This window comes from Paraburkholderia sp. SSBN10T, assembly GCF_056619545.1.
This window is the reverse complement of record NZ_JBWQQI010000009.1, coordinates 1-57,671: the sequence shown is the minus strand read 5'-3', so window position 1 is coordinate 57,671 and position 57,671 is coordinate 1. Positions and strand designations below refer to the sequence as shown.

At 61.7% G+C, this 57,671-nt stretch carries 48 protein-coding genes and 1 pseudogene (1 of these 49 running past the window's edge); 28 read left to right on the top strand and 21 right to left on the bottom strand.

All coding sequences use genetic code 11. From position 1 onward, the window contains the following. The 4 genes from AC1ECK_RS15935 to AC1ECK_RS15920 form a co-directional block, all read right to left on the bottom strand. Positions 1 to 121, bottom strand: partial view of a quinone oxidoreductase family protein gene (locus tag AC1ECK_RS15935; protein WP_480320736.1) — the start only. 866 nt of this gene lie to the left of the window's left edge; only the first 121 of its 987 coding nucleotides appear in the window; its start codon is at positions 119 to 121; its stop codon lies off the left edge, out of view. A gap of 521 nt (positions 122 to 642) precedes the next feature. Continuing rightward, a complete protein-coding gene (locus AC1ECK_RS15930) occupies positions 643 to 1,704 on the bottom strand; it encodes a GIY-YIG nuclease family protein (RefSeq protein ID WP_480320734.1) in 1,062 nt (353 codons plus the stop codon). A 173-nt stretch (positions 1,705 to 1,877) separates the two neighbouring features. Beyond that, a complete protein-coding gene (locus AC1ECK_RS15925; protein ID WP_480320732.1) occupies positions 1,878 to 2,810 on the bottom strand; it encodes a diacylglycerol kinase catalytic domain-containing protein in 933 nt (310 codons plus the stop codon). Next, positions 2,807 to 3,922, bottom strand: coding sequence for an SPFH domain-containing protein (locus AC1ECK_RS15920; RefSeq protein WP_480320730.1), 1,116 nt, complete (start codon positions 3,920 to 3,922; stop codon positions 2,807 to 2,809). Before AC1ECK_RS15920 ends, AC1ECK_RS15925 begins: the two co-directional genes overlap by 4 nt. A 16-nt stretch (positions 3,923 to 3,938) precedes the next feature. On the opposite strand from AC1ECK_RS15920, the gene AC1ECK_RS15915 reads away from it, so the two are divergent. The 9 genes from AC1ECK_RS15915 to AC1ECK_RS15875 all read left to right on the top strand — a co-directional run bounded on the left by AC1ECK_RS15915 (position 3,939) and on the right by AC1ECK_RS15875 (position 13,374). Further along, complete coding sequence (locus tag AC1ECK_RS15915; protein ID WP_480320728.1) at positions 3,939 to 4,688, top strand: NUDIX hydrolase; 750 nt, start codon at positions 3,939 to 3,941, stop codon at positions 4,686 to 4,688. A 305-nt stretch (positions 4,689 to 4,993) separates the two neighbouring features. Then, entirely contained in the window at positions 4,994 to 7,369 is a 2,376-nt protein-coding gene (locus tag AC1ECK_RS15910) for a bifunctional salicylyl-CoA 5-hydroxylase/oxidoreductase (protein ID WP_480320727.1), read from the top strand. Then, positions 7,366 to 8,148: an SDR family NAD(P)-dependent oxidoreductase gene (locus AC1ECK_RS15905; RefSeq protein WP_480320725.1), complete on the top strand. Its 783-nt coding sequence runs from the start codon at positions 7,366 to 7,368 to the stop codon at positions 8,146 to 8,148. The genes AC1ECK_RS15910 and AC1ECK_RS15905 overlap by 4 nt, the downstream gene beginning before the upstream one ends. Then, positions 8,145 to 8,702, top strand: coding sequence for a MarR family winged helix-turn-helix transcriptional regulator (locus tag AC1ECK_RS15900; RefSeq protein WP_480320723.1), 558 nt, complete (start codon positions 8,145 to 8,147; stop codon positions 8,700 to 8,702). Before AC1ECK_RS15905 ends, AC1ECK_RS15900 begins: the two co-directional genes overlap by 4 nt. Positions 8,703 to 8,728: 26 nt before the next feature. Beyond that, complete coding sequence (locus AC1ECK_RS15895; RefSeq protein WP_480320721.1) at positions 8,729 to 9,580, top strand: enoyl-CoA hydratase family protein; 852 nt, start codon at positions 8,729 to 8,731, stop codon at positions 9,578 to 9,580. A gap of 1 nt (position 9,581) precedes the next feature. Continuing rightward, entirely contained in the window at positions 9,582 to 10,796 is a 1,215-nt protein-coding gene (locus tag AC1ECK_RS15890) for an acyl-CoA dehydrogenase family protein (RefSeq protein WP_480320719.1), read from the top strand. Next, positions 10,793 to 11,236 (top strand): acyl-CoA thioesterase, encoded by a 444-nt coding sequence (locus AC1ECK_RS15885; RefSeq protein WP_480320717.1) that lies wholly within the window; start codon positions 10,793 to 10,795, stop codon positions 11,234 to 11,236. Before AC1ECK_RS15890 ends, AC1ECK_RS15885 begins: the two co-directional genes overlap by 4 nt. Then, complete coding sequence (locus tag AC1ECK_RS15880) at positions 11,233 to 11,637, top strand: RidA family protein (protein WP_480320715.1); 405 nt, start codon at positions 11,233 to 11,235, stop codon at positions 11,635 to 11,637. Before AC1ECK_RS15885 ends, AC1ECK_RS15880 begins: the two co-directional genes overlap by 4 nt. Before the next feature lie 99 nt (positions 11,638 to 11,736). Then, a complete protein-coding gene (locus AC1ECK_RS15875; protein ID WP_480320713.1) occupies positions 11,737 to 13,374 on the top strand; it encodes an AMP-binding protein in 1,638 nt (545 codons plus the stop codon). A gap of 77 nt (positions 13,375 to 13,451) precedes the next feature. Here AC1ECK_RS15875 and pbpC read toward each other — a convergent pair whose 3' ends face one another. The 3 genes from pbpC to AC1ECK_RS15860 form a co-directional block, all read right to left on the bottom strand. Then, the gene (pbpC, locus tag AC1ECK_RS15870) at positions 13,452 to 15,764 is read right to left on the bottom strand and encodes a penicillin-binding protein 1C (RefSeq protein WP_480321069.1); all 2,313 of its coding nucleotides are present in this window, start codon (positions 15,762 to 15,764) and stop codon (positions 13,452 to 13,454) included. Between the two features lie 177 nt (positions 15,765 to 15,941). Beyond that, the gene (locus tag AC1ECK_RS15865; RefSeq protein WP_480320711.1) at positions 15,942 to 22,013 is read right to left on the bottom strand and encodes an alpha-2-macroglobulin family protein; all 6,072 of its coding nucleotides are present in this window, start codon (positions 22,011 to 22,013) and stop codon (positions 15,942 to 15,944) included. Between the two features lie 141 nt (positions 22,014 to 22,154). Next, positions 22,155 to 22,532, bottom strand: coding sequence for a lysozyme inhibitor LprI family protein (locus AC1ECK_RS15860; protein ID WP_480320709.1), 378 nt, complete (start codon positions 22,530 to 22,532; stop codon positions 22,155 to 22,157). A gap of 617 nt (positions 22,533 to 23,149) precedes the next feature. Here AC1ECK_RS15860 and AC1ECK_RS15855 point away from each other — a divergent pair. From AC1ECK_RS15855 to AC1ECK_RS15820, 8 genes are all read left to right on the top strand, one after another. Continuing rightward, on the top strand, positions 23,150 to 24,232 hold the full coding sequence (locus AC1ECK_RS15855; RefSeq protein ID WP_480320707.1) for a fatty acid desaturase family protein: 1,083 nt from the start codon (positions 23,150 to 23,152) through the stop codon (positions 24,230 to 24,232). An 11-nt stretch (positions 24,233 to 24,243) separates the two neighbouring features. Then, on the top strand, positions 24,244 to 25,257 hold the full coding sequence (locus tag AC1ECK_RS15850) for an NAD-dependent epimerase/dehydratase family protein (protein ID WP_480320705.1): 1,014 nt from the start codon (positions 24,244 to 24,246) through the stop codon (positions 25,255 to 25,257). Beyond that, entirely contained in the window at positions 25,235 to 26,041 is an 807-nt protein-coding gene (locus AC1ECK_RS15845; protein WP_480320703.1) for an MBL fold metallo-hydrolase, read from the top strand. Before AC1ECK_RS15850 ends, AC1ECK_RS15845 begins: the two co-directional genes overlap by 23 nt. Next, positions 26,041 to 27,327: a F390 synthetase-related protein gene (locus tag AC1ECK_RS15840; RefSeq protein ID WP_480320701.1), complete on the top strand. Its 1,287-nt coding sequence runs from the start codon at positions 26,041 to 26,043 to the stop codon at positions 27,325 to 27,327. Before AC1ECK_RS15845 ends, AC1ECK_RS15840 begins: the two co-directional genes overlap by 1 nt. After that, entirely contained in the window at positions 27,327 to 27,980 is a 654-nt protein-coding gene (locus AC1ECK_RS15835) for a phosphatase PAP2 family protein (protein ID WP_480320699.1), read from the top strand. The genes AC1ECK_RS15840 and AC1ECK_RS15835 overlap by 1 nt, the downstream gene beginning before the upstream one ends. After that, complete coding sequence (locus tag AC1ECK_RS15830) at positions 27,977 to 29,101, top strand: sterol desaturase family protein (protein WP_480320697.1); 1,125 nt, start codon at positions 27,977 to 27,979, stop codon at positions 29,099 to 29,101. Before AC1ECK_RS15835 ends, AC1ECK_RS15830 begins: the two co-directional genes overlap by 4 nt. Then, complete coding sequence (locus tag AC1ECK_RS15825) at positions 29,088 to 29,933, top strand: metal-dependent hydrolase (RefSeq protein ID WP_480320695.1); 846 nt, start codon at positions 29,088 to 29,090, stop codon at positions 29,931 to 29,933. Before AC1ECK_RS15830 ends, AC1ECK_RS15825 begins: the two co-directional genes overlap by 14 nt. Positions 29,934 to 30,012: 79 nt before the next feature. After that, entirely contained in the window at positions 30,013 to 30,684 is a 672-nt protein-coding gene (locus AC1ECK_RS15820) for a glutathione S-transferase (protein WP_480320693.1), read from the top strand. Positions 30,685 to 30,811: 127 nt separating this feature from the next. On the opposite strand, the gene AC1ECK_RS15815 is transcribed toward AC1ECK_RS15820, so the two are convergent. The 3 genes from AC1ECK_RS15815 to AC1ECK_RS15805 all read right to left on the bottom strand — a co-directional run bounded on the left by AC1ECK_RS15815 (position 30,812) and on the right by AC1ECK_RS15805 (position 34,161). Further along, positions 30,812 to 31,711, bottom strand: a complete 900-nt coding sequence (locus AC1ECK_RS15815) for a nucleoside-specific channel-forming protein Tsx (RefSeq protein ID WP_480320691.1) — start codon at positions 31,709 to 31,711, stop codon at positions 30,812 to 30,814. A 393-nt stretch (positions 31,712 to 32,104) separates the two neighbouring features. Then, positions 32,105 to 33,337 carry a threonine--tRNA ligase gene (thrS, locus tag AC1ECK_RS15810; protein ID WP_480320689.1) on the bottom strand — a complete coding sequence of 411 codons (1,233 nt, stop codon included), beginning with the start codon at positions 33,335 to 33,337 and terminating at the stop codon, positions 32,105 to 32,107. 221 nt (positions 33,338 to 33,558) lie between these two features. After that, on the bottom strand, positions 33,559 to 34,161 hold the full coding sequence (locus tag AC1ECK_RS15805) for a flavin reductase family protein (RefSeq protein WP_480320687.1): 603 nt from the start codon (positions 34,159 to 34,161) through the stop codon (positions 33,559 to 33,561). A gap of 255 nt (positions 34,162 to 34,416) precedes the next feature. Between AC1ECK_RS15805 and AC1ECK_RS15800 the strand changes: the two genes are divergently transcribed. The 3 genes from AC1ECK_RS15800 (at position 34,417) to AC1ECK_RS15790 (ending at position 37,901) form a co-directional block, all read left to right on the top strand. Further along, positions 34,417 to 35,133: an ArsR/SmtB family transcription factor gene (locus AC1ECK_RS15800; protein WP_480320686.1), complete on the top strand. Its 717-nt coding sequence runs from the start codon at positions 34,417 to 34,419 to the stop codon at positions 35,131 to 35,133. 488 nt (positions 35,134 to 35,621) lie between these two features. Continuing rightward, positions 35,622 to 37,430: a S10 family serine carboxypeptidase-like protein gene (locus tag AC1ECK_RS15795; protein WP_480320684.1), complete on the top strand. Its 1,809-nt coding sequence runs from the start codon at positions 35,622 to 35,624 to the stop codon at positions 37,428 to 37,430. Positions 37,431 to 37,511: 81 nt separating this feature from the next. After that, positions 37,512 to 37,901, top strand: a complete 390-nt coding sequence (locus AC1ECK_RS15790) for a 2-oxoglutarate dehydrogenase (RefSeq protein WP_480320682.1) — start codon at positions 37,512 to 37,514, stop codon at positions 37,899 to 37,901. Between the two features lie 97 nt (positions 37,902 to 37,998). Here the strand turns inward: AC1ECK_RS15790 and AC1ECK_RS15785 are convergent, their stop codons facing one another. After that, positions 37,999 to 38,865 carry a LysR substrate-binding domain-containing protein gene (locus AC1ECK_RS15785; RefSeq protein ID WP_480320680.1) on the bottom strand — a complete coding sequence of 289 codons (867 nt, stop codon included), beginning with the start codon at positions 38,863 to 38,865 and terminating at the stop codon, positions 37,999 to 38,001. A gap of 104 nt (positions 38,866 to 38,969) precedes the next feature. Between AC1ECK_RS15785 and AC1ECK_RS15780 the strand changes: the two genes are divergently transcribed. Beyond that, complete coding sequence (locus AC1ECK_RS15780) at positions 38,970 to 39,575, top strand: LysE family translocator (protein ID WP_480320678.1); 606 nt, start codon at positions 38,970 to 38,972, stop codon at positions 39,573 to 39,575. A gap of 50 nt (positions 39,576 to 39,625) precedes the next feature. Here the strand turns inward: AC1ECK_RS15780 and AC1ECK_RS15775 are convergent, their stop codons facing one another. From AC1ECK_RS15775 to AC1ECK_RS15765, 3 genes and pseudogenes are all read right to left on the bottom strand, one after another. Next, positions 39,626 to 40,387 (bottom strand): SDR family oxidoreductase, encoded by a 762-nt coding sequence (locus tag AC1ECK_RS15775; RefSeq protein ID WP_480320676.1) that lies wholly within the window; start codon positions 40,385 to 40,387, stop codon positions 39,626 to 39,628. Positions 40,388 to 40,469: 82 nt separating this feature from the next. Continuing rightward, the gene (locus tag AC1ECK_RS15770; RefSeq protein WP_480320674.1) at positions 40,470 to 41,363 is read right to left on the bottom strand and encodes an alpha/beta fold hydrolase; all 894 of its coding nucleotides are present in this window, start codon (positions 41,361 to 41,363) and stop codon (positions 40,470 to 40,472) included. 177 nt (positions 41,364 to 41,540) lie between these two features. Next, positions 41,541 to 41,663: pseudogene (locus AC1ECK_RS15765) on the bottom strand (EamA family transporter); the annotation flags it as partial. 123 nt (positions 41,664 to 41,786) lie between these two features. Here AC1ECK_RS15765 and gcvA point away from each other — a divergent pair. Continuing rightward, entirely contained in the window at positions 41,787 to 42,701 is a 915-nt protein-coding gene (gene gcvA, locus AC1ECK_RS15760) for a transcriptional regulator GcvA (RefSeq protein WP_480320672.1), read from the top strand. 76 nt (positions 42,702 to 42,777) lie between these two features. Here the strand turns inward: gcvA and AC1ECK_RS15755 are convergent, their stop codons facing one another. Further along, positions 42,778 to 43,083: a panthothenate synthetase gene (locus AC1ECK_RS15755; RefSeq protein ID WP_480320670.1), complete on the bottom strand. Its 306-nt coding sequence runs from the start codon at positions 43,081 to 43,083 to the stop codon at positions 42,778 to 42,780. 181 nt (positions 43,084 to 43,264) lie between these two features. Continuing rightward, on the bottom strand, positions 43,265 to 44,929 hold the full coding sequence (locus AC1ECK_RS15750) for an FAD-dependent oxidoreductase (RefSeq protein WP_480320668.1): 1,665 nt from the start codon (positions 44,927 to 44,929) through the stop codon (positions 43,265 to 43,267). A gap of 402 nt (positions 44,930 to 45,331) precedes the next feature. Here AC1ECK_RS15750 and AC1ECK_RS15745 point away from each other — a divergent pair, with 402 nt between their 5' ends. Further along, a complete protein-coding gene (locus AC1ECK_RS15745) occupies positions 45,332 to 46,357 on the top strand; it encodes a MerR family transcriptional regulator (RefSeq protein WP_480320667.1) in 1,026 nt (341 codons plus the stop codon). 196 nt (positions 46,358 to 46,553) lie between these two features. Next, complete coding sequence (locus AC1ECK_RS15740) at positions 46,554 to 47,063, top strand: hypothetical protein (RefSeq protein ID WP_480320665.1); 510 nt, start codon at positions 46,554 to 46,556, stop codon at positions 47,061 to 47,063. Between the two features lie 183 nt (positions 47,064 to 47,246). Here the strand turns inward: AC1ECK_RS15740 and pdxR are convergent, their stop codons facing one another. Next, complete coding sequence (gene pdxR / locus AC1ECK_RS15735; protein WP_480320663.1) at positions 47,247 to 48,728, bottom strand: MocR-like pyridoxine biosynthesis transcription factor PdxR; 1,482 nt, start codon at positions 48,726 to 48,728, stop codon at positions 47,247 to 47,249. A gap of 196 nt (positions 48,729 to 48,924) precedes the next feature. Here pdxR and AC1ECK_RS15730 point away from each other — a divergent pair, with 196 nt between their 5' ends. Continuing rightward, positions 48,925 to 49,641 carry a GNAT family N-acetyltransferase gene (locus AC1ECK_RS15730; RefSeq protein WP_480321067.1) on the top strand — a complete coding sequence of 239 codons (717 nt, stop codon included), beginning with the start codon at positions 48,925 to 48,927 and terminating at the stop codon, positions 49,639 to 49,641. Positions 49,642 to 49,701: 60 nt separating this feature from the next. Here the strand turns inward: AC1ECK_RS15730 and AC1ECK_RS15725 are convergent, their stop codons facing one another. Continuing rightward, entirely contained in the window at positions 49,702 to 50,226 is a 525-nt protein-coding gene (locus AC1ECK_RS15725; protein ID WP_480320661.1) for a GNAT family N-acetyltransferase, read from the bottom strand. A 373-nt stretch (positions 50,227 to 50,599) separates the two neighbouring features. Here AC1ECK_RS15725 and AC1ECK_RS15720 point away from each other — a divergent pair, with 373 nt between their 5' ends. After that, positions 50,600 to 52,765: a GNAT family N-acetyltransferase gene (locus tag AC1ECK_RS15720; RefSeq protein ID WP_480320659.1), complete on the top strand. Its 2,166-nt coding sequence runs from the start codon at positions 50,600 to 50,602 to the stop codon at positions 52,763 to 52,765. Beyond that, a complete protein-coding gene (locus AC1ECK_RS15715) occupies positions 52,758 to 53,216 on the top strand; it encodes an ASCH domain-containing protein (RefSeq protein WP_480320657.1) in 459 nt (152 codons plus the stop codon). Before AC1ECK_RS15720 ends, AC1ECK_RS15715 begins: the two co-directional genes overlap by 8 nt. A 47-nt stretch (positions 53,217 to 53,263) precedes the next feature. Here AC1ECK_RS15715 and AC1ECK_RS15710 read toward each other — a convergent pair whose 3' ends face one another. Next, the gene (locus AC1ECK_RS15710) at positions 53,264 to 54,130 is read right to left on the bottom strand and encodes a LysR family transcriptional regulator (protein WP_480320655.1); all 867 of its coding nucleotides are present in this window, start codon (positions 54,128 to 54,130) and stop codon (positions 53,264 to 53,266) included. A 107-nt stretch (positions 54,131 to 54,237) separates the two neighbouring features. On the opposite strand from AC1ECK_RS15710, the gene AC1ECK_RS15705 reads away from it, so the two are divergent. Continuing rightward, positions 54,238 to 55,182, top strand: coding sequence for an AEC family transporter (locus AC1ECK_RS15705; RefSeq protein ID WP_480320653.1), 945 nt, complete (start codon positions 54,238 to 54,240; stop codon positions 55,180 to 55,182). 39 nt (positions 55,183 to 55,221) lie between these two features. On the opposite strand, the gene AC1ECK_RS15700 is transcribed toward AC1ECK_RS15705, so the two are convergent. Then, positions 55,222 to 56,253: a lysylphosphatidylglycerol synthase domain-containing protein gene (locus AC1ECK_RS15700; protein WP_480320651.1), complete on the bottom strand. Its 1,032-nt coding sequence runs from the start codon at positions 56,251 to 56,253 to the stop codon at positions 55,222 to 55,224. Between the two features lie 143 nt (positions 56,254 to 56,396). Continuing rightward, positions 56,397 to 57,632: a bacteriohopanetetrol glucosamine biosynthesis glycosyltransferase HpnI gene (gene hpnI / locus AC1ECK_RS15695; protein WP_480321065.1), complete on the bottom strand. Its 1,236-nt coding sequence runs from the start codon at positions 57,630 to 57,632 to the stop codon at positions 56,397 to 56,399. Positions 57,633 to 57,671: the final 39 nt, after the last annotated feature.

Sequence of the window (57,671 nt, the reverse complement as noted above, 5' to 3'; positions counted from 1 at the left end):
GCGTCACGCCGGCTGCGGTCATACGCACGAGGAGCTTTCCTTCGGATACGATTGGTTTCGGAATGTCGACGAGCTTAAGGTGGGGATAACCACCGAAGGATTCCGCTCTCATTGCGCGCATGTTGATTCGTCCTGTGTATTGATGACTGGGCGTCAGCCGTAGAGGCACAGCTGATCTCCAGCCAAATATACGAGGAGTTGCTCCCGACTCAAATGTCGTTTACCCGGCGATTTAGGACGTTCACGTGTAGGCTGGTTTTGTGGGGAAAATGCAGTGCGGGCGACGCTCGGTTCCAGCACCAAAAGACTCCGACGGAAGATCGTCCAGTTCACCTGACGCCCGCACGCCGGCTGTTGAGGCTATCGGCGATAGCGTCGAGGTCGTCCTGGCTGTAGACCGATAGAGCAGACGGGGTCACCTGGATGCTGCAGCGACAGACGCGCTCCATTCCACCTGCGACGCACGAACGAAGGTATCCGTGTGCGCGAACTGACCGGCATAGCACCGTATGTCCCGAAACCACTCACACCAGCATCAAGCAAGACAGCAAGGGTATGCGCATTCACCCGTCATGACTGGTTCGCTGGTCGCTTGCAGTTAAACACGAGGATCGGCAGACTAGCCAGCATGGCTGGGGGCTATCACCCTCTAAGAAGATTTCTCGTTTCTGGGAGCAAAACAGACACGAAATCATCGTATCTGCGATCGAACGCTTCGTCCCCGGCAAGGTATTCCATAAACCGCTCAACCGTGGCGGCCTGTCTGTCGGTCGTCAGAGGTTGGTATGCCTTCCAGGTCAGGAGGAAGAGCCGTCGCAACGGATGACTTCCGCCCCGCCCCCGGGTTAGCGCCGCAGCCAGTACGTCATAGGACGTGGGTGATCCACTGGACACCGGGCGCTGGAGTTTGAACGACAGCAGCACGGGAAGTATGCCCTTGGGATTCCAGAAGTCCCAGGCGAGCCCCGGGACATACTCTTCTCGCCAAAAGCGGTATCGCGTCAAACCATAAACCTTGGCAAACACGCCATCGCGCAGATCCTCCGGAGCACCAGCATCGTAATACCGCACGGCGACGTTCAAAAATTCATCGAGTGCGTCGCTCCACGAGGCATCCCCGTTCCCTGCGGTTTTCTGTGCCTGAGCCTGATTGATGCGATCCCATGCCCCCTTTGCTCGTAGGGCCGCCTCGGCTTGTGCCTGATCGGATTGGCAAAAATGTCCGCCGCGCACCCGATCAATGCCGTGCTCCGACATCAACACGATGGTGGCTTCGTCTTCCATTGCCTTGGCCCTGGACTCGTCCCGAGTGCCAGTATTGACTCCATGGATGCGTCGCAGTGGTCTGTATTGCCTGGTCCACTCAGCACCGATTCCAGACTTGTGGTCTTCCAATCGGCGATCCAGGTCGCCGGTCAGGCCGACATAAAACCGCCCTTCCTCGAGTTCGAGGACATACAGATAAATATCCGTCGGCGCGGCAGCACCGCACCAGTTGATCGGGCCGCTTCCAGACTTGCTCTTCCTGCTACCAGAGCCCGCCAGATCGACGAACTCCTGCGCAGCTTCATCAGAAATTTCAGCGCCGATGGCTGCCTTCTTCCATCCAGTTGTGGGTTTCACCCCGAGCAATTCCATTTGCCGGCGCGTATACCCACCTCCCGCGCTCGCTCCCGTTACCAGCAATTCTTCCGTGATCAGCATAATGCTCCCGACCGCTCACGTCGGAAAGCACTCCTATCCGACTTGGGTTTATAGCTTAACATCGCTGCGCCAGTTGACCGTGCCACGGCCACCTCAGGTCGCAACTGCACAGCAACGCCGCTGCATTCCTGTTCCATCTCGTTTGCACGAATGCCCAGAATGAACGTTTGCGGCTACACAACCAGGCATCCCTGTCTTGCAGCAACCGAAACGGTCGCCTCCATCCCCGCAGTGAATCTCAGATAGTCGGCCTCCATCCCGTCAGAAAAGATCACTCCGTTTTCGGGCATGCGCGAACGCAGCCGCAACGGTTGCTTCGCGCTGACATGGCCAAATACCAGTTCGGCTTTCGATGCCCGGCTCGGGAACGGCTCCCGCACGGCGAAGGTCAGTTCGGGACTGTCCCAGGGCTGCGGCGTGTACTGAAAGTCTCCGTCCCTTCCCTGCATCGCATACGCCACGCCGAGCGAACCTGTCACCACGCTCTTGATCCACGCGGTCGAACCCAATCCGGTCGAGACAATGATTCCGGACGATGACTGCGATTCTCGCCGCTCACCCAGTTCGATCTCGTAGAGCGCCGAAGAGTGCGTACGAGGTCCGAGAAAGAGGTCGTTGACGGCACGCAGTACCTGCCCGTCCGAGAGCCGTGCTTCCGCCATCGTCACCCTCTTTGTCGAACGGCGGCCATGAGCGACATCCGCGAGTACCGTTGCAAGCTCTGACGGCTCGAACGGCAGCAGGATACCGTCCCACCTCGTGGGCTCCGAATTCAGCCCGATCAGCGGCTGACCGTCAAGGTACTTCATTGAATTCGCGACGAGTCCATCCTGCCCCAACGCCACGACAATATCGTCGGGCGCAAAGATAAAGTTGGGCAGATAACTGCGATCAACCACCTGGTAACGCCCCCAGTTCTCGAGCGCGCGCACGGTAAGTTCCATGCTACGTGCGTACGCTGCATTCTCGGCAAGGTAATCGGAAAAATCGGCTCCAAGATGCTCAATGTAGAACTTCGCCTGCGCTAGTGTGTGATACCGCGCAATCAGATCCTCGAGCCGCGTGCGGCGGGTGACCAGCACGACCTTACGAGCTTCGGCGCTCATGATGCAGCCCTGGCGCCGACGCTACTGCCGGCGTTCATGAGCCCCTGGAGTAGTTCGGGCGACACATTGAGCTGACCGATGCGCTCTGCCCGCTCCGCGATCCCACCGAAAGCCTGGGCGATCAACTGGCCCGGCTGCATGCCCGCTGCGGCGAGCGCATTGACGATGCGGGGATCAGCCTTCTCGAGAGCCTGCATCACCGCCGCTACCCTGTGAGCCTCGGCCTCCGCAAGGGTACGGCTGTTGTGCGCCTGACCTTCCACAAACGCCTTGCGCTTTTCCTCGAGCTCGATGTCTGCCGCCATCTGCTCGTTACGCAACCCGTTTTCCTTTCGCATCAGTGTGGCTTTCGCCTCCATCTGCGTCTCGCGGATCTGCCGCTTCTTCTGCTCGACTGCGATGTCGGTGTCCAGTTCGTTCTGCCGGATTGCACGCTCCTTCTCGACCGCCGACATGCGTCGCAGATAGACCGCGTCGTCGGCCGCCTTGAGGTTGGACTCGCGCGCTTCGGCTTCGAGCGCCCGTGCGATGTCCGGGGTGGGCTTTACGGCCATCACGGACACACCCAGTATCTCCAGTCCCAGCGCCTCGATTTCGGGCTGACTGGCAAGTTCGGTCTGCGCGGTACGGGCGATAGCCGCCGAGGCACGTAGCGCCTCCTTCAGAGCCAGCGCCTGCACAGCCTGCTGCACGATCACTTCAACCTGCATCGCGACGCGATCGCCGAGCCGCTTCGGGTCCTCCGAGACATACGACCGGCCATCCTTTCCCAGCGAGAAATCCATCATTGCGGCCGTGCGGCGTGGATCGCTGATGCGGTAGGTCACCTGGCCCTGCACCGTTACGCTCTGGAAATCCGCGGTGACCAGTTCAAGAATGAACGGGCGATCCTGGCTCGCCACCGGCACCGACACCAGCGTTGTTGCCGGCGCGTAGTAGAAGAACGACAGCCCGGCGCCCTCGCGCACGACCTTGCCGGTGCGGAACTGCATCAGGTGGACGGTTGGCTGCGATTTGATAAACCGAATCCCGAACATGGCAAACCTCTCTTTTGAGTTGTATTGTACAACTTGTATGAGTTGCACAATACAACCTACAATGAGGTTCGTCAAGTTTTTCTGGCCTGTCATGACCCACAAGAAGCCTGTTTCCGGAACTCGTGCACGTCAGAGGTTCGCGTTTCCTCTGCCTTACACGACCGTCGACATCGTGATTTTTACCGTGCTCGATAACGCGCTGCAGGTTCTGCTCGTGCGGCGCCCAACTGACGCCGACGAGCCGTTTCCCCGGCGCTGGGCCCTTCCGGGTGGCTTTGTCGACATCGCAGCCGATGCAACGCTCGAGGACTGTGCACGCCGCAAGCTCTTTGAGAAGACAAGTGTGAAAAGTCCCTATCTGGAACAGCTCGGCAGTTGGGGAAGCGCGACCCGGGACCCACGCGGATGGTCGGCTACGCACGTCTGGTTTGCACTGGTTCCTTCGGAGAATGTGGTTCTCGCCAGGGAAGCCAACGCCACTGAGGTAGCCTGGTTCGACGTCGATACGATAACGCAGGAGCGTGGACTCGCCTTCGATCACGACGACATCCTGCAGAGCGCTGTCGAACGGTTGCGCAGCAAGGTCGAATATACGTCCCTGCCTGTCTTCCTGTTGCCGGAACCCTTTACGCTGCCGCAGTTGCAGCGTATGTATGAAATCGTGCTGGGGCGAGCGGTGGACAAGAGCGGCTTCCGCACACGGGTACTCGCTGCGGGCTTCCTCGAGGAAGCGGGCTATGTAGCGGGCGAGTCGAATAGACCAGCGATCGGATACCGCCTCGTGGACCGGAATGTGCCAGTGGTGTTCCCGCGGACGTTCAGTCCGCGCGGCAGCGGTTAATCTACCGCGCTATAGATATGCCGTCGCTCACTGTCGTTCGCTTATCGAAGCGGTCACCGTCACTGAGTTCGCCACATTCAGCGAAATGTCCAGGCCTCCAACACCGCCTGCAAACCAACCTGGATTACCGATCAAGGAACCCACAGGGCAAACTCAGGCGCAGTCCACATGGCGAAAAATCCATGACGGACTTTATTACCTAGGATCACAGCACGACGATCGAGAACAGCCACCTTCAACAATTTACTTGACACCTAAAATATCGAAGGCTAAATTACATTCCAGAGTCCAACTGGAGTGCCAGCATGCGCATCGTCTGTATCGGAGGAGGCCCGGCCGGCCTGTACTTTGGGCTGCTGATGAAGGGCCGCAACCCGGCTTACGAAGTCACGGTCGTCGAACGCAACCGGCCCTACGATACGTTCGGCTGGGGCGTCGTGTTTTCGGACCAGACGCTCGGCAACCTGCGCGCAGCCGACGCGCCTAGCGCGGACACGATTCTCGACGCCTTCAACCATTGGGACGACATCGAGATCAACTTCCGCGGCAAGCAAGTCCGCTCGTCCGGCCACGGCTTCTGCGGCATCGGCCGCAAACGTCTGCTGAACATCCTGCAGGCGCGCTGTGAAGAACTCGGCGTCAAGCTGGTTTTCGAAACCCAGGTGACGGACGACACCGCCTACGAGGCCGACCTGATCGTCGCTTGCGACGGCGCCAACAGCGCGATTCGTCAGAAGTATGCGGCGACTTACCAGCCGGATATCGACATGCGCGATTGCCGCTTCGTCTGGCTCGGCACCAAAAAGCTCTTCGAAGCCTTCACGTTCGCGTTCGAAGAAACCGAATGGGGCTGGTTCCAGGCCCACGCGTACCGCTTCGACGATCAGACCTCGACCTTCATCGTCGAAACGCCGGAGCATGTCTGGCGCGCCGCCGGTCTCGACGAAATGAGCAAGGAAGACAGCATCGCCTTCTGCGAAAAACTGTTCGCCAAATACCTGGACGACAACCCCTTGCTCTCGAACGCCGCTCACCTGCGCGGCTCGTCGCAATGGATTCGCTTCCCGCGGGTAGTCAACCGGGAGTGGGTGCACTGGCGCAGCAACGCCAACGGCGCGCCGGCCACGCCGATCGTGTTGATGGGCGACGCTGCCCACACGGCACACTTCTCGATCGGCTCCGGCACCAAGCTTGCGCTCGAAGATTCGATCGAACTCGCCAACAGCATCGGCGAACATCCCGGCGATCTGGCTGCCGCGCTCAAACACTACACCGAAGTACGCAGCGTCGACGTGCTGCGCATCCAGAACGCAGCACGCAACTCGACGGAGTGGTTCGAGCACGTCGACCGTTACACCTCGTTCGAACCCGAACAGTTCGCCTACTCGCTGCTGACACGTTCGCAGCGCATCTCGCATGAGAATCTGCGCGAGCGCGACGCACACTATCTGTCCGGGTTCGAAGACTGGCTCGCCGCGCGCTCCGGCATTGAACGCGCTGCGGAAAAGCACTCGGTCCCGCCGATGTTCACACCCTTCAAATTGCGCGGCGTCACGCTCAAAAACCGGGTGGTCGTGTCGCCAATGGCGCAATATTCGGCCGTGGACGGCATCGCCGGCGACTACCACCTCATGCATCTCGGCGCCCGCGCCATGGGCGGCGCCGCGCTGGTGATGACCGAGATGACCTGTGTATCCGCGCAAGCCCGCATCACCCCCGGCTGCCCCGGCATGTACACACCCGAGCATCTCGCCGCGTGGAAGCGCATCGTCGATTTCGTGCATGCTCAATCGGACGCGAAAATCGGCATGCAGCTTGGACATGCAGGCGCAAAAGCATCCACACGCGTAAGTTGGGAAGGCATCGACCAGCCGCTGCCCGAAGACAACTGGCCGCTTGTGTCGGCTTCGCCGCAGCAATATCTGCGCGGCGTCAGCCAATGGTCGCGCGAAGCGAGCCATGACGATCTGCGCGAAATCGAAGCGCAATTCGTCCGCTCAACGAAGATGGCTTCGGAGGCCGGCTTCGACTGGCTCGAATTGCACTGCGCACACGGTTATTTCCTGTCGAGCTTCCTCTCGCCGCTAACCAATCAGCGCAGCGACGAATACGGCGGCTCGTTGCAAAACCGCTTGCGTTATCCGCTGCAGGTATTCGCCGCTATCCGCAAGGTCTGGCCAGCAGACAAGCCCATTTCCGTACGCATTTCAGCGCACGACTGGGTAGACGGCGGTACCACGCCTGACGACGCGGTGGAAATCGCCCGCGCCTTCAAAGCGGCCGGCGCCGACATGATCGACGTCTCGTCGGGTCAGGTCAGCAAGGACGAGAAGCCGGTCTACGGCCGCATGTTCCAGACGCCGTTCGCCGATCGCATCCGCAATGAAGCGGGCATCGCGACCATCGCGGTCGGCGCGATCTCCGAGGCCGATCACGTCAACAGCATCATCGCCGCCGGGCGTGCGGATCTTTGCGCGGTGGCAAGACCACATCTGGCCAATCCTTCGTGGACGCTCAATGAAGCCGCCAAAATCGGCTACTTCGACGTGACGTGGCCGAAGCAATACACAGCGGCGAAGTCGCAACTCGAACGCAATCTCGAACGCGAGCGCGCCCAGGCCGCTGCGAACGCAGGACTCTCGCCGCAAGAACGCGCCCAACGCGCAGAAGGAACGGTGTGAATACAGACAACTTCGGGCTGAGCGGAAAACATGCAGTCGTCACGGGCGGCGGTAGCGGCATTGGCGCGGCCACTGCGGCGGCTCTCGTACGCGCCGGCGCACGCGTCACGCTGATGGGCCGCGACGCCGGCCGTCTTGCCGCGCAGCGGGATGCATTAAGCGCATCAGGCGCAGCAGGCGAACTCGCCTGCATAGCCGTGGACGTCACGCAGGAGGCCGCCGTCGCCGCTGCCTTTGAGCAAACCGGTCCCGTCGACATCCTGATCAACAACGCAGGCCAGGCGCAAGCCGCACCGTTCACGCAGACCGACATGGTGCTCTGGCAGCGCATGCTCGACGTCAACCTGACCGGCGTGTTCCTCTGCACGCGCGCCGTGCTGCCGGGCATGCTCGAACGCGGCTATGGCCGCATCGTCAACGTCGCCAGCACCGCCGGACAGATCGGTTACGCCTATGTCGCCGCGTATTGCGCCGCCAAGCATGGCGTGATCGGTCTCACCCGTTCGCTCGCGCTCGAAGTCGCCACCAAAGGCATCACAGTCAACGCAATCTGTCCCGGCTATACCGAGACCGAACTGCTGCGCGCATCGCTCGACCAGATCACCAGCAAGACCTCGCGCAGCGAACAGGAAGCGCGCAGCATCCTGCTGCGTCACAACCCGCAGCAGCGCTTTGTCGCACCGGAAGAAGTCGCTAATGCGGCCCTATGGCTTTGCATGCCCGGCTCCGCCGCGATCACCGGCCAATCCATTTCTGTCTCAGGGGGAGAAGTCACATGACCCGAGCTACGAGCGCTAAAAAGCCCGCCACGAGCGAAGCGAAACCGCCGCGCAAAGGCGTCGCGAAGCCTGCCGAGAATGTCGTCGACATGGAGATGAGCACCGGCGCCGATAGCCATATGGGCCTGCGTCTGTGGCTGCGCATGCTCACCACCACCAACCTCGTGCAAGCCGAACTGCGCAAGCGCCTGCGCAGCGAATTCGACACGACGTTGCCGCGCTTCGACCTGATGGCGCAGCTCGAACGTCATCCCGAAGGACTCAAGATGACCGAGCTTTCGCGCCGTCTGATGGTGACGGGCGGCAACGTCACCGGCATTACCGATCAACTCGAAAAAGAAGGCCTCGTCGTGCGCGATGCGGATCCGAACGACCGCCGCGCGATCAGCGTGCGCCTGACGTCCGAAGGCCGCGCGCTGTTCGACCGCATGGCGGTAGCGCATGAACAATGGGTCGTCGAAATGTTCGGCGGCCTGAGCCTCGACGAGAAATCGCGCACGCACCAGCGTCTGGGCAAACTCAAGAAACATCTGCTCGACAACCTCAAGGGTTGAGCGGCACCGAACTGGAGGAGATATCCATGACATCATCCCACGTCGACGCCCTGCTGGCCGGCAACCGCGTCACGCTGGCGGGCTACGAAGCCAAACACTTCGGCTGGTCGGTCGACGCCAGGGTGGCGACCATCACGCTGAACCGCCCTGAACGCAAGAACCCGCTCACCTTCGAATCGTATGCCGAGTTGCGCGACCTGTTTCGTCAGCTTGCGTACGCCAGCGATGTCAAGGCGGTAGTGATCCACGGCGCCGGCGGCAACTTCTGCTCGGGCGGCGACGTGCATGACATCATCGCGCCGCTGATCGATCTGCCGATGCCGGAGTTGCTGCTGTTCACGCGCATGACCGGAGATCTCGTCAAGGCGATGCGGCATTGCCCGCAACCTGTGATCGCCGCCGTCGACGGTGTCTGCGCAGGCGCCGGAGCGATTCTCGCGATGGCCTCCGACTTGCGCCTCGGCACCGCGCGCAGCAAGCTTGCCTTCCTGTTCTCGCGCGTCGGCCTTGCCGGCTGCGATATGGGCGCTTGCTCGATCCTGCCGCGCATCATCGGCCAGGGGCGCGCATCCGAACTGCTATTCACGGGCCGCTCGGCAAGCGGCGACGAAGGTTACGCGTGGGGCTTTTACAACCGCCTGTGCGAGCCGGACGCCCTGCTCGACGAGGCGGCCAGGCTTGCCGGCGAACTGGTCGCCGGCCCGACTTTCGCGCACGGCATCACCAAGAAGATGCTGCACCAGGAGTGGAGCATGAGCATCGACGAAGCGATCGAATCAGAGGCGCAAGCACAGGCCATTTGCATGAGCACGCACGATTTCGAACGGGCGTATCGCGCGTTTGCTGCGAAAACGCGTCCGGTTTTCGAAGGAGACTGACTTGAGCGCTTCCGGGAACCTCGATCTTCACAGCGCGCTGGCGTGGCCGTTCTTCGCAGACCGGCATCGCGAACTCGCGGCTGGTATCGAAGCATGGTGCGGCACCCATCTCGCCGATGCGGAACACGGCGGCGACGTCGATGCAAGCTGCCGCCATCTGGTGCGCGAACTCGGCGCCGCGGGCTGGCTGAAGTATGGCGTCGGCGGTACGGCTTATGGCGGTCATGGCGACACCATCGATACGCGCGCCGTCTGTCTGCTGCGCGAAACGCTCGCGAAACATTCCGGCCTTGCCGACTTCGCGCTAGCCATGCAGGGGCTCGGTTCGGGCGCTATTTCGCTCGGCGGCACCCACGAACAGAAGCAACGTTATTTGCCGCGAGTGGCGAACGGCACGGCCATCGCCGCATTCGCGCTGTCGGAACCGGAAGCGGGATCGGACGTCGCCGCGCTGGCGCTGTGCGCACGCGAAGATGGCGATGCCTATGTGCTCGACGGCGACAAGACGTGGATTTCCAATGGCGGCATCGCAGACTTCTATGTGGTGTTTGCAAGAACCGGTGAAGCGCCGGGTGCACGCGGCATCAGCGCGTTCATTGTCGACTCCGATACGCCGGGTCTGGACATAGCCGAACGCATCGACGTGATCGCGCCGCATCCGCTCGCCCGCCTGCACTTCGCGGGCGCCCGTGTGCCGCGCAGCCAGATGCTGGGCGCGCCGGGCGAGGGATTCAAGCTGGCCATGCGCACGCTCGACATCTTCCGCACCTCGGTGGCAGCCGCATCGCTAGGCTTTGCGCGTCATGCCATGGCAGAAGGCCTCGCACGCGCCGCCTCGCGCAAGATGTTCGGCCAGACGCTCGGTGACTTTCAGCTCACGCAAGCGAAGCTCGCCCAGATGGCCCTTACGATCGACAGCAGCGCCCTGCTCGTTTATCGCGCGGCCTGGTTGCGCGACCAGGGCGAAAGCGTCACGCGTGAAGCGGCGATGGCGAAGTGGCACGCGAGCGAAGGGGCGCAGCAGGTCATCGACGCAGCCGTGCAACTCTGGGGCGGCATGGGGGTGCAAAGCGGCACCGCCGTCGAAATGCTCTATCGCGAGATTCGTGCGCTGCGTATCTATGAAGGCGCCACCGAAGTGCAGCAACTGATCGTAGGCCGGGACCTATTGAAGGCCCATGCCGCCACTCATCCGGACAGCAAGAGCAAGCCATGAGCGCCACATTCGAGATGCCGGTGCGGATCCGCTTTGCGCATTGCGATCCGGCCGGCATCGTGTTCTTCCCGCAGTACCTGGTGCTGACCAATGCACTGGTCGAAGACTGGTTCACCGAGTGCCTTGGCATCGACTACGCCCACATGATCGGCCAGCGCCGTGTTGGCTTGCCGATCGTCAAGCTCGACTGCGAGTTTTCGCGGCCGAGCCGCATGGGTGAGACCGTCACGCTCACGCTGACCATCCATTCGATCGGCCGGCGCTCGATTCGCATCGGCATTGTCGGTCATTGCCAGGACGAGGTGCGCTTCAGGGCGCATCAGGTTCTGGTGACCACTTCGCTCGAGACCGGTCAGTCCATCGATATACCTGGCGATATCGCGAGCGCCCTCGCGCGATTTGCCCCACCGCCTGCCCTCACCGACGAGCCACGCTCATGAAAAAACCTCTTCTCCCCGCCGGTTGGGTCAAACCGCGCGGCTATGCGAACGGCGTCGCCGCCGTCGGCACTCAGGTATTCATCGCCGGCCAGATCGGCTGGGATGCCGAGGCGCGCTTCCAGTCGAGTGACTTCGCCGCTCAGGCTATTCAAGCTTTGCGCAACGTCGTTGCGGTGCTCAATGAAGCGGGCGGCAAACCGGAACATCTGGTGCGCCTGACCTGGTATGTCACCGACAAGCGCGAATACCTCGCGGCACTGAAAGACATCGGCCGCGCGTTTCGTGAGCTGATCGGCGACTACGACATCGCGATGAGCGCGGTGCAGGTCGTCGCGCTCATCGAAGATGAAGCCAAGGTCGAAATCGAAGCTACCGCAGTGATCCCCCACGAAGCCCACTAAACGTTCGGCTTTGCATGAGATCCGCCTTGCATTGGATCAGCCTTGCATGGGATCGGAGTAAGCGCTAAAGCGCTAACTCCGATCGACAGGAGAAACGTCATGGAACCGTCAGTTCACGTCGACACCTTCGCTCGCGACCATCTGCCGCCGCAGGAACAGTGGCCGGTCTTTCTACTCGACAATCCCGATGTCGCCTATCCGGCGCGCTTCAATTGCGCAACCGAATTGCTGGACCGAACCATCGAGGCCGGGCACGGCGAGCGGCCGGCGATCTGGTCCGACGTAAACGGCGCCCCCCGGGCGACCACATACCGCGAACTGCTGGCGCTCGTGAATCGCAGCGCCCACGTGCTGGTCGACGAGATGGGATTGCAGCCCGGCAATCGCGTGCTGTTGCGCGGGCCGAATACCCTGCAGATGGCCGTCGCTGCGTTAGCTGCGCTCAAGGTGGGCCTGGTGCTGGTGCCGACCATGCCGCTCCTGCGCGCCAAGGAACTCAAGCAGATCATCGACAAGGCGCAGATCAGCGCCGCCCTCTGCGATACGCGCCTGACTGAGGAACTCGAACGCTGCCGCGATCCGCAAGGCGAGTTCTTCTGTCCCGATCTGAAGCAGATCCGCCTGTTCCACGACGACGCTGCGGACTCCCTGGAAACACTCGCGGCAAGCAAACCGGACCACTTCACCGCCTGCGATACCGCCAGCGACGATGTGTGCCTGATCGCCTTCACGAGCGGCACGACCGGTTTGCCCAAAGGTTGCATGCATTTTCATCGCGACGTGCTGATGATGTGCGATCTGTTCCCGCGTCATGTGCTCAAGCCCACCGCCGGCGACGTGTTCTGCGGCACGCCGCCGCTCGCCTTCACGTTCGGACTTGGTGGCCTGCTGTGCTTCCCGCTGCGGGTCGGCGCCTCCACCGTGCTGATCGAGAAGCTCACACCTGAAACCTTGCTGCAGACCGTCGAGCGCTTCCATGCCACGATCATGTTCACCGCGCCGACTTTCTACCGGCAGATGGCGCCGCTGGTGCCGCGCTTCGATATCTCGAGCCTGAAGAAAACCGTATCCGCCGGTGAGGCGCTACCTGATTCGACGCGGCGTCTGTGGCGCGAAGCAAGCGGCATCGAGATGATCGACGGCATCGGCGGGACGGAGCTGATCCATATTTTCATTTCGGCGGCGGGCGCGCAGATCCGGCCGCACGCGATCGGCCGCGCCGTTCCCGGCTATCTCGTGCAGGCGGTGGACGATGCCATGCAACCGGTGGCGCCCGGTGTCATCGGCAAGCTTGCCGTGCGCGGGCCGACCGGTTGCCGCTATCTGGCCGACGAGCGGCAAACGAAGTTCGTGCGCGACGGCTGGAACCTGCCCGGCGATTCCGTCTATCTGGACGAGGACGGCTATGTGTTCTATCAGGCACGCGCCGACGACATGATCGTCTCCGCCGGCTACAACATCTCCGGCCCGGAAGTGGAAAGCGTGCTGCTGCAGCACGAGGCGGTAGCGGAATGCGGCGTGATCGGCGTACCCGACGAAACCCGCGGTCAGATCGTCAAGGCGTTTGTCGTCCTCAACCCGGGCTTCACCGCCGACGACAAGCTGGTCGCGCAACTTCAGGACTACGTGAAGAACAACGTTGCACCGTATAAGTATCCGCGTCTGATTGCTTTCGTCGACGTCCTGCCGCGCACCGAAACCGGCAAGCTCAAACGGTTTGCATTGCGCAGCCTCTAGCATGGTGGGGCGGCGCTTGATTCTTCGGGAGACGAACCCGTCAGCGCCTTTTATCGAAGCGGCTGCCTCTGCGCCGACTACTCGATCAGACTCACTTCGAGCATGCGCTGATCGATACGGCCGTGATCGTCGATCGCCCGCACGGTATAGCTGCCCGCCGTGCGCGGCTGCCAATACAGCGCCGCACCGGGATCGCTGCGGCCCACATAGGCGTCGTTGACGAACCAGTACAGCGCGTGCGCGTCGGCATCGGTGCTCGCGTTAAAGGCGATGCGCTCCTGGCCTAGCTGCTTCAGGCGCATTGCATAGACGCTGCCGCGCACGGGTGAGGTGATCTGCGGCGGGTCGCCGTCCGGCGTACCGGCGTTGCGGCACTCCGGATTTTGCGGCGGCTTGCGGCGCGGAATGCCCGCTTGCGCGAACACCTGCTGCAGATCGGAGGACCAGAACTCGTACACCTCCTCATGCGTGTGCTTGCCCGTATAGGGCGAACACGCCGGCAGGCCGCTCGCATCGTCGATCACCACCGGACGATGAACATTGCTCACGCGAATCGGCGACTTGCCTGGAATAAACCAGGTCCAACCGCGTTGCGGGCACCACTGGTTAGGCAAGTCACCGCTGGCAAGGCAGATCTGCACGCGTTTGAGATTGGCCGGCCTGGGCCTGAACGGTTCGGCCAGTTGCGCACGCTCGGCTTCGAGCCCATCGACGATCTGAAAGAACAGCGGCGCAGCGGCATCCACGCCGACGAATGCCGGATTGCCGGTGCTGTCGAAGTTGCCCACCCAGACCACCAGCACATAAGGACCGAACACGCCCGCGGTCCACGCGTCGCGAAACGCCCATGACGTGCCGGTCTTCCAGTAAACCGGCAGATGCGACGGCTGCGCACCGGTGGTCTCGTCCGGCCGCAGATGCTGGCGCAGCATATCCATCACCATGAAGCTCGCCTCGTCGCTGAGCATGCGGGTGCCGGCCACCTGAGGATCGCTGGCCCGCAAGCGCAACGGCTTCAGCTCGCCGCGATTGGCGAGCATCGCGTAGAGGCTGGCCAGTTCCTGCATGGTCACTTCTCCGCCGCCGAGCACCAGCGCAAGCCCGTAGTGCTGTTCGCTCGCCATGTGACCGACGCCCGCTTGCTGCAGGAACTGATACAGATCGGGCTGATGCAATTGCGAAGCTACCCACACCGCCGGAATATTGCGGCTGCGGTTCAGCGCGTCAGTAGCGGTGATTGGCCCAAGAAAATGGCCGTCGAAATTCTCAGGCGTATAAGGACCGAACGAGGTAGGCACGTCACGCAGCACGGTCTGCGGATGCAGCACACCCTGATCGAATCCAAGTGCATAGATGAAGGGTTTGAGCGCCGAGCCTGGAGAACGCCGCGCCAATGTTCCGTTGACCTGACCTTGTATCGAGCGATTGAAATAATCCGCGGAGCCGACCAATGCCTTGATGCCCATATCGCGCGTGTCGACCAGCATGGCCGACGCATTGCGAATCCCGATCGCGTTGTTACGCGCGACGTAGCGGGCAATCTGCCGTTCGAGGATATGTTGCAAATCCAGATCGAGCGTGGTCCGTATCCGCGATTCACGATCGTCGCTGTCCATACGCCGCGCCGCCAACACCTGCTCCACCGCATGCGGCGCTTCGAACGGCAGGCGCGACAACGGCCGGATGTTCAGCGGCAACGCGAATAACGGTTTGAGCGCGGCGTCCTGCGGATGACTCGTCAGCCAGCGCGCGTAAAGACGGTTGCGCGAAGTCGCGAGTTGCCGGTTGATCACCGTATCGGCGGCGCCCGCGCCCTGCGCAGGCACGCTCGGCAAGCGGCGCGCCGGATCCTGCGGAATCACCGCCAGCGTCAGTGCTTCCGGCAAGCTCAACGCACCCACCGACTTGTTGAAATACGCAATGCTGGCCGCACCCGCCCCTTCGACGTTGCGGCCATACGGCGCGTCGTTCAGATAGGCTTCGAGAATTTGCTGCTTCGAGTAACACAGCTCAAGCTGGATCGCACGCCCCACCTGTTTGAGCTTGCCCCACGGCGTGCGCGTGTTGAGCTGCCATAGCGAGCGCGCCAATTGCATCGTGATGGTCGAGCCGCCCTGGCGGTTGCCGTGCCGCACGTAGGTGACCCACGCGCCACGCGCGAGGCCATAGGGATTGAAACCGGGATGCCAGCGATACCAGCGGTCCTCGTGCAACAGCACGGCGTCCACCAGTTGCGGCGACATATCCTTGAGCCGCACCCACAGGCGAAAGCGGTCATCGCTTGCGAGCGTCAGGCGCAGCAGCCGGCCGTGATCGTCATAGACCGCCGTGGAGGAAGGCTTCCAGCTTTGCAGCGACGGATGCGGCCACAGGCGGCAGCCCACCAGCATGCCCACGACGAGCAGCGCACCGACCAGCCAGTTCTGCCAGCGCTGAAGCCAGCCGCCGCACGCATGCAGCAAGGATCGAAATGAAGGCACGATGGAAAAATTCGCAGAAAGCGGAAACGGCGTCGCCCGCAGGGCCACACGTCATCCGCTCTCGCGTCAGACGTGTGGCCGCCGGGTTCAGGGCGTGCGCACCACCGTGAGCATGGCGCCGCCCGGCGAGCGGGCCTGAATCCGGCGATCGTACATTGACTCGCCGAAAGCCGGCGGGACGAGGAACTTGCCGGCATTGCTAGCCTTGATGCGATAGACGAACTCCTTGACGTCCGGCGTCGCGGTTCCGTAGATCACGACGCGGTCTTCGCGGATATCGGCGTACTCGGGCTGCCACGTTGAACTTGCCAGACCGATCGGCGAGTGCCACGGTGCAGGCTGCGCATCGCTGGCATCGCTATCGCCGCTCTGGTTAGCCTGATCGCCTTGATCTGCCTGGTCGCTCTGGCCACTATTGCTCTCGTCCGCCTGGCTCGGGGCCGGCGGCGGCTCGATCACCGGCTCGAAACCGCCCGGCAGCAGATCGACAATCGCCACATTGTCCACACCGTCGTCGCCGGTGGCGCGAATCTTCACGTGTACCTCGATCTCTTCGCCGAGCGTGATCTTGTCGAGCGGCTTGCCGTTGGTGTCGGTGTAGTCGCGTACGATCTCGAGTCCATTCTTGATTGCCTTATCGGGCACGCCGCGGTCGTAACCCGCCTGGCTAGTGACCCGCCACGCCGGCAAGCTGCTGCCGTTGACGAAACGCAACCTGGTCGCCGCCGCACTCCAGCTACCCGACTGCAACAGGTTGCCCTGCAGCGTCGAGATCGCCTTGACGCTGCCGTCGGCATGCACTTCATCGATTGCCAGTTTGTCCAGACCGTTTGCGTTCGTGCTCGCATAGGCGTCGAGCGCGAGCACGGTCATGGCCGACGACAACGTATTGAACTCGTTGCGCGCCAGCGGCCCGGCGATGTTCTCCATCACCTGCGGCGAGAGTGCCTTGGCCCGCTCCGGGAAGTACTTCGACAACAGGTAGAGCACGCTCGCATCGCGCGTCAGCGGATCGGTGTAGTAGCCGTACTCGAAGCTCGCCGCATCCTGCTTGCGTTCGAGCTCACGCTGCGGTCCGGCGATCAAGGCGTTGGCCTCCTTGTCCTGCTTGAGCAGTTCGTAGGAAGCGGCCAGCCACGCCGCCGCGAGATCGTTCTTCCAGTCGTTCGGGAACGCCTCCTGCAAGCGCTTTTGCACCGCCGCAAGATCGTTGGTCGTCACATTCCCCTCGCGCGTCAGCAGATACACCGCATAGGCACGCTGGCGCAGCAGATCGAGCGTATCCATGCTGTCGTCGCTCGCAAGCTGGTGCAGATACTGGTTGCCCGCGTCGAGCATGTCGCCCGGCACCGCCACACCCCGGTCGCGCGCTTCCAGCAGGAAATGCATCGCGTACGCCGAGACGAACGGCTCCGCATCCGGTGTCGCGGACCACAACCCGAAGCCGCCCTGGCTGTTCTGCCGCGAGCGCAGCACGTCGAGCATTTGCGCCAGCGCCTGGTCGTTGGTCTGCTGCGAATCGCCATTGGCGGGCTGCAGGACATGCGTGAGCGCCGGCACCGACGGCCACTTCGAGGCGACGAGGCGCGGCACGGCCGCACTCACGATCTGCTCGCTACAGTAGTTCTGCACGTTGACGAGCCAGGACGTCAAACCTTGCGACAACACCACTGGCACCGTCGACATGCTCGCATCGCGCGAAGCGTACGCGTCGTACATCTTGCGCAAGCCCGGCAGATCGGCGTTACTGTTCGCACCGACGCGGGCAATATCGACCTGCGCGCGATACGCAGCAGCCGGCCGCACCGACAGGTCGAGGCTCTGTGTCGCCGACTTGCCGCCATAGCGGGCACTGAAGGTCAGGTTGCCTGAGCCGAGCGTCTCCGTCGCCTTGACGCGGAAAAGCGCCACGCCTTCGTGCATCTGCGCAAGATTCAGATTCTGCGACGCATTGCCGAGCACCTGAAGCTGCGGGCCGGTCTTCAGCGCTACCGTCACCGGTACCGGTTTGTCGCCGAGACCCGTGAGATTGTTGGCGACGCCTACGCTGACTTCGGCTTCGTCGCCGGGAGCGAGCGTGGTGGGCACGTTCGGCGACAACACGAAGTCGCCGCGTACCGTGGTCGCCGCTTCGACGGTGCCCACCAGATCGGGCGACACCGACACCGCCATCACCCGCAGCTTGCCGTTGAAGTAATCGGGCACGGTATAGCTCACGTCCTTCTCGCCATCCACATCGACGATGCCGGACCAATACACCACCGGCTTGTCGCGCTTGCGCTTGAACGGATTGAGCTGGCTGCCGATCGCATCATCGGCATCGCCGCCGGGCGCCGCCATTGCCATCAGTTTTTCGAAGTCCGGCAAGATCAGATCGAGAATCTGCGAGGTACCCACTTCGAGCATGCGCTTGCGGAAGAAAAACTTCAGCGGATCGCCCAGCTTGTAGCGGCCGACCTGCAGGATGCCTTCGTCCACCGCGAATACCACGGCCTTGGTCGGGTGCCCCGCATGCAGCTTGAACGTCACCGTCTGTCCCGGCTTGACCAGCGCCGGCGCATCGAGCGTCAGCGGATTGCGGCGCGCGTCCATGTTCACCGAGAACGGCACGACGCCATAGCTCAGCGGGCTCATGAAAATCTCGTCCGACGACGGATCGCGGATGTACTGCACGTTGATATAGCCGTTGCCCTCGAAACCCGCCGGCACCGTGATGTGCTGCACGGAGCTGGTGGTGTCGGCGTGGAACCACGCGTGAGCGTAGACCTTGTCGCGCTCGATGGTAATCAGGCCGCTGCCTGCATACGGCGCGCGAATGGCGATCTCCACCGGCTCGCCCTGCGCGTAATCGTGCTTGCTCAGGTTAATCTGCAACTCCGCATTGCGGTCCAGCGAACGGGACACATTGGCGTCACCTGCCACGGAATATTCGACCCGGTTGACTTCGGTTCGATCCGCACTCCGAACGATGAGTGCGTAGTTACCCGGTTTGTCGGTCGGCAAGGCGTAGTCCAGGCCGGCGGCCGGGATCGTCAGCGGATTCTCGCTGACCGGAACTTCCTTCAGACGCGAGTCGTACTTGTAGACGCCCGAATCCTGTTTGGTCAGCACCGATACATAGCGCCGCTCAACCAGTTGCGCCTTCAGGTCTTTCAGCTCGATCGACCTGGCCTGCGGGTTGATTGCGACCAGACGCACGCTCCGCGGACTGCCGCGTTTCACGTAGTCGAGGTCGTCCACCGACTTGTAACCCACCAGCCAGTCATCGCTGGAGACCAGTGTCTGTACATTCGCCGCCACGCTGCGGCCGCCCTCGGCCTCATACGCCTTGGTCAGGAAATACAACTGATAGGTTGCGTCCGCATATTTCTTGAGGTCGAGGTCGAACTCGGCATGTCCCTTGTCGTCGGTCTTGCCGTCCTGAAGATTGGTCGTGTAGCCCTCCTTCGCACGCCGCACGTCGAAGAAGTGATAGTTCTGCCAGCTACGGAATTCCGGCCACACCGGGCGCAACGTCAGCGATGCCTCGACGCGCCGGTCGGCAGCGGGCGTGCCGAACAGATTCTGCGCATCGACCAGCCCCTTCAGTTGATCGGGCTTGACCCAGCCCTCGGCGACCTGCTGCGAGAGCTTGGCCTCGACCTTCATGCGGTCCGGCAGAAACTCCTTCACTTGCACGGTGGTCGAGCCGATCGGCGCATCCGTCTTGCCGTTCTTGACGATATAGAGGTTCACCGTCCATGCGCCGGTCGGCGCTGTTTCCGAAGGCGTATAAGACAGCTCGCCAAAACCCGAAGCGTCGACGGCAAGCGGCATGCGTTTGACCGTGACACCGCGCGGATCGACGATTTCCGCCTGCAGCGGCACGCCGGAAGGACTATGCGCCCAGCTCGCCGCGCGCACGATCAGACCGATATGGAACAGATCGCCCGGCCGGTAAATGCCGCGATCCGAGAACAGATACGCGGACAACTGGCCTTCGCTGGTCGGGTTACGCTCGCCGCCCACGTCGAAGCGCGAGAAGTCGAGCTGGCGATCCTGGCCGCCCACCGGCAGGAACGACAGATCGTCGTCCTTCTTCACGACGTACAGCATCGGCTTCTTCTCGTGGTCCAGACCCTTGAAGGTCGGGAAGTGCACCACACCGTCAGCCGTGGTGTCCTGGGTGTATAGCGTCTGGCCGTTGAGCGCCAGCACCGACACCGTCGCGCCGCCAACCGGCTGGCCGCTGCGGATCGATTGCACAAACACGTCCTGGCTGCCGTCGAGCGCGCGCTTGACCAGCATGCCCAGATCCGTGACGACGATCATGCGCGTGTCGGTCGGCGACTGGTCGTCGGCGCCGCCGCTGTTATCGCTGCTGCCGTCGCTGCTGGCGTCGCCGTTGTTGTCGCCCGAGTCGTCGCCGGCGCCGGCGTCGCTGCTGGAGCCCTGGTCCTTGGCCTGCGCAGCCTTATCGGCCTTTTTCTTCTCGGCAACCGGATCGTAGGCCGACAGATGCAGCAGGAACACGCCGCGCTTGCCGTCCTTCAGATATTGACCGAGATCCACGCCCTCGTAATGCGCCTGTCCGGGACCGCTCTTCGGAAACACCCGCTTCTGCTCAAAGCGCTCGACGATGTGGTCTTCGCTAAAGTTATAGCCGAGGTCCGGCTGCGTATACGTCCCCTGATTGAAGCTCACCAGATGCTGCAACTGGTCCGGCAACACGCGGCCGATTTCAAGCTGCATGCCGGGCAGATTGCGCGAGACCACCGAAATCCGTTTGCTGCCGCTCAACGACAGCAGCGAGCCATCCGCCATGAAGTGCAACAGCTTCGGATAGTCGGGCACGGTGAAGGTCTGAACCGAGGGCTTGCCGAGCATGTAGCCGCCGAACGACTTCAGTCCGGAGGCAATCCGCACGTAGACGCGCTGCCCCGGTTCTGCGTGGAATTTGAAGCTTTGTAGTTCTGCGAATTCGTTTTCGGTGGGCACCAGTGCGAGGGCGAGCGGCTGCGATTGCCGCAGCACGCTCTCGCTCACATCTGCGCTGTCCCACTCATACGGCGGCTCGTCGTCTTTCTGGTCGACGCCTTCCTTGCGCCTCGGCAGCACCCAGGCCTTGATCAGGCCGCTGAGGTCGCTGCCGCGCACCGCGCCGCTGATTTCGGTGACGAGGACCTGTTCCGGTTCATAGCGGTCGTTGTCGACCAGCGTCGGACTCACGTTCTTGACTGCGAGGCTATACAAACCCGGCACGCGCACCACCGACGTCAACGGGTCTTTGGTGCCCGCACCACCGCGCGAACTGCGCACGCCGCTATCGAGTTTCAGTTGCACCGCGCCGTCGTCGCGCGGCAGATCGAGCGGCTGCGAGTGGACCCACGCGTTCAGCTTGAAGGCGTCGTAGGTGACCGTGAATTTGAGCGGTGTGTTGAACTTGCCGTCGCTGCCTGCCAGCGCCAGCGAGATACGTTTTTCGAATTGCGCCGTGTCGACTGGGTAGTTGAAACTCACCGGCATGATGGTTTTCTTCGCCGTCGCATTCTGCGGGTCCTGATAGAACTCCGCGTCACCTGCCTTGGCGATAAACGGCGCGAGGTCGAAGGCCAGATGATCGTCGGCCATCAGCACGTGCGGGGCAAACGCTTGCTTGATATCGAAGTCCACCTCGACATGCGCGCCAACCGGCCAGTCGGCGGCAGGCACGAAGCGCAGCGTGTGATCGTCCGCCCAGTTCCACTCACCCTTTAGCGCCGGCTTCATGGTGATGCCTTTGGTGACCGTCTTGCCGACCAGCTCGATCGGCGCGGCCGAACGCGAAAAATCCACTTCCAGCGGATGAATCGTGATCTTCGGCGTGCCGTCCGCCTGCACATACTCCGTGACGGCGGGCACCTTGGCCTGGAAGGTAATGCGCTCAGGCTCAGCGGGCTTCGGGCGATTCACATACCAATGCCAGCCGGCCCATGCCGCTGCGGCCAGCACGGCGGCGCCGAGCACGCCGCCGGCAAAGCGCCGGGGACGGCGGCGGATCGCCGCGCCCGCAGCCGGCACCCACGCCGGAGCCGACCATGAGACGCTGCCGAAGACCGGCCGCAAGATCATCACGATGAGGTGGAACAGGCCGCGCAGCAAACGCAGCGGCAGAACGAATAGAAATCGCAGAATGTCCATGCTTCCCTTGTCAAGGATAAGCGTGCGACCTCTTATCCCCGTTTCTTTTTGCTCTTGCTATTGCCGTTGAATTCTTGCTCGTGCTGCCGGTGCCGTGACGCCGGTACGCGGCGCGGGTGTTCCCTGTATCACCCGGACTGCTTACTCGCCCAGCTTGGCGTCGACACAGCCCGTGCTGCTGCATTCGCGTTCACGCTCGCGCAGGAAGGCAATGCGCTGCTGCGTCATGTCCGTTGCGCACTCGAGATTGACGAAATAGCCGTCGTCTTTTTCAAGGCTGCATTTGGCGTCGCGCTGGCTGAGCCACGCCAATTGTCCGTGCTTGAGCGTGGCCTGCTCGGCCGGCTGCAGTGCCTGCTTCACGCGATCGTATTGCTGGTTCAGGTCGCGATCGGCCTGGGAGAACTGCGTGCTCGAACAATAGACCTGGTCAAACGCATTACGGGGCTTACCGCAACCTGCCGCATAAGCCGTCATCGAAAAGGCGGCCAGCAGTAAAGGCAACGCGACTTTTTTCATGCTCAATGTATCCTTTTAAACAGGGAGAAAACTTTTACTGTTACTTAGCCAGCTTCACAGGCAGACGGATAATCCACGCCCGACGCGGGCCCAAACCCGCTCGCAAAGCGCGCTCAGTACTGGCGAGGCAAAACCGGCCTACCGGATCGTGTCAATTCGGGAACCGCCGCGGCCCGGCTGCCGCCTGCCGCGCGTAAACGACCACGCCCATCAAACCATGCTGCCACAGCCGTCCGCGGGTATGAATGCGTGCGTGAGCACGAAAGATAGACGCTTTTGCACTCTCTGTGAACCCACTGCAAACAGTTAATCGGCTTCTGTGTCCGCCTGACAATTTTTGACGCAAATTCCAAAACGTCTTATTTGTCGAAGTGCGGCACGTATGGTAGAACCATTGTCGCTATTGATTGTGACGAATTGCGGTGATTGCCGCCGTGAAATCGACTAGGCATCCCAGGCATCCGGTGCGGCAATAACTGCAGCTACGCGTTGACACGCCAAAAGCTACCGCCCAAAATCCGGCGCCATGCCTGCTGTGTATAAAACAGCCGCTTGTAGGTTTATCACGGACACGTAGACCATGATTTGCAGCCGATTGCCAAACCCAGTCTGACCGAATGCGCCCGCACTACCTTCCGTCCAGCACCTCGCCGTTTTCGACCGAACTCCGCCGCGAAGTCGCCGCCTACCTCGCGAGCAAGCCGGACCATCGTTTCGGCAATGCGCTGACCTGGCTGAAGGCGGGTTGCCTGCTGGCAATCGCCTTTGCGCTGTTCGCAGCGTGCCTGCGCGCCCACAGCGCCGCCGCGTTCCTTGCCGATTACATCGGCATGTTTCTGGCCGCCGTGATGCTGTCGGTCAACTCGATGCATGACGCATCGCATGGCGCCCTGTCCCGCTTCAAATGGCTGAACACGCTGGTCATGCGGGCGGTCACGCTGCCGCTCGGCATCGAGCCCGCCTATTGGCAAGCGCGCCATGTGTTCTACCACCACGCTTATCCGAACATCGAGCATCACGACCTCGATACCGAGGCCAATCTGTTTCTCCGGCAAACCCCGTTTCAAACCTGGCACCCGCATTTTCGCTTTCAACATCTGTATTGGCCGGCCATTGCCGCGCTCTCGCTGCCGTATATCAACTGGATCTACGACTGGTCGGATCGCCTCGGCAAAACGCCGCTCGCGCAAGACCGCCTGCTGCCCGGCTTGCGTGGCTGGATCCTCTTCGTCGGCTCGAAGCTGATTCACTTCGGCGTATTCCTGCTGCTGCCGCTCGCGCTCCGGGGCCATGACGTCGGCTACGGTACGGTGTTCGCCGCTTATATGGCAGGCCAAACCCTTGCGTCGTGCATCCTCCTGATGCTGATTCTCGGCACGCATTGGGCCGAAACGCAGTTCTACCTGCTGCCCGACACCGACCGCCTGCCGCACACGCGCGACGAACACGTGTTCCTGACCTGCTGCGACTGGATGACCCGGCCCGCCTTTGTCGGCGCCTGGCTCGGCGGCCTCAATCATCACCTGACCCATCATCTGTTCCCCGGCTACGGCCACCGGCACTATGCTGCGATTGCGCGGATCGTCGAAAGACTCGCGCGGCAACACGGGCTGCCTTATCGGGCCATCGGCTACGCTGAACTGCTTTCGAGCCAGCAGCGCTTCCTCAGACAGATGGGGCAGCCGCCCGGGAATCCTTAAGTGAGTTCGACATGACGATCCTCGTCACGGGCGCTACCAGCGGGCTGGGCCGCAACGCGGCCGCATTTCTGGCACAGCAGGGTCTCAGCGTACGCGCCACCGGACGCAATCGTGCGCAAGGCGAGGCGCTGCGCGCACTCGGTATGGAATTCGTCCCGCTCGATCTCGCCGGCGCCGACACCGCCGCCCTTCAACCGCTGCTGCGCGGCGTCGATACGGTATGGCATTGCGCCGCGCTCTCGTCGCCATGGGGCGCATGGCGCGATTTTCACGCGGCCAATGTGCAAGCCACCTCGCACCTCGTTCAGGCCGCGCTCGCCAACGGCGTGCGCCGCTTCGTGCATATCTCGACGCCCTCGCTCTATTTCGACTTCACGCACCGGCTCGATATCGACGAAAGCTTTCACCCCGCGCGCTACGTCAACCACTATGCAAAGACCAAGGCGCAAGCCGAGGACGTGATTCGCGAAGCCGCCGCCGCGCACTCTCAGACTACCTTCGTCATGCTGCGGCCGCGCGGCATTTTCGGTCCGCACGACCGTGTGCTGCTGCCGCGCATTCTGCGTCTGTTGCGCGAGCGCCGCGGCCAATTACCGCTGCCGCGCGGCGGTGCCGCGAAGATCGATCTGACCTATGTGGGCAACGTGGTGCACGCCATGCATCTGGCCAGCACCTCCGCACAGGTCCGCTCGGGCGACGTCTTCAACATTACCAACAACCAGCCGACTTCACTGCGTGACGTGCTCGACGCTTTGCTCACGCAGCTCGGCATTGCCTACCGGATCAAGAACGTGCCTTATCCGGTCCTCGACGCAGCCGCTCGGGCGATGCAGGGCTGGGCAACGGTCAGCGGACGTGAACCGCTCTTGACGCGCTATAGCGTCGGCGCGTTGAACTACGACATGACGCTCAGCACGCGGGCAGCGCAAGAGGTACTCGGCTATCAGCCGCTCTGGACGCTCGATCAAGGCATCGAACAGACAGTCAACTGGATCAAGGCACATGGCGACGATTACGGTCTTTGAAGCCGGCTATTGCACGCACATGGCATGCATGGCGCTAAAGGGCGCGGGCCTTGCCACCTGCCGGTTTCCCTCACGCGCGTACCTGATCGAAACGGCGCGCGGGCGGTGGCTGTGGGACACGGGCTACGCGCAGCACTTCTACGACCACACGAAAAGCGGCCTGTTCTCGCTGTATCGGCGCGTCACCCCGGTTTACTTCGAGTCGAAAGAGGCGGTGGTCAATCAGTTGAAGGCGCACGGTATGCAATCGCGCGACCTGACCGCAGTGATTCTGTCGCACTTCCACGGCGACCACATTGCCGGTTTGCGCGATCTGCAAGGCGTGCCGACCTATCTGTCGGGCGCCGGCTGGAGCACCACCCGCGTACTGCGCGGCATCGGTGCATTGCGCAAGGGCTTCGTGCCGGGTCTGATTCCACCCGGCTTCGAGTCGTCCACCGTGTTTGTCGAGAGCTTCGAACGGGTTTCTCTGCCGGCTGAGCTCGCCCCGTTCCGCCAGGGCTTCGGCGTGCCTAATGCCAGCTCGGAAGTCATCCTGATCGAATTGCCCGGGCACGCGGCCGGCCATCTCGGCGCCTTCGTCAACACGACTGAGGGCTGGGTGCTGCTCGCGTCGGACGCGGCCTGGTCGCCGAAAAGCTATCAGCAACTGGTCGGACCGTCGGTGATAGCCCATGCCATCATGGACAGTCCCGCTGAGTACCATCAAACCTTGCGCGACCTAAACGCGTTGCATACCGGCGGCCGGGTGAAGATCTGCCTCACGCATGAAGGAGCGTTGTAATGCGCATGCCGCAGACGCTCTGGTCGTACTGGCAAACACGGCGCCTGCGCTTCGCGAGCCGCGCGGCGCTCGAGCAGTATCAGCAACGCCGCCTCAGTCATTTCATCGAGCGGCACCTGGCGCGCAGCCCGTGGTTCGCCCAGTATCTGTCGCACCCGCTGCAAGCATGGCCGCTGATGAACAAAGCGGTGATGATGGAGCATTTCGACCGCATCAACACCGCCGGGCTCAAGCTCGACGACGTGCTCGCCTGCGCGATGCATGCGGAACAGTCGCGTGACTTCAAGGCCACCGTGAACGGCTACAGCGTCGGGTTGTCGACGGGCACCTCGGGCTCGCGCGGCGTGTTCGTCGTGAGTCCGCAAGAACAGGCAAAGTGGGCCGGCGTATTGCTCGCCAAGCTGCTGCCCCGCAGACTCTTTCATGGCGAACGGGTCGCCCTGTTCCTGCGCGCGAACAATAATCTGTATGCCTCGGTGCGCAACCCTTGGCTCTCGTTTGAATTCTTTGATCTGTTCGAGCCGTTCGAGGCGCATTTCGAGCGGCTGAACCGGTATGACCCGACCATCGTGGTCGGACCCGCTCAGGTGTTACGAAGTCTCGCGCTTGCAAAAACGGCAGGATACCTGAGCATCGCCCCCGGCAAAGCCATCTCCGGCGCCGAGGTGCTTGATCCGCCCGACAAGGCGCTGATCGGCGCCTCGCTCGGCACGGTCGGCGAGGTCTATCAGGCAACCGAAGGTTTTCTGGCCGCCACCTGCGCTCATGGCACGCTGCATCTGAACGAAGCGCATATCCACGTCGAACCGCAATGGCTCGACGAGGCGCGTTTTGTTCCGGTGATTACGGATTTCACGCGCGTCACGCAGCCGATCGTGCGTTACCGGTTAGACGACATTCTGGTGCGGCGCTCGGCGCCCTGCCCGTGCAACAGCCATGAAATGGCGCTGGAGCGCATCGAAGGACGCTGCGACGATCTGCTGCGTCTGCCCGGTCAAGACGGCGCACAAGTGGAAGTATTCGCGGACGGTCTGTCACGCGCCCTGGCGCAGACCCTGCCGCGTTCGGCCGACTACCGGCTGGTGCAAACCGGACCCGCGTCGCTCTCGCTCTACGTCGACGCACCGGGCATGCCGCTCGAGCAGTATCAGGCCGACCTGAGCGCCTACCTGCAGCGTATCGGCGTCGCTGCAGCGCATCTGCAATGGGAACTGCACGCTTCCTTGCCTGCGCCCGATTACAGCGCCAAACGCCGGCGCATCACCCGACGCTACGAGACACGCTGATGAACCTGCTTGCCCGCCTGCGGTTCATGGTGCTCGGATGGGGTTCGGTCGGCTTGGCGTACACGACCGGCCGCCTGGTTTCCGGCGCCCCGGCCGTGCTTCCCGAGACCGCGCTCGATCGCCTGATTCCGTTCGACCCCGCAGGAATCTGGCTATACCTGTCGTTCTTCGTGCTCGTGCCGCTCGCCTTTCTGGTGACCGAGGCGGAGCGCGTGCGCGGCCTCGCCCGCTCGATGCAACTTTGCGCGCTGCTATCCGCGATCGTTTTCGTGCTGTGGCCAACCACGCTCATCTATCCGCCGATCCCAACCGGCGCGGCGAGCGCGGCGATGCTTGGCGGTCTGATTGCTTCGGACTCCACCCAGAATTGCTTCCCCTCTCTGCATGGCGCACTGACCTTGCTGTGCGTCGCCGCACTTTGTAGCCGTCGCCGGCCCGTGCTTAGCATGCTTACCGTGTTGTGGGGGTTGGGTATCGGCTGGTCGGTGATTCAAACGCGCCGCCACCTTGCGATCGATCTCGGCGCTGGGGTTCTCCTCGGTTGCGCGAGCGGCTGGCTCGTCGCGTATCTGAGCCGGCGGCGCGCAACTTCGGCCTCTACCCATGCCGAATCCGCCGCCGCGTTCGAGAACACACTGGAAAGCGAATCATGAATGCAATGGCCCTTCCGCTGCTCATCACGCTAGCGTGCGTCCTGCTTGAGCTGGGGTACTCGCGGGCAAGACACAGTGTAGCGATTCCATGGCGCGACGTGATCCTGAACCTGAATTCAGGGCATATCCTGATGTGGTTCTTCCGGGGCGTCGAAGTCGCCGTGTTTGCGTGGATCCTCGCGCACTTCAGCCTGCACTGGCTCGATCGCTGGCATCCCGCCGCCGTATGGCTCTTTGCGATCCTCGCGTGGGACCTCGGCTTCTACTGGATGCATCGGCTGCATCACTCGTTCGCCGTCCTATGGGCCGTTCACGTCGTCCATCATGAGGGCGAGCACTTCAATCTGTCGCTGGGTATCCGCAACTCCTGGTATTCGTCGCTAACCACCCTGCCATTCACCTCGATTCCGCTCGCACTGGTGGGCGTGCCGCTCGAAGTCTTCATCGCCGTCTCGACGCTGCACTACACGGTGCAGTTCTATAACCACAACGGGATTGTCGGCCGTTCCGGATGGCTGGACCGGTTCCTGGTGACGCCCGCCAATCACCGCGTGCATCACGGACACAATCGCGAGTATCGCGACCGCAATTTCGGCGGCACCTTCCTCATCTGGGACAAGCTGTTCGGCACCTTGCAGCGCGAGCTGCCGGGTGTGCCGATCGAGTACGGCATCGCCACGCCCACCCAATCGACCAATCCGTTCTGGGCGAACACGGTGCCGGTGCTGCGCTATGCGGGACTGCGCCTGCCGCGTCTGAGCGGCGGGCCGCGCGTTCCCGTGTCCGACGCGGCCATCGCCGCCGGCGGCCTGCTTCTGTTCGGCATCGTCACCTACTACGTGCATCGTAACGGGACGTGGCCCGGACTCGGGCAACCGGTGTTCTTCGCCCTGATCTTCGCCGCCACGCTTGCTCTGGGCGGCATGTCGGATGGACGCCGCTGGGGCGTCGTGAGCTGGCTCGCAATCGCGGCGCTGTCGTCGAGCGTCATGCCGCTGTGCTTCGGACTGCGCGATCCGCTGGGTTTGAGCCTGCTCGCAGTCCTGGTCGTCCATAGCGTCGTGACCGCAGCCGTCACGCTGCGTCTCGAGAAAAAAGCGCCTCCGTATGTCCAGACCTGAGATTCGTCGCCGCGACCTCGATTTCCATATGAGCGACGCTATTCCCGTCTGCTGGCTGGACGGCGAATGCCATATCACGCGCCACTACGACGCCTTGTCGATCATGTTCCCGGAAGGCGAGCGCGCCTTCATCGAGAGCGTCCGCCTGTTTCGCGACCGGATCGCGCCGGACACGCCACTGGCGAGAGAAGTGATCGGCTTCATCGGCCAGGAGGCGATTCATCGGCGCGAACATCAACGCTATAACGCCCGACTCGCGGCACAGGGCGCGCCAATCGACGCGCTCGAGCGAAAGGTCGCCCGCCAGCAGGAGATTGCGCGCCGCTATCTGCCGGGACGCGTGCGGCTCGCCATCACGATCTGTCTTGAACACTTCACCGCGATGCTGGCCGACCAGATGCTTCGGCATCCGGCCACCCTGAAGGGCGCGGACCCGCGCATGGGTCGCATCTGGCTCTGGCATGCAGTGGAGGAAACCGAACACAAAGGCGTCGCCTTCGATGTCTTCACACTGACCCTCCCCAACCCGGTTGCGCGCTATGCGTTGCGCTGCGCGGCGATGCTGTGGGTCACCGCCATCTTTACGGCGCTTTCATGGAGCTTGACCTTTAGTCTCGTCAAACACGACCGGCGCCTCACCGACTGGCGCGGCTGGGGAAGATTGCTGGGCTACCAGTTCGGCTCGCCCGGACCGCTCAGGCGCATCGTGCCGCACTGGTTCGCCTGGTTCGCGCCCGGCTTTCATCCCTGGCAACACGACAATCGCGAACTCGTGCGTGAGGCTTACCGGAATGACGGCGTGCCGTGGGACAACCGCCGCGAGGAACTATAGATGCGACTGGGCTGGAGACTCTAACCCGCGCTCTGCCAACGCGGCTATGATGTGGCACCCTCCCGGCCCGGATCTCTCCATGCCGACCGTCCATCATCTGAACAACTCACGCTCGCAGCGCGTCCTGTGGTTGCTTGAAGAACTCGGCGTGCCCTATGAGATCAAGCGCTACCAGCGCGACGCCCAAACCATGCTGGCGCCGCCGGAATTGCGCGCCGTCCATCCGCTCGGCAAATCGCCGGTCATCACGGACGACGGCCTGACTATCGCCGAATCGGGCGCCATCATCGAATATCTGGTGGAGCGCTACGGCCAAGGCCGCCTCGCGCCGGCTGCCGGAACGCCCGAGCGTCTGCGTTATACGTACTGGCTGCACTACGCGGAAGGCTCGGTAATGCCGCCGTTGCTGCTCAAGCTGGTAGCCTTGCGGATCGGCAGCGCACCGATGCCTTTCTTCGCCAAGCCGATTGCCCGCAAGATCGCCTCGACGCTCCAATCGAGCTTCGTCGATCCGCAGATCAAGCTGCACCTTGACTATATCAACGACGCGCTGACACCCACCGGCTGGTTCGTCGGCAACGAATTCAGCGCCGCAGACGTGCAGATGAGTTTCCCGCTCGAAGCCGCCACCGCACGCAGTGGAGCCCATGCGGAGCTTGCGGCTATCCGCGGCTTTCTCGAGCGCATCCACGCACGACCGGCATATCAGCGTGCGCTGGAGCGTGGCGGCAAGTATGACCTGCTGAGCTAAGTACCTGAGCCAGGTCCAGGTTTGGCGCGCGGTGCGAGCGCAGCACGGTCACATGGTGGTGATCCGCACTACGCATCGATTGTCAAACCGCATCCAGACGGTCGCGGTCGATCACGCGGTCAAAGACTCAGAACTGATAGCCGACGCTGGCGTAATAACCCCAGCCGGTCGAGCGGTTCGGGAAAGGACCGTTGCCAAAGTCGAGGTCGCCGCCGCCCCACTGCCCACCGTTATGGAAGTAGCGGGCCGCGGTCCAGAAGCGCCAGTGAGTGAAGGAATAAAGCAGCACGTTTGTCGCCACGAAAGCCGTATCGGTGCGGCTATCGTTGCCGGTCTCTTCGCGCAGCTTCGAGCCGAAGTCGTAGTTGAAGAAGCCGATATAGGTCAGGTTGCCACCATGAAACGTGCCGAGCGGATAGATGTATTTCATCTGGGCACGATAGCCGTCCCATGAGTTCTCATTCGCCGCGCCGTAGTTCTCCCATTGCCGGCGCACGTAGAGATTGGCGGACAGAATGAGCGGCGTATGCGTGTCGATGTCCGTGCCGAAGCCGCTATACAGCGTATTCTGGCGACCTGCCACGTTGTAGCCCTGATCATAGATCCAGTCGAACGCGACATACCACTGCTTGAACGGCCCAAAGCCAAGGTGCTTGCCGACCAGGTCGTCGATCGAAACGCGCGGTTCCTGCTCGCTGAAAAGCGGCGAGCCTCGATCCCACATGCCGGTGTCGTGCGTGCTGCCGACTCCAAAGACTTTCGGTGCATCCACATAGCCGTACAGATCAAACGGACCTTTCCTGCCGAAGTATTCGTACTCGAGGTACATGTCGTTGGTTTTGTATGGACCGAAGCGGATATCCTTCGAGCCGATCAGACCGAGGCTCTGATGAAACCAGCTCGACAGATAAGGTGACGATTCGGCCGGTGGAGGCACTGGAGCCGGTACGCCGGCGCCGATCCCCGCGACCGTGGAGTCGGTGGCGTCATCAGCCCATGCCGGAGGGGCGATCAGCAGATTGGCCAAGGCGACAATTCCGATTCCGCTTATCAGCGCACCGCAACCTCTTACAAAGTCCAACCGTTTCTTAACAACTGTTTTATTCGCAGACCTAATCGCCATAATTTGAGCGAGTCCTCATCATTGTTGATCTTCTGGAGCAGCCGTGCGGTTATGCAAATTTCATTGAACCCCGGCCGGGGCACCGCCAGACAGCACGGACCGCATGGTTTATGTGCATCGACGCCCCAATGCTGACCATGTAGTCAACTTTTAGCGCGACGATGCAGCGGCGCGCTGACAAATGCATGAACCGTGCCAAAGCTGTCTAAGCGGTCAGGATTCTAACTGCCCGCCGGGCCCGAGGGGAGGTCGCGTAAACGCTTATCGGGCCGAAGCCCGATGCGTTATGCATAGCGCTTAAGCAATGCGGCCAAGCCCCGCACTTCGCAAGCGCTCAACACCTTCGGCAAGCGCAAGCACCACCTGCTGCCCATCCCGTTGGCGAATACTGATCGTCTGGTCTCGCTCATCGCGCGGCCCAACAGCGACGAAAATCGGCACCTGCTTTTCACGCGCATCGAAGATTTTTTTCTCCAGCAGCTCAGGGCGATCATCGAGGACAACCCTCACGCCAACCTCTTCAAGCGCTTTCACGACTTGCGCCGCATAAGCCGCGCTGGCGTCGTTGATCGTCGCCACCGTGACCTGGTCCGGCGCGAGCCACATGGGCAACCAGCCCTCATGATGCTCGAGCAGCAACGCAATGAAGCGCTCCATGCTGCCCAGCACGGCATGGTGAATCATCACGGGCCGTTCGCGCTCGTTGCGCTCGTTGACGTACTGCGCATCGAGCCGCTCCGGCAAGACGAAGTCGAGCTGAACCGTACCGCATTGCCAACTCCGCTCGCGGCTATCGATCAGATGGAATTCCAGCTTAGGGCCGTAGAACGCGCCCTCGCCTTCGCGCACCTCGAACTTCAGTCCGGCCGCAAGCGCGGCTTTGGCCAACGCCGCTTCGGCGCGATCCCACACGTCATCGCTGCCGGCGCGCAGCGCGGGGCGCGTCGCTAAAGCTACCGAGAAAGCAGGAAATCCGAGGTCGGCGTAGACATTGCGCAGCAGATCGCAAAAGCGTCCGACTTCGCTTTCTATCTGCGCTTCCATGCAGAACACGTGGGCATCGTCCTGGACGAACGCGCGCGTGCGCTTGAGTCCCTCCAGCGAGCCGGACGGCTCATCGCGATGACAGGCACCGAATTCGCTATAGCGCACCGGCAATTCTCGATACGAACGCACGCGCTGATTGAACACCTGAACGTGGCAAGGGCAGCTCATCGGCTTAAGGCAGAGCGCGCGCCCTTCCGAAGAGGCATCGTCTGCATGGTTCTCGCACGGTCTTTCGGAGAACGAAAACATGTTGGCGCCGAACTTCTCCCAATGCCCGCTGCGTTCCCATAGCGAGCGGTCGAGCAGTTGCGGCGTGCGGATCTCGCGGAAGCCCTCGCGCCGCATTCGCCGGCGAATATAGTCCTCCAGCACGCGGTACAGATCCCAGCCTCGTGGATGCCAGAAGACCATGCCGGGGCCTTCCTCCTGCTGGTGGAAGAGGTCCAGCTTGTTACCCAATACGCGGTGATCGATGTCGTTCATAGTACGCTCCGTTTGCTTCGAACCGTCGACGGAGGGCCATAAACGCCAAGGGCCCCGTCCGTCTCCGGCGGGGCCCTTGGGGGTTTGCTGCAGCTTGCTTCTCTAGCGCGCGCAACCTCCAGACGCCCCGCCCATGAGGGTGGTCGTCGTGGTGGTGACAGCCGCGAAGGAGAATGAATAGAGATGCATGAATCGACAATAAACGATCTGATAGCGATACGTCAATCGACACCTGCGGGAATCTGCGGCGCCCCCGGCTCTGCCGGCGCCACTTCGAAAGCGTCACCGGTGGCGAAGAATGTCCCGCCGGCTACGTAGTGACAGGTGCGCAGGTCCGGATCGTCGCCGAAATGCCAGCGGTTCTTCGAATAGACCCGGCTATCGGCATAGGCCGCCACCACTTCGCCGATGATCAGATCGTGGCGCTGGCTGTCATCGGGAATCACCTTGCATTCGAGCCACGTGATGCAGCCGGCCAGCATCGGCACGTCGATGCGCTGGCCCGGAAACGTCTCCAGACCGAACGCGGCGAACTTGTCGAGTTCTGCGCCCGGCGTCGTGCCGACCGCGAGCGTTTCTCTGGCGAACCCACGGCTTGGCAGTTGCAGGCCGAACACGCCGCTCGCTTCGATCAGTTGCCGCGTCAGCGTGCGGCTGTCGACCACCACCACGACCTTGGGCGGATCGAAATCGAGCGGCATCGCCCACGACGCCGCCATGACGTTCGTGCGCCCCGCATGGGCGCTGGTAATGACGGTGACCGGGCCGTGATTCAATAGCTGGGTCGCCCGTGACAATTCCACTGCTTCTCTGGTGTCTTTCATACGTCCCTTCATCGTTCAAAACTGTCCATCGATCCGTGCGGCGGGCCCGCTCATGCTATGCGCGCTACATCGCATTCTAGCCAGGCTGCGAATCTTGCGCGCTCGCAGGAACCGGCGGCGATCTGCGAACCGCTGCGGTCTCTGGCGGATACCCGAGCGGGCGCGCCAGAACGTTTCGACGCGCATCGAAGCATGCGGCCCGCGCGAGCGCCTATGATGGCAACATCGCAGCAACCAGCTTGCATGGGATCGATCATGTGCCCTCACCCGAATATCGCGTCCACCGCCTTCCTGATCGCCGATCCGGCCCGCGCCAGCATGCTTATGGCGCTGGTCGAGGGGCGCGCGCTGCCGGCCGGCGAGCTTGCCTACGCAGCCGGCGTCACCGCACAGACCGCCAGCACGCATCTGGCGAAGCTGCTGGCCGGGGGCCTCGTCGAAGTCGAGGCGCAGGGGCGGCACCGCTATTACCGGCTAGGCGGATCACATGTGGCGCTGCTGCTTGAAAACCTCGCCTCCGTCACGCCGTTGAGCCGGCCACGCGTGAAGCCGCTTAGCGCGAACGCGCAGAAACTGCGCTTCGCGAGGTGCTGCTACGACCATCTGGCCGGGCAACTCGGCGTGGCGATGACGCAGGCGCTGGAGCGCCGCGGCGTGATCGTGGCGGCAGCGGACAAGCAGTTCGAGGTCACGCCAACTGGAATCGAATGGTTCGGCCGCATGGCTTTGAACGTGCCCGACCTGCAACCCACCCGGCGCGGCCTCGCGCGCCAATGTCTCGACTGGTCGGAGCGGCAGCATCATCTGGCAGGGCCGCTCGGTGTGCACTGGATGAACCTGCTGTGCACGAACGGCTGGTTGCGGCGGGTCAAGGCTACGCGCGCGGTGCAGGTGACGCCGCAAGGCTGGGTGTGGCTGAAGGAGCAACTGGGCATAGAAGGCAGACTGGGAGAGCTGGCGCACGATGCCTGAGGCGCCCCGGCTCGAACTGATGCCGCTCGAGCCGTGGTTCCGTAGTTTGTGGCCGACAGCGCAGCGTCACGGTGACTGGCTTGCACAGTGCGCGCAGACGGCGCGCGTCCTGCTTGCCGCGCCTAGCCGTCGAATACCCCGTCTTTTGAGCTCCATTTGAAACGGGGTCTTAACGCACGTCTCACTCAGAGGACAGCTTGACAAAGGCCTATATACATCCTACCTTTCCTCTGCCGCCATTCATTACCAAATCTTTCACGCACAACTAACGTATAGAAACTGTACAAGGTACAGTCGCTATCCTTTATCGGTTAGCACTGTTTATTAATTTTGAATGAGCAAACGGTATTCAGGCTGTTAGAAAAAAGAAAATAAAAATCCATCCGCTATGTGCCGACGAGTTCTGCACGTGCTGTCTGTTTTCCCATGCGCCTCGCCGGCGAAGGTGACCTTTGTGTAACGGTATCTCACCAATCACAGGGACAGAAATGAAACCAGACCGTAGTTCTAGCGGTAGCCGCGCCCGCCGTCTCGGCCGGCTAGCCGGCCCAGGCGCATTGATCGTCGGCATGCTGATGCTCGCGGGATGTGGCGGAGGTGACGGCAGTTCCTCAGTATTGCAAACGAGTGCGATGAGCCAGGTCAGCGCCAACGCGCAGTCTGCCGCGCAGCGGCAACCGGCCAACCAGCCTTACGTCGACCCCATTGCCTATTCGCCGAACGCCACGGATGGATTGGCAGCGTCGCAGGTCGCCGAAAAAGCCGCGGTGATGCATTACACATGGACGTTGGGAAAGACGCCCGTCAACTACACCACGACTACGGGACACCTGACGGCACAGGATGCGAACGCCAACCCTGAAGCCACGATGTCGTACGTGGCGTACACGGCGCCGAGCACGGACGGCTCGCCGCGGCCCGTCACGTTCATCTATAACGGCGGCCCAGGTTCGTCGTCGATATGGCTGCGCCTCGGCTCGTTCGCGCCTACGCGCGTCGCTACGCCCGATCCGCTTCTCACCAACTGGCCGAACTATCCGCTCGTCGATAACGCGCAGAGCCTCATCGACACCACCGACCTGGTGTACATCGACCCGCCCGGCACCGGACTTTCCGAAGCGATCCTGCCGAACACGAACCAGACGTTCTGGGGCTGCGATGCGGACGTCGACATCATGCGCGACTTCATCAAGCGCTATTTGGCGGTCAACAATCGCAGCAGCTCGCCGATCTATCTGTACGGCGAATCGTACGGCACGCCGCGTACCGACATGCTTGCGCTTGCGCTCGAATCGGCCGGCGTGCATCTCACGGGCATCGCGCTGCAGTCGTCGATCCTGAACTACTTCGCCGACGCGATAGAGGCCACCGCCATCACCCAGTCGACGGCCGGCCTCGCGCTCGAAACCGATACGCTATCGGGCTATTTCCCCGGTTACGCGGAGGTGGCGGCGTATTTCAATCAGGTGTCGCCCGCGCCGATCAACCAGGGGCTGTACGCGCTGCAAATGGAGCTCTTCGTGACGGCCGAGTACCGCCGTTTCAACCGGTACTCGCAGTCGTGGGTGCTGAGCCAGCTCGGCATTCCCGATGCGCTCGGCACGCCAGTGTTCCCGTCCACGGGAACACTGGCACGGTGGCAATTTCCGTCGAGCCTGACCTTGCAGGCGCTGCAGGGCTACTTCAATGCGAATCCGTTCAACACGTCGCTGCTGCCGGGCATCACGATCGGCCGGTATGACGGACGCGTTTCGTTGCCCGATTCGGACCCGCGGCTGCAGAACGACGGGGACCCGTCGGACATTCTGATCTCGCAGCCGTTCACGACCGCGCTGGCAACGCAGTTGCCGCAATACCTCGGCTATACGGCGCCGAACGCGACGTACATCCCGCTGAACGACAACATCATCCAGGTATGGAACTTCTCGCACGACGGTCAGCCGCTGCCCGACACGCTGCCTGATCTGCTTGGCGCGCTCACGCTCAATCCGCAACTGAAGGTGCTGGCAGAAAACGGCTTCCATGATCTCGCCACGCCGTTCTTCAGCACGGAGAAACAGCTCGCGCGCCTGCAGACCGTGTCGGGTCTGAACCCGAACCTGCAGGTCAACTTCTTCCAGGGCGGACACATGATCTATCTGGACGACGTAGCGCGGCCGCAGATGAAGGCCGATCTCGTCGAGTACTACCAGGGCCTGCCGATTCCGTTCGCGCTCTCGCTGTGGACGCTGCCCCCACCGTGGGCGGACGAAAGCCCGGCCGGCACGCCGACGGCCGTTGCACAGGCGACGCCATGAGCGTTGAAACGCAGTACTCTTAAAGGAACGGGTCCCCGCCGGACCGGGGACCTCCTGCTTACTCTTCTATTGCGAGTGATCATGTCCCCAATCGATATGCTGCGGCGCATTCTGCCGCTAATCGTGCTCGGTGCTGTGGTCGGCAACGCTCAGGCAGCGACTACCCAGGCCGTGGCGCCCGTTACGCTTCCGAAGGGCGGTCACGGTGTGGATGGCCCGTTTTTCCCCACGAGCCGGCCGGCGCCCGTCATTCCTTCGACCGGAACGCAACTGCAACAACAGGCCCAACAACGGCTGGAAGAACGGCTTGGTGCAAATACGGTTCTGAGCAACGGCGCGACGATTACCAAGGCGCAAGCCCAAAGCAACGGCCTCGGCTTTATCGCGAACCATTTCGACCAGATCGATGCGACGCATTCGGGCCGCGTGTCGATAGACGACGTGCGGCAGTATCTGCAACAGCGTCAATGAAGGACTGGGTTCTATCGGGTTGACGACGTATTGCCGAAATTCGCATGACTGCCGTCCCTGCCGACGATATCCCCGTACCGAAAGCCGCTTCGGTAAGTCACATGGGCTGCCGAAATCGGGTCAATCCGTCTCTCATGTGCCGGGCAAGTTCGGCTACCGCAGGCGAATTCTGGCCCGGCGACAAGTGAAGGTTGATTGCGAAACCCGGGAGTTCGGGGAGACCACTTTCGGGCGGCAAGATATCGAGTTCGGTGGGCACGGTGGATGCCAGCCACGCCGTAACGGCGAGATCGGAGCGCACCGTGGCGGTCGTTGCATCGATGCTTCCGTTTTCGAACACGGTACGCCACGACAGCTCGCGCTTGCGTAGCTCATCGAGCACCGTTGTCCGGAACGCGCACGTCTCGGACACCATCGAGATGGGCAGAGGGCTCTTTCGATGCGCAACGCCCCCTCTTGCACCGACCCAGACCAGGCGATCTATCGCAAGGCATTCGCCACGGGAAGACCCCGGCAATTCCTCAACCAGCGCGATATCGATTTCCCCCCGCTTGAGGGTTCGCATCAGTTCTGGCGAAGCCGCGCACACGAGCGTGAGCTCCACCTGCGGATAAGCTTGCGCATAACCCTTCAGAATCGGACCGAGGAGCGTTCCAATAAGATCTTGCGGCGCACCGAGGCGAACCGCGCCTTCCATGGTGCCCGCAGTCATCTCCGTCCACAACGCGTCATGCAAGGTCAACAGCCGCCGCGCGTGTCCTAGCAACCGCTCACCCACCGACGTCAGTCGCAGGTCGCGATGGTCGCGGAAGAACAACGGGCCGGACAGGGCTTCGAGTCGTGCGATCTGCTGGCTGACCGCACCTTGTGTCAGATGTAGCGCGTGACCGGCAGCCGTCATGCTGCCGTGGTCGGCGATCGTGACGAATGCGCGAAGCAGGCTGATGTCGAGATTACGTGCCATTTACGCATTATGAACGCTAATGGAGGGTATCAAAAAATTTCGCTGTTTTAATGCAAGGCATGCAGGTAAAAAGCGGGTTTCTTGTCTGATAACCGGGAGGACATGTGCCGCTCCACGATTACCTGCCGCTGTTTCTTTTCGTCATCGTCTCCACGATCACGCCGGGAGGAGCAACGACATTGGCAACGGCCTCAGGCGCCCATTTCGGCTATCGGCGATCATTGCCCTACATGGTGGGGATCGCGGCCGCCCTTGCGTCGATGGCCGCTGCTGCCGCCGCGGGGCTTGGCGGCATCTTGCTGGCCCTGCCGGGCCTGCAACTCGGCATGAAAGCGATCGGCTCGCTTTATCTGGTCTGGCTCGCTTCGCGCATCGGACGGAGCGGACCTCCGCATCTTGACGCACAACTTCGGAAGCCAAGCGGGTTCGCAAGCGGTGTCTGGATGTTGTGGCATAACCCGAAGGGCTGGGCGATGACGCTGGGGGCCGCAGCATCGTTTGCAGCGCTCGCGCCCGACCCGCTTCGACTGGGTGCGCTGCTTGGCGTCTCGTTCGGCATAGCCGCCATGGTGTCGCTTTCGGTCTGGTGCTTCGCCGGTCTTCTGTTCGCCCGTCTGTTACGGACCGACTTGCAATGGCGACTACTTAACCGAACGTTGGCACTACTTCTCGTGATGTCGATCGTCCCGATGTGGCTTAGGTGGAGATAACTAACGCAAGCGAATCGCGGAGCAGCGCCTCCATTGCCGCACCCTGTTGCTCACTTACCGCCAGTGACATCGAGAAATGTGCCGGTGATGAAGGAAGCCTCGGCGCTTGCCAGCCATAGGATCGCCCGCGCCACCTCTTCAGGCTGACCGCCTCTTCCCATGGGGATCGAGTCCTTGACGCGATCCACCCGTCCCGGCTCTCCGCCGCTAGCATGCATGTCGGTGTAGATGTGCCCAGGGCGAATGCAATTGACGCGTATTCCATCCCGCGCGACTTCTTTTGCAAAGCCTGTAGTGAATGTCTCAACGGCGCCCTTCGACGCAGCGTAGTCGACATATTCGTTTGGACTGCCGAGCCGGGCCGATGCCGACGAGATGTTGATCACCGCGCCGCCCCGCCCGTTGTGACGCCAGGACATCCGTTTCACCGCTTGCTGTGCGCAGAGGATAGGGCCAATCGAGTTGACCGCGAAGATACGCTGCATCCGCTCGAATTCAAGATCCTCTAGCCGGGACTGCCGCGCAAGTACCGCGGCGTTGTTCACCAGTACATCGATCCGACCGAACTCCCGGTCGATCGCGGCGAATAGCTGAGCAACCTGCTCTGGATCCGCGCTATCCGCGCGCACGGGCAAAGCCCGGCGCCCCACAGCTTCTACATCAGCCGCCACCGCAAGGGCGGCAGCTTCGTTGGAAACGAAGCTTATCGCTACATCGTAGCCTTGTGCGGCAGCAAGACGCGCAGTCGCCGCGCCTACACCACGACCTCCACCCGTTATCAGAATCAGCGGGGCCTGCGGGACGGTATCCATTTAGCGAACCTTCATGGGGTGATGGGGTAATAAAGCCGTGAGGCGCTTGCATTGCGGCGTCAATCGCCTCATGCGCAAAGCGTCAAGCGGCCCATGCGTTGATGTCGAGAACCGCGTCGGCGAATGCTTTCGGTGCCTCCTGCGGAAGGTTATGACCTGCATTCGGCACGACGCGGTTCTGATGGCGCCCAGTGAAGCGCTTTGAGTTTGCCTGTCTTCCCCCGGGAGGCGAGACGCCATCGGCGTCCCCCTCGAGCGTGATCGTGGGCACGGTGATCGACGGCATGGCAGACAAGCGGCGCTCGATATCGTCAAACTGAGGATCGCCGTCGACCAGTCCGAAACGGTGTCGGTAAGAATGGACTACCACGTCGACGAAATCGGGATTGTCGAACGCCGCTGCCGAGCGCGCGTAGATGTCGTCGTCGACGCGCCATGTCGGCGACCATAATGACCATAAGAGACGACAGAACGCGCGCCGGTTTTCAGTCAATCCAGCCCGGCCGCGCTCGCCGTGCAGGTAGTACTGGTACCACATCCGGTATTCCTTTTCTGGATCGGCTGGCTGCAAGGCGGCAGCTATATTCTGGATGTTGTAGCCGTTGACCGAAACCAGCCCCCGCGCTCTCGACGGGTGGAGCGCTGCCACGATGCATGCCGCGCGGCCGCCCCAGTCGTATCCACCGAGGATGGCCTGGTCAATCTGCAGTGCATCGAGCAGCGCTAACAGGTCTGCGCCCAGCGCCGCCTGCTGGCCAGAGCGAAGTGTCGTGGGCGAAAGGAAGCGTGTTGGCCCGTATCCCCGAAGGTAGGGGGCGATGACGCGGGCGCCCTGGGATGTCAGGCGTGGCGCCACTTCCTCGTATGCGTGGATGTCATAAGGGAAACCGTGTAGCAGGACTACCGGCCATCCATCGGCATCGCCCTGTTCGTCATAGGCTATATCAAGCAGTCTGGTCGCAATATGTTTAAGCATTTAGCTATCCTTTGCATGATGCATTCCGGCCGGTTGCAGCGAATTCTCTCTGAGAGGCGAACCTGACCGCATTCAACCGACCCGCCCGCTCGCGTGATGACGCACGGGAAGCAAATGATGCGCTTGAGGTCATGTCAAAGCCCCAGACAAACCGCTCCGGCCGCGACGACCATGCAGCGCGATGGCGACGCTCATCCACGTCATGGACAGGAACCGATCTCGGTTGCCGTGCAGCATCGCGTTCCAGCTCGCATGGAGCATGGCAGCAAAGAGCACGATACCGCCGGTATAACTGAGCATGTGGGTTTCGGGCCGGAGGGGGAGCGGAAGATATCAACGGCGGTGCAACAAGAAGGATATCTATCTTGTAGCGGCCCAGCAAACCAGATAAATTGACGAATCGCGTTAGAAAAACTCTTGCATATGAAACGGGTATTGCCCCCGCTCAATGCCTTGCGGGCCTTCGAGGCTGCGGGCCGGCTCGGCAGCTTCAAGGAAGCCGCCGCAGAGTTGCACGTGACTCACGGTGCGGTGAGCCAGCACGTGCGCCTGCTCGAGGAGTGGCTTGGCGCGTCGTTGTTTGAACGGCACAACCGGCGCGTGAAGCTGACGCCGGCGGCGAAGGTCTATCTGGAGGAAATCAGCCCGTTGTTCGAACAGCTCTCGCAGGCAACCGCGAGATATGGTGTGTCCGAAACGGTCTCCCGGACACTGTCCGTAAACGCGCCCGCGACATTCACGTTGCGCTGGCTGGTGCCGAGGCTGGCGAAATTCCGCGCTGAGCATCCCGACGTGGAGGTCAAGGTGGAGACGTCAAACGACCCGTTGGAGAGTCTCAAAGAAAACTATGACATCATCATCCGCGGTGGTCCGGACACGTTCTACGGCTACTCGATGCGGCCTTTCCTGTCCGAGGAGAGACTTCCGGTCTGCAGTCCGGAGCTTTTGCAGCGAGTGCCGCTTCGATTACCAGACGACTTGCGACAACACACGTTGCTGCACACCTCGAGTCTTCCGCGGCTTTGGCCTGACTGGCTGGCGAGCGCACAGATTCCTGCCCTGAAGCCGGCTGCCACTTTGACCTTCGACCACTTCTATCTGACCTTGCAGGCTGCCATCGACGGAATCGGCATCGCCATGGGGCCGACTGCGCTGGTATCCGACGATCTCGCCGCTGGTCGGCTCATCGCACCGTTCACCGGTCCTCGTCTGCCTTCGCGCAGCTATTGCACTTACGTTCCGGATGAGAAGTTTGGCGATGAACTGATCGTGCTGTTCCGTTCATGGCTCGAGCGCGAGGGGATGCTGTTGTCAGGAGATATTCCGGAAATGGTGTAAAGGAGTTGTTCGATCTGCAGGAGAAGCGCATGGCTGACGTCGCAGAACCGATGCGACCGGCTTCGCCTGCCGCTTCTCAAGCCCACTTCTTGCCGATTTCGTCCAGACCCGCCTTTTGCAGATCCTCCGGGCTCATCACAACGCGGAACTTGCAGTTGGCCTGGAAGTTGAGAAAAAATGGCTCGGCAAAAGCGGGAATGTCGGATGAATCCTGTACGTTGACCAGGAAGATCCCGCCGCGCATTCCGTCGTGCTCGGTAAAGTACACCGCCTCCGGCTTGATCGTTTCCAGAATACGTCCAATAATCTCGCCCGCTTTCCCGCCTTTGACGAGAGAGTTGAAGGGTTCATGTGGAATCTCGACCGTAAGTAGCATCTTCATAATTCAGTTCTCCTTTCAGTTTGCTGCCCTGTAATCGGACGTTCATCTTCGAATAGTGAAGGACGCTTAGGGGTCGGTTTCCGAAGTTGCCGGCTGTCTCGTCCACTCAGTTAAAGGACGTTCAAAATCAATCGAAACCTGCTACAACACACACACATGCACTTCACTGCCACACCCAACGCTATCTGTTGTCGTACTGCAGAAATTTGTGGGCGAACGCGATCGCCATGCTGCCTTCGCCGACCGCCGAAGCAACGCGCTTGACCGGGCTCAATCTGACATCCCCACAGGCAAACACCCCCGGAACGCTCGATTCGAGAAGATAGGGATCCCTGCTATGAGACCAGTGTCCCGCCTTAACGACATCGTCTCCGGTGAGAACATATCCGCGCAGATCGCGCGCGATTTCCGTCGGCAGCCACCCGGTCTCCGCATCGGCGCCGATGAACACGAACAGTCCACCACAGTCGTGCCGGCTCACCTCTGTACTTAGCGCATCGCGTATGTCGATCGCAGTGAGATGGCTATCACCCTGTGCGCCGACCACTTCCGACCTTAGCTTTACCGCTACGTTCGACTTCCCGTGCAGTTGCTCGACCAGATAGCGTGACATGTTCTTCTCAAGTGAATCGCCTCGCAAGACCAGGGTAACCGTACGCGCATGATTGGCGAAGTACAAAGCGGCCTGACCGGCCGAGTTTCCACCACCGATCAGATAGACGTCGAGCCCGTGAGTCGCATTCGCTTCGCTGCGTGACGCACCATAGTAAATTCCTTTACCGATAAACCGGTCGAAGCCATCGATCGCGAGGCGGCGCCACGTGACGCCAGTTGCTAGAATGATCGTTCGCGTACGGATGACGTCGCCTCCGTCGAGGTGAACGTTACGCCCGTCGGCATCGACTCGAGTGACCGATCTTGTCACCACAATCTCGGCCCCCAGCCGCCTCGCCTGCTGTAGTGCACGGCTCGCCAGTTCGTCGCCCGACACACCGTTGGGAAAGCCCAGGTAATTCTCAATGCGCGAAGAAGTCCCGGCTTGCCCGCCTGGCGCTTCGCGCTCCACCACCACAGTGCGTAATCCTTCCGACGCCCCATACACTGCCGCAGCAAGACCGGCCGGCCCTCCACCAATAATCATCGTGTCGTATTCGGCAAGGCGGGGCCGCGTTTGCAGACCCAGCAACTCGGCGAGTTCGCGTGTCGCAGGACGGCAAAGCACCGTCCCGTCGACCAGACGCAACGCCGGACAATCTTCCTCTGACGGACAAGCTCCCGGCCAGCGCACCGCTAGCTCAGCCGCATCGGGCGTCATCCAGTCGCAGGTGATCTGGTTGCGGGCCAAGAACTGGCGCAACGCTGTACAAGCGGTATCCCAGCGATTGCCGACCATCGTCACACGGGGCTTGGGCGGCTCGGCGGAGAGGCCCTGCAAGCCGCCGATCCGCTCGCGCGCAAGGGCGCCCATCTTCAATGCAATTTCCGGTGACGCTGCCGCAAGTACATAGTAATGCTGAGCGTCTACACGCATGACGCGCGACGGCTCCGAAGCCCGATAGGCGCCTGGAAACGGCGAACTCAGCGCGAGCGGCACTTCGCCAAAGATGGTTCCGGGCAGACGCCAGCCCAGCGTGCGTTCGATACCGTCGAACGTTTTAATCACTTCCATCTTGCCGGTCAGAACCGCGTACAGTGCGCGCTCGCCACCTTCATGAACTGCGAACTCTCCTGCGCACAGACGCAGATCCGCAGACGTGTTCGCGAGATGCTCCAGCTCGTTATCGGCGAGTGTCGAAAACAGTGGAACTGCCCGGATGTCCTCGATTGTCAGCATGGCTTCGTCCAAACAGTTATGCAAACGCATACAGCAACGGAACAGCGGGCAACAGACAGACTTAGCCAGTATATGACCTGCGGATGCAAATGTTTATCCGCTAAAACCAGTCCCTGGTCCAGGTTCGGGCCGCGTCAAACTGACGGTTCCGTTCTTCCTGCATATGGGTGTTAGAGCATAGCGAGGGGGGATTGGTGACGCTGCTAGCCGCACAGCAAACGGCGCACGTGGCGAGCGACAACCCTCGACGACTACAATGCGCTTCTGCCCTGGAACCTGCCAGCCAAGACAAGGTGCAACGGCGATCGTAGACGGTAAGGAAAGTGACACGGGAACGGCTCAATATCTTGTTGACCCGGCCCTTGGGGCCAACCTCATACTGGCTGCACTCGGTCGACAACAAAGAGGTGGGTCATGAGTTCTTCTCCTCCATGTTTGAATGCTTCAGAAGCAGCAAGACGCCTCGGTGTATCAATCAAAGCATTGCGGCTATATGAGCAGGAGGGACTGATAAGCCCCGGTCGAACCGGAGCAGGATACCGAGTGTATGGTCCCGACGACATGATTCGTGCTGCCGAGGTTGTGGCCCTGCGCACGCTCGGGCTCAGTCTCGCCCAGATTGCACGGGTGTTGAATGGTGAACCCCAAAGTCTGGGAACAGCTTTAGCGGCCCACGAAACAGTATTGGACAATCAAATTCATGAGCTCGTCAGTAAGCTGGACAAGGTTCGAAGTATCCGGGCCGGTCTCGCCCGGGGGCAAATGCCCGCCGATGGAGAGTTGACGAGCCTGCTCAATTGCTCGACGAAAATCAGTACAGCATTTGCGCTTCCATGGCCTTGGGGTGGCGAATGGTTCGAGCTTCGCGAGATTCGCCCGCTGAACTACATCATCGGCTCGCTTGGCAGCGGAAAGACCCGGCTGGCCCGTCGTCTAGCAGAAACTCTGCCTGACGCAGTCTTCCTGGGTTTGGACCGACTGGAACATCGGTGCGCTACGGCGCTGGATCTGCTGAAGACCGATCCGGCTCTCGAGTCGCGCGTTCATCAGGCCTTGGGGTGGCTTGTCGATGAGGGCGCAGTAGAATCTGAAGCCTTGATTGCCTTGCTCGTCGCCCTGGAAACTGATGGTCCTGCTGTCCTGGTTGTGGATATGGTCGAAGAGGGTCTCGACCAGCCCACTCAGGAGGCGTTGATCACTTATCTTCGCCAACGCGCGAAATCCGGGGCAAAGCCGCTCTTCCTGATGACACGCTCGTCAGCGATCCTGGACCTTGCGGCAGTAGGATCGGATGAGGCCATCATCCTTTGCCCTGCAAATCATAGTCCACCCAGCCGCGTCGCGCCTTACCGTGGTGCGCCAGGATACGAGGCAGTTGCCACCTGCCTGGCATCACCCGAGGTGCGAGCGCGAATCGCACGACGCCCGGAAGCAGCGTAATCGCCCGCTCTACAGCTGCGGAAGATTGGCGCAGCGGCGCTTGAAAATCACCTACCGGGAAGCTCGTTATGGACCGTCATCCAGGCCAATTTGCACATGGTTTCACTCGCAAGTCCCGCTTACGCTTTCCTCGAAGGCAGCGGAGTGCGAACACCCTCCGTGGACCCGAAGCGCCGCGAGTGGCTGTTGAATCAACTTGCGCGGCGAAGTTACTGACCTGGCGCTCCAGAGTCAGACGTTCGCTCACATCGAAGAGGTCAACATGGATGCAAATTGGCTAACGGAAAACAAGTTCCATGCAATTTCCAGCACGGTATATCTACGAGACGTTACGCTTAAACAGGCGCCTCATCTTGATGTACACGTCAATTTAAGCTTCGAGAACACCACCTTTCAGCGCTGCGACTTGCATGGAACAATCCGGCTAGCTGCGGATGCCAAGCAGCTTCGGAGGACGAATGATCCAGATGCGGTAGGCCGCGCGATCTGGGTCTATTCCGACAAAACCTGGCGGAGTCCATCCAGCCTGGAGCACTGGCTGCAGGAAGGCGGGATGACCTATACAAGCCTGAAATCCGCTTGCCGCGAACTCGCCGAGATCGTCAGGGAGTGGGAGTACGAGATCGGTAAAGCCGATTGCGACGTATTGGAGCCCAGCAACGACAACGCCCACAAGATCACTACGATTGGCGCCGGCGATTATTAATCGGTCCTCCTCGGACGCATCTGGTAACTGCGAGGCGCTACAAGCACTTTGTTTGCAGAGTGCGTAGCTGAGTCGCACTCGGGTATCGTCAGGCACGGGGCCGAATCAAGGTTTTGAGATCCGAGCGACCGCCCCGGCCGACGACCCGCCTCACGAGCGAGATACGCCCAGCTCACGTCTATCTCAGCGACAAGAAGGATGCGCTCCCGCCACTTCGCTCACACACTGCGCCAGCAAACCGACCGCAGCCGCAATCTGCTCCGCAGGCGTATTCCCATAGCCAATCACAAGACCGTTGTCTTCATCGCACGGCCGCAATGCGAACCCGGAAAGCGCTCGCGCATTGATCCGCTGCTGCTGCGCCAGATCCACCACCGCGCGATCCGAGATGCTCGACGGCAACCTCAGCGTCAGATGCATGCCGCAATTGCCGCCAAGAATCTGCGCCGGCTCGAAATGCACCGCTAACGCTTCGCGCAAAGCCTGCTGCCGCTCCCGGTAGAGACGGCGCATGCGCCCGAGGTGACGGCCGAATTCGCCCGCTTCGAAAAAGTTCGCCAAGGCCACCTGTTCGAGCCGGTGGCCACCGCGCAGCAGTTCCTGTAGCGCGATACGCGTCTGCGCGACCATGCTGCGCGGGAGCACCACAAAGCCGATACGCAACGCCGGAAACATCGTCTTGCTGAACGAGCCGATATACAGAACCGGCGCGTCGGGCACGAGCCCCTGCATGCTGGCGATCGGCTCGCCGGTGTGGCGAAACTCGCCGTCGTAGTCATCCTCGATCAGCCAGGCGCCGACGCGTCTTGCCTGCGCGATGAGTTCGAGCCGCCGCGCCACGGAGAGCACCGCGCCGGTCGGATACTGATGCGCAGGCGAGGTGTAAATCAGCTTCGGCGGATTGTCCCGCCAGGCCTCCGGCGGTGCGGCCATGCCTTCCTGATCGACCCGCATCGGCACCGTTTTCAGATCGCCGAGATTGAAGGCGGCCTTGGCGCCCCGATAACCTGGGTCCTCGACCCACGCGACATCGCCGGGATTGGTGAGCAGACTCACACACAGGTTGAGCGCTTCCTGGGCGCCTTCGGTAATGACCACTTGCGAGCTGTCGCAACGCACGCCGCGCGCCACTCGCAGGTGTGCTGCAATGGCCTCGCGCAAGGCCGGCTCCCCAGCGGGCACGCCGTAGCCGAGCAGATCGGGCAAGGCTCGCTCCATGGCCCGTTCGAGCGAGCGGCGCCAGGCCGCAAGCGGAAAGCGATCCAACGCCGGCGTACCCGGAGTCAACACCTCCGCGCCGCCGGCGTGCGGAGGAATGGCGGCGAACGGGGCGAGCCGCGTCGCGTAAGCCACCTCAGCGGCGGCCGCATCCTGATGCGCGACGGTTCGGGAGGTCGGGTTCGACAGCGAACTGACGCGCGTGCCCCTTCGATCAGCCACCACGTAGCCCTCCGCGAGCAACTGGTCATACGCGATGACGACCGTGTTGCGCGAAACGCCGAGTTCCGCCGCGAGCAGCCGCGACGACGGCAAGCTCGCGCCAGCCGGCAACCGCCCCGCCAGAATCGCCGCTTGCAGACGCTCGATCAATTGCTTCTGCAACGGCAATGGCTTGCCGCCCGGTGTCACGGCGCCGAGCGCCAACGGTCCTATGATTTCGATCATCGTTACTGGACCCATCAAATACTGGTTTCGTGGATCTTTTTAACATACCACGTTTGGCGTATCGTCTTTGTTGAAGGCTATCTATGCAGCATCGGATCAACGGCACGAAGTGGTGTGAAGCGGCCTCGCACGTCACGCCAGGCCGCACAACACGAAGCAAGGAGAAAGAGAAGTGACACAACAACTCAATGAATACATGCAGCCGATCGGCACGCCGGTGCCCGACTGGAAGGGCGCGCAACTGCCCGGCCGCGAACCGCTCGTCGGCCGCTATTGCCGGATCGAGCGAGTGGACGTGGAGCGGCACGTCAAAGACCTCTACGAGTCCTATAGCGAAGCCAAGGACGGCCGCGACTGGACCTATCTGGCCGTCGGGCCGTTCCAGAGTCTCGAAGCGTATCGCGAGCATCTGACCAGGGCCGCCGCACTCACCGACCCCATGCACCATGCGGTGATCGATCTGGCGACCGGCAAGGCCATCGGCACGCTGGCGTTGATGCGCATCGATGCCCCCAATGGCGTCATCGAAGTCGGCCACGTCACCTATTCGCCACGGCTGAAGCGAACCCGCATCGCAAGCGACGCGATGGCGCTGCTGATGAAGTATGTATTCGAGGACCTGGGTTACCGGCGCTTCGAATGGAAGTGCGATGCGCTGAACGCGCCGTCGCGGGCGGCCGCGCTACGCTATGGCTTCAAGTTCGAAGGCATCTTCCGCCAGGCTATTGTGACGCGCGGCCGCAATCGCGATACCGCATGGTTCTCCGTCATCGACAGCGAATATCCGGCAGTGCGCGACGGCTTCGCTCAGTGGCTCGATGAACGCAATTTCGACGCACAAGGTAATCAGCGCGAACGCCTTGCGGTTCTGATTGCGCAGCGGCAAACGCCGGCGGTGGAAGCTGGCGCTTGATGCGTGTGAAGTCGCCTTAGCGGCTGCTGGGCCGCGCGCTTGCGCGGTCCAGCAGCACGTTCAAACCGGGTCCGCCATCCGGCGAAAATGGATGGTCGGCTTGCCTTTGTAGGACCCTTGGGCCCACTCCACGTAGCCGCACTTCTGCGCCACCCGCAGCGACGCGGTATTTTCCGGCGCGATGATGCAGGCGGTATCGGCGCCGGGCCATTTTGCATCGGCCCAGCGCAACGCCGCACGCACCGCTTCGGTCGCGTAACCCCGTCCATGCGCGGCGGGCGCCAGCGCCCAGCCCACCTCTGGCATGTCGTCGAGCGGCGGTTCAATCTGACGCCGGAAATTGGCGAAGCCCACCTCGCCGACAAAACTGCCGCTTGCCTTGTCGCGCACCGCCCAATAGCCAAAGCCCAGCAGCGTCCAATGGCCGACGTAGCGCAGCAGGCGCGCCCACACCTCCTCGCGCGTGAACGGCTGACCGCCGATGAAGCGGGTCACCTCGGAATCAGACCACATCGCAAAGCTGTCGTCGTAGTCGGTAAGGCCGTGCGGGCGCATGATGAGGCGATCAGTTTCGAGCTGGGGCATGGTCAGGAAAGAGGGGATTGTTGGAGTGTCTGCGATGATCGCAGATTTTGTTCATATTGAGGTGCATAGGTAACCTCAGGGTGCCGGACCTGGCTTCCAGCATGCTATTCCCACGATGGACATGCCTTGATTGAATCCCGTCGGATTCGGCTGGAAGAAGATCATAAGACGTACGGAACCACATGACCTGATGTGAAAAATGAACCGCCAAAGATCTACTACAGCGTCGTCAAAGATGCTATCGTTATCGCCCTGATTCGGTCTTTTTCCGTTTCATATAAAAAGGACTATTTATTAAATTGAGATCGCTGGATACCGATCAACAGCCGCTGCTTCCCGGGCTGACGAGAGGTACCAGGAGGGCCTGTAAGAGATGCGAACCGCGCAAGACCAATTCCTCATTCTCGATCAGTTCGCAGACACTGCGTCATTTATCGAGACAGTTGTCCAAGCGGCAGACGGAGAAAAGAACGCTCTGGGCTTCTTCCCCGCAAGTGTCTTCAACGATTTTGCCCGGAAAGAACAACTATTCGTAGCCATTCGCCAGCAAGACACAACCAGCATCTATGCCGGACATCTCCTATTTGATGCCCGGCATCCGAAGGCGCATGTGCTACAAATTTTCGTCTCGCCGGCATTCCGAAAGCGCGGCGTGGCTGAACGTATGCTCGACCATCTCAAGAGATATCTAACAGAGCATGCATTTATTTCGGTATATGCACGAGTCGCGGAAGATCTCCTCGAAGCTAACAAATTCTGGCACAGTCAGGACTTCTATGTGCAACGTATGGAAGCAGGCGGAAAGACACGCAAGAGGACAATCCTGGTCAGGAGTCACGAACTTGACACTCCGCAGCTTTTTGCGTCAAGCGGAATAAGAGCCAGCGACCCGTTGGGACTCAACTTCACCCCCGGTACGGATGTCCCGCTCTTCCTGCTCGATCTAAATGTGCTGTTTGACCTTGGACCGCGCAGGCGTAGAAACGAAGAAACCCTGGACCTTTTCCGTGCTGAACGAATGGGTTCCTGTCAGCTAGCGCTGAGCATGGAGATCAATGCTGAATTGACGCGGACCGCTACCGAAGGGCGAACTGATCCGATGCTCGCGTACGCGCGCATTTTCCCCACCTTTCCATGCCCCAACGACGAGGACTGGAACGCCTTGGCCGCTCAGCTCGGTTCAATCGTCTTTCCCGCAAAGCATCAAGCCGGAACTTTGAGTGCCAATGACGTTTCCGACCTTCGTCACTTGGCAACCGCTATTCATCATCGACTCACCGGGTTAATCACAAACGACTCATCGATCTTGAACGCGGCGGCGCGACTGAAGCAAGACTATGGCATCCAGATTATTTCGCCCACAGCCTTCAAGGATCTGAATACCTGGACCGCTCGCGAAGAGGTCTTCGAAACAACGTCGAATGACACGCTAGCGCTGACGCGAATAACGGCCGACGATGATGCGGCAGTTCGCAAACTCCTATCTGACCTGGGACTTCGCGGTCCGACCATGTTTTCTACGTGGGCCGCAGTCGGCTCAAACGAGCGTGTTTGCGTCAGGCAAGGGATCTGGCGGGATGAAACGCTCCTGGGATATCTGATGTGGCCAAAGCTTGCGCCGGGGAGCGGCATTCACGCGCGTATCGGCGTTGACGAAACGCAACCGAACGCGCTGAACGTCACTCGCATATTGCTACGTCACCTGATCGAACAAGCGTCGACTTCGGGAGCGACTCAGATCAGACTAGAATTTCCTCCCCATCAAGCGCGTGTACGCGAAGTTGCTTCGACACTCGGCTTCGGAGGGACCGCGGAGGAAACCTCGCTCACCAAGGTAGTGCTTGGGCGAGTAGTCACAGAAGTGAACTGGAGCGAGTGCAACGATCAGCTAGTTGAGGTAGCCCGCTTGAGACTGCCCGATTCTCCCCCGGCCTTCCGAAACGTCGATCAGCACCTTCGCCTGGTAAGGCCCGACGGCAACCCGACTCATATGCCGTTGATGGCGCTTGAATCACTTTTGGCACCCGTCATCATAGCCTTGCCGGGGAGGCCAGCGGTGATCTCTCCCGTACGCAGGGACTTCGCTGAACACCTTCTCGGTCATTTGCCACAGAGAAGTCTGCTTCCTCATCCGCGTGCGGCGCTACATAGCGAGAAGCACTATCTCAGCGGGAAGAAGACGCTCAAACACTTTAAACGCGGCCACCTGGTCCTGTTCTATGAATCCGCCGGCAACGGGGGACTAGGCGCTGTCGTCGCACTTGCGCGTGTGCAGCATGCGTATCTAAAATCTCAGGAAGCCATGGAGCACTCCGATCTGGACCCTTCCGTGCTCGATGCTGCTGGACTCGCGGCAATAGGCCACTCGAAGATCAAGACCGTGACGGCCTTCGACAATTTAATCTGCTTCAAGCGCCCGGTGACCCGCGCCAAACTGGAGTCCCTTGGCTGCGGCAGCCCTACTCACCTGCTTACTACCCGCGAAATCGATGACGCACAGTTGCAAGCAATCCTCGCTGAGGGGTTCCCCCATGGATGAAACAGAACATGTCCTGATTTCGCTAGAGGAACGTCACGCGGAGAACATCTTCGCTGGGAAGAAACACGTCGAACTCCGGCGACGCGCCATGAACGTCAAGGCCGGTACCGTCGTGTGGATCTACGTTAAGTTACCCGTCGGACGCGTGGTGGGCTACGCCAGGGTAAGCGCCGCGCACTCGCTTGCCCCCTCGACTTTATGGAAGCGGTTTGCCGACGTCTGCTGTATCACGCGCAGCGAGTTCTTCACATACTTCGAAGGGCTCTCAAAAGGCTTTGCCTTGAGTCTGCAGAATCCCGAGCGTCTCCCCGGTGCAGTTTCGTTAGTCGAATTGCGCGAAGCCTCAGCAGGTTTCCACCCGCCTCAGTTCTTCGTCCGCCTCCCGCCGGATAGTCCCCTATTGCATGCGATCGAAGAGCGGCGTGGCGTGCATGCGCTGCCATTCTCCTAACTTCGGTCAGATGGATCGGCGTACTCTCCGCCCCATCGTCGCTCGCCCTAAGCCAACTCCAGAAACCGCGCAAGACAAGGATTCCGATTCACCGGCGACCACACCAGCACCTGCTCGATCATCGGCGCGTCGGCCAACGGCCGGAACACCACACCGGCAAGCTGCGCCTTGCGCATCGAAGCGGGCACGAGCGCAACGCCCACGCCCTCGTCGACCAGGCTCAGAACGGTCTGCTGCAATTGCACTTCGAAGCGGATATCGGGCGCGAAGCCACCGGACCGGCAGTGCTCCAGAATGGTAGCGCGCAAAGTCGGCGCAACTTCCTCGGAGGCGAGCACGAAAGGCTCCCCGGCCAGTTGCGCAATTTTCAACCGCCGCGCCCGGGCGCGCGGGTGGCTTCGCGATAGCGCCACACACAGCGGCTCGCTGACAATCGTGCGCGTCTCCAGTCCCTTGTTCGACGCACTCGGAAACATGATCGCGGCGTCGATCTGGCCGGCCAGCACCTGTGCGGCCAGATCGTTCGACACCACTTCACGCAGGTTCAGCGCCACCTCCGGATACGCCGCCCCAAAGGTTCGCGCATAACCAGGCACCACGCTATACGCAGCACACATCGTAAAACCAATCGCAAGCGTCCCGGCGTCGCCGTGTGCTGCGGCTTGCGCGTTGCGCGCAGCCTGTTCGATGGCGCCGAGAATCGCCTTGGCATCCGCGTAGAAGCGCTCGCCTGCGGCCGTCAGCGTCACGCTGTGCGGACTGCGCTCAATCAGCGTGACGCCGAGACTCGCTTCCAGTGCGGCCAGTTGGCGGCTCAACGGCGGCTGGGAGAGATGAAGACGCGCCGCGGCCCGGCCGAAATGGCGAGTCTCGGCAAGCGTCACGAAGTAACGGAGTGGTTTGACGTCGATCACGATGCAAAAAAGGTATTGTCGAGCACCAGAAACGGTATTTGATTGTATCAACGTGAACCACTACGCTGGCGAATCCTCTTTTCCTTGCCCACCGGCCAGCCGCACCGATGTTATCGACCCTTGAGATTCTGCTCCCCGTATTCGGTCTGATTTTTGCGGGCTTCGTTTGCCGCAAGCGCAACCTGCTGGGTCCGGCTGCCGCGTCGGAACTGAACCGCTTCGTGGTCTGGCTTGCGTTGCCCGCGCTATTGTTCGACACGATGGCCCACGCGACCTGGCATCAGCTATACCAACCGGCGTTTGTCGTCTCTTTCGCACTCGCCTGCGCTGGGGTCTTCGTGCTGATTCTTGCCGCGAGTCTGTTGAGCGGCCGGCCGTTAGCCGACGCCAGCGTCGATGCGATCGCCGGCGCATATCCGAACACCGGGTACATCGGCTTTCCGCTGTGCCTGATCGCCTTTGGGCCGGCCAGCCTGACGCCGACGACGATCGCGACGATTCTCGTCGCGTGCGTGCTGTTCGCAATCGCCATCGTCCTGATCGAAGTGGGTCTGCAAACCGAGCGAACGCCGCATCGGCTGGCACTGAAGGTGGTGGGGGCGCTGATGCGCAATCCGCTGATCGTGTCGCCGATCGTCGGCGTGCTGGTCGCCGGCGTTCACATCACGTTGCCGCCAAGCGCGGAGACATTTCTGAAGCTTCTGAGTGGCGCGGCGAGTCCTTGCGCACTCGTTAGCCTTGGGCTGTTCCTGGCCGAAAAGCGGGTAGCCTCGGCGGCGAAACCGGGCGCTGCGCTGTCGCTCACCGGCGCCAAGTTGCTGTTGCAACCCGCCTTGACCTGGTGGCTCGCCGCGCGTGTGTTCGGACTGTCGCCGATGCTGGTGGAAATAGCTGTCGTGCTGGCGGCACTGCCTACCGGCACCGGGCCGTTCATGCTCGCGGAGTTCTATCGGCGTGAAGCGCACATCACGTCGCGGACGATTCTGCTGTCCACATTAGGGTCGCTGGTGACGCTTTCGCTGTTGTTGATGGTGATGCGGCACGGCGGTTGAAAGATGGGCGCATGCGGCGTCAGTGTCCCGGAAGCACCCTCAAACCTTCTCCCCATCCCCAGCGCTCAACTTCGGCGCAAGCGCGCTCACCAGTCGGCCCCGCACCTTGCCGGAAGACTCGGCAATCTGCCACGCAAACAACCCCGGCACGAAAATCAGCAGATCGCGAATTCGCCGCGCGCCGGCCAGCGCAAGGCACGTTGCAGGATCGAGTCCCAGCGCGCCGCCGATCAGCACGAAGCCGCCCTCCTGCACCCCCAGCCCGCCCGGTACAAAAAACGCCGCGCTGCTGACCGCCTGAATCAACGACTCGATCACCACGGCCTCGGTGAAGCTCACCTGCACACCGAGGAAATACAGCGCGAGCCAGATCTCCAGCGCGGTCAACACGCACTGCAGAGGTTGCCAGAAGAACAGATAACGCAACACCACGCCACGCCGGCGCCAGATCAGCTTGATCGACCGATCGATCTGCGCCGACTGACCGACGAGCGCTGCCAGCTTTCCGCTGGTTGCATGGTTGAGCATGCGCGTGAGGCGCTCGAACGGGCTCGCGTGCTGCACCAGCGCAAACAGCACGAGGAGCGGCGTAAGCGCCACGATGCCCCACGCCAGATCGGCAGCGAGCCGCAGCGTGCCGGAGGCCGCATGAGCGAACAGGAAGCCGATGCCCACCAGCGTGAACATCAGCTGGCTGATCAGCGTAAGTTGCATATCGACGACAAGACTCGCCGCCGCCGTCGAGCCGCGCAGTCCGCGACGCCGCATCAGGCGAAACGACACCACCTCGCCGCCTATGCGCGCCACCGGCAGCATGCTGTTGACCGATTCGCGGACCCACACCAGATGCCACATGCCCGCCAGACTCGGCCGGTTCGCACCGCGAATCAGGCTCTGCCAGTCACGCGCGTTGGCCAGCATCGGCAGCACGTGAGCGAGTCCTGCCACCACCAGGCCCGCGCCCGCAGCGCGCATCAGTCCGAGCACCGCGCCGGGGTTGTCGTGCATGACCAGCCAGAGCGACGCAATCAGCCCGGCGAGCGCAGCCAGGCGGCCCAGATGCTTCATCATGCTGCTACCGCCCGCTGCACGTTTGCCGCCCCGGCGATCGGGAACATCATCGCGAACCTCGTGGCCGCCGTGAATGCGCGGCGCTGGTACAAGCCCCGCTCATGCCGCGCCGTGCGGCCTTCAAAGAAAATCTGCATTCCGTATTACTCGTCCTGGACCGGCGACAGCAATCCGTTGCCGTCTACCTTGAAGCTGAAGCCTCGCCAGATCACCCGCGTCGAAAAGAAGCTCGCCACGAAGATCGAAAACGACACGATATCCCAGAACGGCAGCAGCCACAGGTCGCGATGCGGTTGCCGCAACGCGTGATCCGACAGCACTTTGAGCCCGAGGCGCACGACCAGCGCCACTGCCGCGAGCGACCAAGCCCATGCTGCGCCGCCTGAAAACATCACGGTCATCAGGGCAAAAGCAAGCGGATGAATCAATGCCGAGCCCAGATGACCGATCGGATCGATGGTCCGGATGGTGCGGCTCCAGCGCAACTCATGCGTGATCAGCTTGGCCGCGCTGGTCTCGACACACGCATGCGACACCGTGAACGGCGGAATCACCACCTTCTCGCCGATCATGCGCACCGCTTCGCCGATCGCATGATCCTCGGCCAGGTGATGCACGAACTGGGCGAAGCCGCCGATCTTCTCGAGCGTTGCACGCCGCATCGCAATGGTCTGCCCAAAGCACGGACGCGCCATGCCCAGCGCGAGGCCTGTCACGACCCCGGGAAGAAACTGGTAATTGGTCGCCTTCGCCGAGAGCCGCGGCCAGAAACCGGGATCGGGCTGGCCACGATAGACACAGGTCACGAGCCCCACGCCTGGCTTCTGCAATTCGCCGATCACGTTGCGCAGATAGCTCGGCCCCACACTCACGTCGCTGTCGGCAAACACCAGCATGTCGTGGCGCGCCTCGGGCAGCATGTTGAGGATGTTGCTCATCTTGCGATTCGGCCCATACAAACGCGCGTCGGCCACCACCGTGATATGCGCCTCGGGATGCAGCAGACGCAGTTGCTCGACCGTACGCAGCGCCGGGTCTCCCGAATCGTGCACGCCGAACAGGAATTGCACCGGGCCCGGATAGTCCTGCTGACAGAAGCTCGACAGGTTGCTCAGCAAGGTCCACTCGTCGCCGTGCAGCGGCTTGACGATCGTCACCGGCGGATAGCTGGTGGGCTCGGCGCTCGTCCGCGCAAAGAAGCGCCGCACCAGCGCGCCGGCCAATATCGTATAAGCAATGCCGAGCGCGGCGCCGACGCCGCACAGCAACGCCAGCCCGAAGCACAGCAGATGCGCCGCGCGCAGTGGCCCGTCGAGGTCGATAAGCCCGATCGCGAGCAACACGGCAATCGGGCACGCAAGCCAGGCGAGGCGCTTCATGCCTGACCTATCCGCGTACCACAGTGGGAGTGGTACATA

What these genes read in the sequence shown, in the direction of transcription:
- AC1ECK_RS15930 (WP_480320734.1), bottom strand. Translation starts at nt 1,704, where the DNA reads ATGCTGATCACGGAAGAATTGCTGGTAACGGGAGCGAGCGCGGGAGGT.
- AC1ECK_RS15925 (WP_480320732.1), bottom strand. Translation starts at nt 2,810, where the DNA reads ATGAGCGCCGAAGCTCGTAAGGTCGTGCTGGTCACCCGCCGCACGCGG.
- AC1ECK_RS15915 (WP_480320728.1), top strand. Translation starts at nt 3,939, where the DNA reads ATGACCCACAAGAAGCCTGTTTCCGGAACTCGTGCACGTCAGAGGTTC.
- AC1ECK_RS15910 (WP_480320727.1), top strand. Translation starts at nt 4,994, where the DNA reads ATGCGCATCGTCTGTATCGGAGGAGGCCCGGCCGGCCTGTACTTTGGG.
- AC1ECK_RS15900 (WP_480320723.1), top strand. Translation starts at nt 8,145, where the DNA reads ATGACCCGAGCTACGAGCGCTAAAAAGCCCGCCACGAGCGAAGCGAAA.
- AC1ECK_RS15895 (WP_480320721.1), top strand. Translation starts at nt 8,729, where the DNA reads ATGACATCATCCCACGTCGACGCCCTGCTGGCCGGCAACCGCGTCACG.
- AC1ECK_RS15885 (WP_480320717.1), top strand. Translation starts at nt 10,793, where the DNA reads ATGAGCGCCACATTCGAGATGCCGGTGCGGATCCGCTTTGCGCATTGC.
- AC1ECK_RS15880 (WP_480320715.1), top strand. Translation starts at nt 11,233, where the DNA reads ATGAAAAAACCTCTTCTCCCCGCCGGTTGGGTCAAACCGCGCGGCTAT.
- AC1ECK_RS15875 (WP_480320713.1), top strand. Translation starts at nt 11,737, where the DNA reads ATGGAACCGTCAGTTCACGTCGACACCTTCGCTCGCGACCATCTGCCG.
- pbpC (WP_480321069.1), bottom strand. Translation starts at nt 15,764, where the DNA reads ATGCTGGTGGGCTGCCGCCTGTGGCCGCATCCGTCGCTGCAAAGCTGG.
- AC1ECK_RS15865 (WP_480320711.1), bottom strand. Translation starts at nt 22,013, where the DNA reads ATGGACATTCTGCGATTTCTATTCGTTCTGCCGCTGCGTTTGCTGCGC.
- AC1ECK_RS15860 (WP_480320709.1), bottom strand. Translation starts at nt 22,532, where the DNA reads ATGAAAAAAGTCGCGTTGCCTTTACTGCTGGCCGCCTTTTCGATGACG.
- AC1ECK_RS15855 (WP_480320707.1), top strand. Translation starts at nt 23,150, where the DNA reads ATGCGCCCGCACTACCTTCCGTCCAGCACCTCGCCGTTTTCGACCGAA.
- AC1ECK_RS15850 (WP_480320705.1), top strand. Translation starts at nt 24,244, where the DNA reads ATGACGATCCTCGTCACGGGCGCTACCAGCGGGCTGGGCCGCAACGCG.
- AC1ECK_RS15845 (WP_480320703.1), top strand. Translation starts at nt 25,235, where the DNA reads ATGGCGACGATTACGGTCTTTGAAGCCGGCTATTGCACGCACATGGCA.
- AC1ECK_RS15840 (WP_480320701.1), top strand. Translation starts at nt 26,041, where the DNA reads ATGCGCATGCCGCAGACGCTCTGGTCGTACTGGCAAACACGGCGCCTG.
- AC1ECK_RS15835 (WP_480320699.1), top strand. Translation starts at nt 27,327, where the DNA reads ATGAACCTGCTTGCCCGCCTGCGGTTCATGGTGCTCGGATGGGGTTCG.
- AC1ECK_RS15830 (WP_480320697.1), top strand. Translation starts at nt 27,977, where the DNA reads ATGAATGCAATGGCCCTTCCGCTGCTCATCACGCTAGCGTGCGTCCTG.
- AC1ECK_RS15825 (WP_480320695.1), top strand. Translation starts at nt 29,088, where the DNA reads ATGTCCAGACCTGAGATTCGTCGCCGCGACCTCGATTTCCATATGAGC.
- AC1ECK_RS15820 (WP_480320693.1), top strand. Translation starts at nt 30,013, where the DNA reads ATGCCGACCGTCCATCATCTGAACAACTCACGCTCGCAGCGCGTCCTG.
- thrS (WP_480320689.1), bottom strand. Translation starts at nt 33,337, where the DNA reads ATGAACGACATCGATCACCGCGTATTGGGTAACAAGCTGGACCTCTTC.
- AC1ECK_RS15805 (WP_480320687.1), bottom strand. Translation starts at nt 34,161, where the DNA reads ATGAAAGACACCAGAGAAGCAGTGGAATTGTCACGGGCGACCCAGCTA.
- AC1ECK_RS15800 (WP_480320686.1), top strand. Translation starts at nt 34,417, where the DNA reads ATGTGCCCTCACCCGAATATCGCGTCCACCGCCTTCCTGATCGCCGAT.
- AC1ECK_RS15795 (WP_480320684.1), top strand. Translation starts at nt 35,622, where the DNA reads ATGAAACCAGACCGTAGTTCTAGCGGTAGCCGCGCCCGCCGTCTCGGC.
- AC1ECK_RS15790 (WP_480320682.1), top strand. Translation starts at nt 37,512, where the DNA reads ATGTCCCCAATCGATATGCTGCGGCGCATTCTGCCGCTAATCGTGCTC.
- AC1ECK_RS15785 (WP_480320680.1), bottom strand. Translation starts at nt 38,865, where the DNA reads ATGGCACGTAATCTCGACATCAGCCTGCTTCGCGCATTCGTCACGATC.
- AC1ECK_RS15775 (WP_480320676.1), bottom strand. Translation starts at nt 40,387, where the DNA reads ATGGATACCGTCCCGCAGGCCCCGCTGATTCTGATAACGGGTGGAGGT.
- AC1ECK_RS15770 (WP_480320674.1), bottom strand. Translation starts at nt 41,363, where the DNA reads ATGCTTAAACATATTGCGACCAGACTGCTTGATATAGCCTATGACGAA.
- gcvA (WP_480320672.1), top strand. Translation starts at nt 41,787, where the DNA reads ATGAAACGGGTATTGCCCCCGCTCAATGCCTTGCGGGCCTTCGAGGCT.
- AC1ECK_RS15755 (WP_480320670.1), bottom strand. Translation starts at nt 43,083, where the DNA reads ATGAAGATGCTACTTACGGTCGAGATTCCACATGAACCCTTCAACTCT.
- AC1ECK_RS15745 (WP_480320667.1), top strand. Translation starts at nt 45,332, where the DNA reads ATGAGTTCTTCTCCTCCATGTTTGAATGCTTCAGAAGCAGCAAGACGC.
- pdxR (WP_480320663.1), bottom strand. Translation starts at nt 48,728, where the DNA reads ATGATCGAAATCATAGGACCGTTGGCGCTCGGCGCCGTGACACCGGGC.
- AC1ECK_RS15730 (WP_480321067.1), top strand. Translation starts at nt 48,925, where the DNA reads ATGCAGCCGATCGGCACGCCGGTGCCCGACTGGAAGGGCGCGCAACTG.
- AC1ECK_RS15725 (WP_480320661.1), bottom strand. Translation starts at nt 50,226, where the DNA reads ATGCCCCAGCTCGAAACTGATCGCCTCATCATGCGCCCGCACGGCCTT.
- AC1ECK_RS15720 (WP_480320659.1), top strand. Translation starts at nt 50,600, where the DNA reads ATGCGAACCGCGCAAGACCAATTCCTCATTCTCGATCAGTTCGCAGAC.
- AC1ECK_RS15715 (WP_480320657.1), top strand. Translation starts at nt 52,758, where the DNA reads ATGGATGAAACAGAACATGTCCTGATTTCGCTAGAGGAACGTCACGCG.
- AC1ECK_RS15705 (WP_480320653.1), top strand. Translation starts at nt 54,238, where the DNA reads ATGTTATCGACCCTTGAGATTCTGCTCCCCGTATTCGGTCTGATTTTT.
- AC1ECK_RS15700 (WP_480320651.1), bottom strand. Translation starts at nt 56,253, where the DNA reads ATGATGAAGCATCTGGGCCGCCTGGCTGCGCTCGCCGGGCTGATTGCG.
- hpnI (WP_480321065.1), bottom strand. Translation starts at nt 57,632, where the DNA reads ATGAAGCGCCTCGCCTGGCTTGCGTGCCCGATTGCCGTGTTGCTCGCG.